The following is a 57671-nucleotide window of genomic DNA, read 5'->3' on the forward strand; positions in this document are numbered from 1 at the left end:
CTTCAATCTTGATATCCATCTGAAGTGCAGTGATACCGTCGTTAGTACCCGCAACTTTAAAGTCCATGTCACCTAGGTGATCTTCGTCACCAAGAATGTCAGAAAGAACAACGAAATCATTGCCTTCTTTCACAAGACCCATTGCGATACCCGCAACAGACGCTTTGATTGGCACACCAGCATCCATAAGAGCAAGTGAAGTACCACATACAGAAGCCATTGAAGATGAACCGTTAGATTCAGTGATCTCTGATACTACACGTACTGTGTATGGGAATTCGTCAACAGATGGCATTACAGCTGCAATACCACGCTTAGCCAACTTACCGTGACCAATTTCACGACGCTTAGGCGAACCAACGAAACCAGTTTCACCTACACAGTATGGAGGGAAGTTGTAGTGAAGAAGGAAGTGATCTTTCTTCTCACCCATGATGCTATCAATGATTTGTGCATCACGTTGTGTGCCAAGCGTTGCAGTAACAAGTGCTTGTGTTTCACCACGAGTAAATAGTGAAGAACCGTGAGTACGTGGAAGTACACCAGTACGTACGTCTAGCGCACGAACCATGTCTTTTTCACGACCATCGATACGTGGAAGACCTGCAATGATGCGGCCACGTACAACTGTCTTCTCTAGATCATGGAAGATAGTGTGGATTTCTTTCGCGTTTGCATCAACATCTTCAGCAAGAATCGCGTCGTTTACTTCAGCAGCAATCTCATGGATGCGATCGTAACGAGCCATTTTTTCAGTGATTTGGTAAGCTTCAACAAGCTTAGCTTCAGCTAACTCAGCGATCTTAGTTTTAAGTGCTGTGTTCTCAACAGGCGCAGCCCAATCCCAAGCAGGAGTTGCAACTTCAGCAGCAAACTCATTGATTGCATTGATAACAACTTGTTGTTGATCGTGACCGAAAACAACAGCTTGTAGCATTTGCTCTTCAGATAGGCGATCAGCTTCTGATTCAACCATTAACACTGCGTCTTTAGTACCAGCAACAACAAGATCTAGACGGCTATCTTCTAGTTCAACATTGCTTGGGTTAAGAACGAATTGATCGTTAATGTAACCAACACGTGCAGCACCGATAGGACCATTGAATGGAATACCAGAAATAGCAAGTGCAGCAGAAGTACCAATCATTGTAACCATATCAGGGTTAACAGCAGGGTTTACAGAAACCACTGTTGCAATAACTTGTACTTCGTTTTTGAAATCGTCAGGGAATAGTGGACGAATTGGACGGTCAATTAGACGTGCAGTCAGTGTTTCGCCTTCAGAAGGACGACCTTCACGCTTGAAGAAACCACCAGGGATTTTACCAGCGGCGTAAGTACGCTCTTGGTAGTTCACTGTTAGTGGGAAGAAGTCTTGACCTTCTACAGCTGTTTTTTTACCAACAACAGAAACGAACACTGAAGTGTCGTCCATGCTAACCATTACTGCAGCAGTCGCTTGACGTGCCATAACGCCAGTCTCTAGAGTAACCGTGTGGTTACCGTACTGGAAAGTTTTTACGATAGGATTCACGTGAATTTCCTTAAATATATTCCGCTTTCTATTTGCCGGTCAATTATAACCAAGACAAACATAAGCGTCATGTAATGATGCCTACTTTGTAGTGATTTCACGTATCGCGACTAATGAAAGTTCTTATATAAAGAAAAACTTTTATTAGCCGCGACCTGAAGGTCGACGAAAACGACTCGCGAAGTCATAACAAGTAGATATGTGCAGTTATTTACTCGACACCTATCATATCTCTGCGTAAGCATTCATACAACAAACTTGAGCTTAACTCCGGTACAGATAGTAGACGAAATTGCGAAAGATAACAGGGGGACGAATCAATAATAGCGGTATCAATAATAAAGAACAGATAAAAAGAAAGGAGCCTAGGGCTCCTTTCTTAAAGCAATCTTAGCGACGTAGGCCTTGACGCTTGATTAGGTCTTGGTAACGATCTAGATTTTTACCTTTAAGGTAATCTAGAAGCTTACGACGACGAGAAACCATGCGTAGTAGACCGCGACGGCTGTGGTGGTCATGCTTGTGGTTAGCAAAGTGACCTTGAAGGTGGTTGATTTGCGCTGTTAAAAGTGCAACCTGAACTTCAGGAGAACCAGTATCATTTTCACATTGTGCGTAATCTGCAACGATTGCTGCTTTAGTTTCTGCATTCAGAGACATAACTTATTCCTAATACAAGATGTTTTAATTTGTGCCGCCAATCTCTGATTCAGCCGACACCCAAGCCGCGGATTATACTGATCAGCGGAACTAACTACAAGCGAATAATTAACCAGCTTTATTTTTAATCTCAAGCAACTCATGTGTAATAATCAAACTGATTTATCACTTAGAATTACCTATGATTCCTTGGCGTCATTATTGCTCTTGTTCGTTAGCCATAACGCGTTTTGGTGCCAACATGCCTTTAGCATCAATGGTACCAACACCAATAAATTCGGCGGCTTCAGCCACTGTAATACGCACTAATGTGCCTTCAGCGGGTACAACCTCGGCAGCAACAGGGTTACCATGAAGTACATGAACAGCCGCTTCTGCGGTAATGTTCACTTCAGGTAAGTCTTGTACTGCGGTATCCGTTGGCAATAGCAATGCATCTAAGACAGTGCCAGGTTCAACTTCATCTGCTATAGCTTGATCAAGTAAAGCTTGTAACTGCTCAATCGTTACCATGCGCTCATAAGGAAAATTAGATACGCCTGTACGACGTAAATAAGTCACGTGAGCGCCACAACCTAACTTTTCACCTAGATCATCAACAATCGTGCGAATGTATGTGCCTTTTGACACATGCAATTCCATCTCAACTTCATTGTTATCAAAGCGTAATAATTCAACTGAATACACTGTAATCTTACGTGATTCACGCGGAATAGAAATTCCTTCGCGAGCGTATTCATACAGCTTACGACCTTGGTACTTTAATGCTGAGTACATTGATGGAATTTGATCAGTCGTACCACGAAAGCTATCGATACACGCTTCAAGTTGATCGCGTTCAACATTAACAGCACGGGTTTCAACCACTTCACCATCAGAATCAGACGTATCAGTACGCTCGCCCAATTTAGCAACCACACGATAACGCTTATCTGAGTCTAATAAAAATTGTGAAAACTTGGTCGCCTCACCAAAACAAAGCGGTAACATGCCCGTCGCTAAAGGATCAAGCGCACCTGTATGGCCCGCTTTTTGTGCAAAAAAGATACGTTTCACTTTTTGCAGGGTATCGTTAGAACTAATGCCGGTTGGTTTATCAACCAAGATCACACCGTTAATTGGACGACCTTTACGACGACGTGCCATGTTTACTCCTCGCCTTTTTCTACTTCGTCTTCATCACCACGACGATCTTCATCGTCACGTACCGCTTTAGATACTAGGTTAGAAATACGCATACCTTCAGTTAACGATTGATCGAAAATGAAATTAAGTTCAGGTGTTACACGTAGGCGAATTTCTTTACCTAGTAATGAACGGATGTAAGGTGCCATTTCACGTAACGCGTCTAAACTACCTTCAGCCGTTTGTTCACCGATAGGGAAAAACGTTACATAAATCTTGGCGTAGTTCATATCACGCGAGACATCAACACTTGAGATTGTTGTCATTGCAATCGCAGGGTCTTTAATTTCACGTTGTAAAATCACAGCCAATTCTTTTTGTAGCTGTTGAGCTACACGTTGGGTACGGCTAAATTCTTTTGCCATTATTTTGCTCTCTCTAAGAATAATGCTCTTGAAAGAATGGGGAGCCGAAGCTCCCCATTATCATTATCATGTTGAAAAACAACTAGCTACACTGACTATTAGTCAAGTGTACGTTGGATTTCAATAATTTCGAATACTTCGATCTGGTCACCAACGCGAACGTCGTTGTAGTTCTTAACGCCGATACCACACTCGTAACCGTTCTTAACTTCAGGCACGTCATCTTTAAAGCGACGTAGTGACTCAAGCTCACCTTCGTAGATAACTACGTTTTCACGTAGAACACGAATAGGGTTATTACGCTTGATAGTACCTTCAGTTACCATACAACCAGCGATTGCGCCGATCTTAGGAGACTTAAATACGTCACGAACTTCAGCAAGACCAATGATTTCTTGTCTAAACTCAGGAGACAACATACCGCCCATCGCCGCTTTAACTTCGTCGATTAGTTGGTAGATGATTGAGTAGTAACGTAAATCTAGGTTTTCGTTTTCAATCGTTTGACGTGCAGATGTATCAGCACGAACGTTGAAACCAAGTACGATAGCGTTAGACGCTGCTGCAAGTACTGCATCAGTTTCAGTGATTGCACCAACACCTGAACCTACAATGTTAACTTTAACTTCATCAGTTGAAAGTTTACGTAGTGAATCAGCAATTGCTTCAACAGAACCTTGAACGTCAGCTTTAAGCACAACGTTTAGCTCAGCAACTTCACCAGCTTCCATGTTAGCAAACATGTTTTCTAGTTTAGATTTTTGTTGACGTGCTAGTTTAACATCACGGAATTTACCTTGACGGTAAAGTGCAACTTCACGTGCTTTACGCTCATCACGTACTACTGTTGCTTCATCACCTGATGCAGGAACACCAGAAAGACCAAGGATCTCAACAGGAATAGAAGGACCTGCTGATTCGATTTCTTGACCTTGTTCGTTGCGCATTGCACGAATACGACCATGCATTAGACCACAAAGAACGATATCGCCTTTACGCAATGTACCTTCTTGAACAAGTACAGTTGCTACAGGACCACGGCCTTTATCAAGACGTGATTCAATAACGACACCTGATGCCATACCTTCTTCAACTGCTGTAAGTTCAAGAATTTCTGACTGAAGTAAGATAGCTTCTAGTAGGCCATCGATGTTAGTACCCTGTTTCGCAGAGATGTGAACAAACATGTTCTCACCGCCCCACTCTTCAGGCATAACACCGTATTGAGCTAGCTCATTCTTCACGCCGTCTGGGTTTGCATCTTCTTTATCGATCTTGTTTACCGCAACGATCAAAGGTACGCCAGCTGCTTTCGCGTGCTGAATCGCTTCGATTGTTTGTGGCATTACGCCATCGTCTGCTGCAACTACAAGTACAACGATATCTGTCGCTTGAGCACCACGAGCACGCATAGCGGTAAACGCTGCGTGTCCAGGAGTATCAAGGAACGTGATCATACCATTGTCAGTTTCAACGTGGTAAGCACCGATGTGCTGTGTAATACCACCTGCTTCGCCTGAAGCAACGTGTGCTTTACGAATGTAGTCAAGTGTTGATGTTTTACCGTGGTCAACGTGACCCATGATAGTAACAACAGGTGCACGAGAAACTTGTAATAAGTCTGCGGCATTACGGTCAGAAAGCACAGCTTCTTCAAGCTCGTTTTCTTTACGTAGAATAACTTTGTGGCCCATTTCTTCAGCAACAAGTGATGCTGTTTCTTGGTCGATAACTTGGTTGATAGTCGCCATAGCGCCCATCTTCATCATTACCTTGATAACTTCAACGCCTTTAACAGACATTTTGTTAGCCAATTCAGAAACAATGATCGTTTCACCGATCACAACATCTTGCTTAGCAACTAGCGCTGTTTTATCAAAGCCATGTTGCATTGATGCTGGTTTGTTCATTTGTGGCTTACCGCGACCACGTTGGTTACGACCGCCACGGCCACCACGTTCGTCTTGCTTAGCCGCTGGTTTTTTCTTTTTACGACGGCGAGAAGTTTCTTCTTTGCGGTCTTGTTCATCTTCTGCAGCACGAGCATATGTAGATGTCGTTATATGGTAATCAGATTTTTCCATACTTACTGCTTGCTCAGGTTTTACCCCGTTTTTCTCGTTCTGTTCTGCCATTTTGCGGGCCTCTTCTAGCTGACGCTGACTTTCTTTTTCGGCTTTTCGCTTGGCTTCCTCTTCCAGACGATGCTGTAGTACTTCAGCATCTAACTTAGCCTGTTTGTCAGCGACGGTACGCTTAGCTTTTTCTTCAGCCTTACGCTTATCCTGTTCGGTACGATTCGCTTGTTCCTCAGCGGCACGCTTCAATTTCTGTTCTGCTTCACGCTTAGCAGTTTCATCTGCTTTACGTTGCTCTTCAGCTTGACGTGTGGCAGCTTCCTGTGCGCTACGTTTGGCTGCTTCTTCTGCGGCTTGGTGAGTAATCATATCAGCTTCACGTTGCGCATCAGCTTCTGCTTCGCGCTTAACAGCATCTTCTGCTGCACGTTGTTCATCCTCAAGTGCTGAACGTTTCACGTAGGTGCGCTTTTTGCGCACTTCTACTTGAACATTTTTGCTCTTACCACCATTACCAGAGACACTTAATGTACTACGTGTCTTGCGCTGCAAAGTCAGACGAGTTGGAGCGCCGTCAGTGTTGCCGTCACTACCATGCTCTTTTTGGAGATGATTAAGTAACGCCTGTTTTTCGGTTTGGCTTACATTTTCATCAACGTTCTTAGCGATCCCAGCATCTGAAAGCTGTTGAATTAAACGGTCAATTGGCGTACCAATTTCTTCCGCCAATGTTTTAACTGTAACCTCTGACATAATGCTCCTCCCTTGCTTTATTTTTTTTGATTACGCTTCGTCGCTGAACCAGCAAATGTTACGCGCAGCCATAATTAGCTCACCCGCTTTTGCATCGTCTACGCCTTCAATGTCGGTCAAGTCATCAGTTCCTTGATCAGCAAGATCTTCAAGCGTACAAATACCTTTAGCTGCAAACTTAAACGCTAACTCGCGCTCAAGACCTTCCAGACTTAATAAATCTTCTGCTGGTTCTACACCATCAAGCGTTTCTTCTTTAGCAAGCGCTAATGTCGTCAATGCAGCTTTTGCACGACCACGTAATTGCTCGATAGTCTCTTCATCAAGACCGTCAACATTCATTAATTCACTTAATGGAACGTAAGCAATTTCTTCTAGTGTAGTAAAGCCTTCTTCCACCAATACAGTTGCAAAATCTTCATCAATATCAAGGTGTTTAGTAAACACTTCAATTGATGCTTGTGCTTCTGCTTGGTGTTTTTTCTGTAAGTCTTCAACTGTCATTACGTTTAGTTCCCAGCCAGTAAGCTGTGATGCTAGACGTACGTTTTGACCGTTACGACCAATTGCTTGTGCCAGATTATCTTTCTGTACAGCAATATCCATTGTGTGGTTGTCTTCATCAACGATGATTGAATCAACTTCCGCAGGTGCCATTGCATTAATAACATATTGTGCAGCATTTTCATCCCACAATACGATATCAATACGCTCGCCGCCAAGCTCGCTAGAAACAGCTTGAACACGTGCGCCACGCATACCAACACACGCACCCACTGGGTCAATACGCTTATCGTTAGTTTTTACTGCGATTTTTGCACGAGAACCAGGATCGCGTGCTGCGCCCATAAGTTCAATCAGTTCTTCGCCCATTTCTGGCACTTCAATACGGAATAGCTCAGATAGCATCTCTGGCTTAGAACGCGTCATGAATAACTGGAAACCACGTGCTTCAGGTGCAACTTTGTACAATAGACCACGAACGCGATCGCCTGGACGGAAGTTTTCACGAGGAAGTTGATCATCACGCTGGATAACCGCTTCTGCGTTACTACCTAAATCAATGATTACTGCATCACGATTTACTTTCTTAACGATACCAGTGATTAACTCACCTTCGTTGTCAATAAACTGTGCCACAATTTGCTCACGCTCAGCTTCACGTACTTTTTGTACGATCACTTGCTTTGCAGTTTGTGTAGTAATACGGTCAAACGTTACAGATTGAATATCGTCTTCAACGTAATCGCCAAGAACGATTGTTGGATCTTCATACTGTGCCGCTTCTAACGTAATTTCAAGTGTTGGTTGAGTTACCTCATCGACTGCTTTCCAACGACGGAAAGTTTCGAATTGACCTGTTTTACGATCGATAACAACACGAACTTCAATTTCTGCTTCATGTTTCTTTTTAGTAGCTGTTGCTAATGCAATTTCAAGCGCTTCAAAAATACGCTCGCGAGGAACAGCTTTTTCGTTGGATACCGCTTCTACGACAGCCAAGATTTCTTTGTTCATTTCTAATGCCCCAATTTAGCGGTTAGAATTTTGGAACTAGGTTGGCCTTGGAGATATTGCTAAGTGCAAAGGACTCGTCATTGCCATCTACGTTAAGTGTGATCAGTTCGCCATCAACAGCGACAATGTCACCTTTCCACTTACGACGGTTACCCATCGCCATTTTCAATACTAAGCTAACTTCATGACCAATAAATTGTTGGTAATGTGCAGCTTTGAATAGTGGTCTTTCCAATCCAGGGGAAGACACTTCTAAGTGGTAAGCAACAGTAATTGGATCTTCAACATCCATTACAGCGCTAATTTGGCGGCTCACTTCAGCACAACCGTCTACATTAATACCATTTTCATGGTCAATAAACACGCGAAGTGTGGAGTGCTCACCAGCACGGATAAACTCTAAACCTACCAGTTCAAAGCCAATAGCTTGAACTGAAGGCTCAAGTAAGTCGGTTAATTGTGTCTCTAAAGCTGTCAAGACAACCCCCCGGAAACAAAAAAAGGGCATAAAGCCCAGTAAATACCTGAATGGTCATGTTTCAGATAATAAAAAACCCCGAATACGGGGTTTTTTATTACTGGACCCTGATTACTAAAATCATGCAAGCAAGTATTTTAGTAAGAAAACAAACATTCAAAATAAGAATAGTCTATTTTCAGGAAAGTGGTTGCGGGGGCTGGATTTGAACCAACGACCTTCGGGTTATGAGCCCGACGAGCTACCAAGCTGCTCCACCCCGCGTCCGATTCTGAACAGAGTATACCGTTCAGATGTTACTATTACAAGTAACCAGTATAATGGTGCCGAGAAGGGGACTTGAACCCCTACACCTTGCGGCACTAGCACCTCATGCTAGCGTGTCTACCAATTTCACCATCTCGGCTAAATCTTTACTTACTGAGATTTTTCACTTGTTGCTGGTGTTGTTTCAGCAGTGTTCTCAGTCGTTTTTTCTGCTGTAATAACTTTATCAGTTGTCACAGTCTTTGGTTGTTCAACAGTTTGTGTTGCAGCAGGAGCTGAAAGATTATCCCAACCACTTGTCTCTGCTGATTTCTTTGTACTTATGTTGCCAAGTACAAGACTAATTGCAAAGAAAATGATTGCACAAAGTGTTGTCATTCGAGTTAGAAAATTTCCTGAGCCGCTAGAGCCGAACAAAGTTCCTGATGCACCAGCCCCGAATGAAGCTCCCATATCTGCGCCTTTACCTTGTTGAATCATTACTAGGCCAATTACACCAAGCGCAGCGACAAGATAAATCACAAGTAGAATTTCGTACATGGGTTCCACCTATGGTAAAATTGCTATACCGACTTTGCATTAGCAGTGCCAGCGCATTCCTCTTATCTAGAGAGCGAATGAATACTAGCGAAACCCCGTGACAGTGACAAGTAATATTTACTCAAAAAGTGAATATTCCAAACCACTTGCACAACATTTAGCCAAAAACAAAGTCATCAAAATAAAAAGGCTGACTCTATTTTATTAGTCAGCCTTCACCATATTGAATAATACTTAAAAAATTAAGTAGTTATCAACAATTGCACTTAGCAGTTTTCTTTTACTGCTTTTGCAATATCTAATGCATATTGCTTAACATCAACTGCATTCTGGCCTTCAACCATAACACGAATCAATGGCTCGGTGCCTGATTTACGTAATAATACGCGACCATTATCACCTAATTTTTTCTCAACCGCTTTTGTCGCTGCAATAACAGCCTCTGACAGTAGAGGATTGTTCTCGCCTTTGAAGCGAACATTTTCTAATACTTGTGGGAACATAGTCATACCATCACTAAGTTCTTTTAGGCTCATTTTGCTTGATACAATAGACGCCATTACTTGTAAGCCAGCCACAATACCGTCGCCAGTTGTTACTTTATCAAGCAGAATTACGTGACCTGAATTTTCAGCACCAATCAGCCAATTATTTTTTAGTAGCTCTTCCATTACATAGCGGTCACCCACTTTTGCACGTACAAAAGGAATGCCTAGATTTTTAAGTGCAACTTCCATGCCCATATTGGTCATTAATGTACCAACTACGCCACCTTTCAGTTCACCACAACGTAATGCATCACGAGCAATGATGTAAGCGATCTGATCGCCATCAACTTTATTACCTAGCTCATCAACCATGATCACACGGTCGCCATCGCCATCAAGGGCAATACCAAAGTCAGCTTTTTCTTCTAATACTTTAGCTTGTAATGCAGCAACATCTGTTGCGCCTACTTTATCATTAATATTGACACCGTTAGGCTCGCAACCAATAGTAATAATTTCAGCACCTAGTTCAGTAAAGACTTTTGGTGCGATATGGTAAGTTGCACCATGCGCACAATCGACAACAATCTTAAACCCTTCAAGGCTCAAATGATTAGGGAATGTGCCTTTACAGAATTCAATATAACGCCCAGCAGCATCATCAATACGGTAAGCTTTACCTAATAATGCAGACTCAACACATGTTAATGGTTTTTCCATTTCAGCTTCAATTGCCGCTTCAACGTCATCGGGTAGTTTAGTACCTTGTGCCGAAAAGAATTTGATGCCGTTATCGTGATAAGGGTTATGTGATGCAGAAATCACAATACCTGCTTCAGCGCGGAATGTGCGGGTTAAATAAGCAACAGCAGGTGTTGGCATTGGACCTGTAAAAGCCGCTTTTAAACCTGCTGCTGCAAGACCAGCTTCTAATGCAGACTCCAACATGTAACCTGAAATTCGAGTATCTTTACCAATTAGTACTTTTTTAGTACCCGTTTGTGATAATACACGACCCGCAGCCCAACCCAGTTTCATTACAAACTCAGGTGTGATCGGACCTTCACCAACAAAACCACGAATACCATCAGTACCAAAGAACTTACGTTCAGCCATTTTACGCTCCTAGCTCTATTTTATAAGTATATTGATTGTAATTAGCATAGTGCTTTTAGCTACAATCATTCACTGTAATAAAGTTACATTTATATTATTTAGAATAATTCGCCACTATATTACAGATTTTAATAACATCAATTGTCTCTTGTACGTCATGAACTCGAATTATTTGTGCGCCTTTCATTGCAGCAATAGTGGCGCATGCTAAGCTTCCAGCAACACAATCAACAGCAGGTTTATTCAATAATTTCGATATCATTGATTTGCGAGACATTCCTGCCAATAGCGGTAAACCAAATTGATGGAATAGTTCAAGTTGCGCTAATAATTGATAATTATGTGCCATTGTTTTACCAAATCCAAAACCAGGATCTAATATCAATTGATGGCGAGAAATACCATTAGACTCACAAGCTTGAATGCGTTCAATCAGAAATTGATTTACGTCTGCAATCAAATCGACATAACTTGGATCGGACTGCATTGTACGCGGTTGGCCTTTCATATGCATCAAGCAAATAGGAACATTTGCTTGTGCCGCAGCTTCCAATGCACCGATATCTTGTAATGCTCGCACGTCATTAATTAAATCGGCTCCCGCATTAACGGCTTCAGTCATTACTTGCGCTTTGCTGGTATCAATCGAGATCCAACAATCAAACCGTTGTCGAATCGCTTCAATAACGGGAATAACGCGGGCAAGCTCGGTTTCAACATTAACATCAGCGGCACCAGGACGTGTTGACTCACCACCAATATCAATGATTGCGGTACCCGCTTTGATCATTGATTCAACATGCCGCAATGCACGCTCTAATTGATGATATTTACCCCCATCAGAAAATGAGTCCGGGGTAATATTAACAATGCCCATAACCTGAGGCGTTGTAAGATCAAGCGTCTTACTTTTACTGCGTAATATCATGCTATGACTCCGCAAATTTCAACAAAAAAAAACCCCGACCTAAGTCAGGGTTTTCTATTCACTTAGCAATTATGCTTGAGGCTTGCTATCTGTATCGTCTTGCTCAGATAGTGCATCAATACCATCACCGATTGGCTCATCAGGAGCAATTTCAGTTTCTGGTGCATTACGTAACGTATCACCTTCATCACTCCAACCTTTCGGTGGACGGATAACAGCTTTACGTTCCATTAAGTCATCAATCTGACCCGCATCAATGGTTTCATATTTCATCAATGCATCTTTCATAGAATGCATGATATCAATATTATCAGCCAAAATTTGACGTGCGCGTTGATAGTTACGATCAATTAGAATACGAACTTCAGTATCAATCAGCTTCGCAGTGTCATCAGACATATGCTTACTTTGTGTTACTGAACGACCAAGGAATACTTCACCTTCGTCTTCTGCGTACAATAATGGTCCTAATTTGTCAGAGAAGCCCCACTGAGTCACCATCTTACGTGCGATATCAGTTGCACGTTCAATATCGTTCGATGCACCAGTAGATACTTTCTCACGACCATAGATAAGTTCTTCAGCCAGACGACCACCGTAAAGACTTGAAATCATAGATTCTAAGAATTCACGAGAATGACTTACACGATCTTGCTCTGGTAAGTACATTGTCACACCCAGTGCACGACCACGTGGAATAATGGATACTTTGTACACAGGATCATGATCCGGTACTAAGCGACCAATAATTGCGTGACCCGCTTCATGGTATGCCGTTGATGCTTTCTGATCTTCAGACATCACCATAGATTTACGCTCAGCGCCCATCATGATTTTGTCTTTTGCTAGTTCAAATTCAACCATTGAAACAGTGCGTTTATCACCACGAGCTGCAAATAATGCCGCTTCGTTAACAAGGTTTGCAAGATCTGCACCAGAGAAACCAGGTGTACCGCGTGCAATCAATGACGGATTAACATCACCATCTAACGGTACTTTACGCATGTGAACTTTAAGAATCTGCTCACGACCACGTACATCCGGAAGACCAACAACAACTTGGCGGTCGAAACGACCAGGACGAAGTAACGCTGGGTCAAGTACGTCGGGACGGTTAGTTGCGGCAATAACGATAATACCTTCATTACCTTCAAAACCATCCATTTCAACCAACATCTGGTTTAGTGTTTGCTCACGTTCATCATGACCACCACCAACACCAGCACCACGTTGACGACCTACCGCATCGATTTCATCGATAAAGATAATACAAGGCGCTGCTTTCTTCGCTTGTTCAAACATATCACGGACACGGGATGCACCCACACCAACGAACATTTCAACAAAGTCAGAACCAGAGATAGTAAAGAACGGTACTTTAGCCTCACCAGCAATTGCTTTTGCTAATAAAGTTTTACCCGTACCAGGAGGACCAACCATCAACACACCTGTTGGGATTTTACCACCTAGCTTTTGGAAACGGCTTGGATCACGTAAGTAATCAACCAATTCTTTAACGTCTTCTTTGGCTTCATCACAACCTGCTACATCAGCAAAAGTTGTTTTGATTTGGTCTTCACCCATCATACGTGCTTTAGATTTACCGAACGACATGGCACCTTTGCCACCACCGCCCTGCATCTGACGCATAAAGAAAATCCAAACACCAATAAGCAATAACATTGGGAACCACGAAATGAAGATTGAAGCTAGAAGGCTTGGCTCTTCAGGTGGAGTACCCGCAACCGCTACGTTTGCGTTAATAAGATCGTCTAACAGTTTAGGATCATTTGCGACAGGTAAGTATGTTACATAGCTCGCATTATCACGTTTGGTTACTGTGATTTCACGATCATTGAATCGTACTTCCTTTATCTGATCCTGACCGATTTGACGGACAAATGTCGTATAATCGACTTGGCCTTTGGTACTATTACTATTGGTTCCGAAACTCTGGAATACAGACATAAGAACAACAGCAATGACCAGCCATAAAATCAAGTTTTTTGCCATGTCACTCAAGGTGTTAACCTCGCGATAACTAAAAGATGAATGTAGATTACTACAGTTTGTAACCTGTAGCCACAATATAGACTTCACGCGAACGATCTCGCGAGGAATCTGGTTTACGAATTTTGACCACTTTAAACATGCTACGAATATCAGCAAGATATTGGTCGAAGCCTTCGCCTTGGAAAACTTTTACCGTAAAACTGCCATTCGGGGCAAGTACTTGTCGACACATATCTAATGCAAGTTCAACAAGATACATCGCTCGAGGTTGGTCGGATGCAAGGTTACCACTCATATTAGGTGCCATATCAGACATCACCACATCAACCATTTCTGGCCTAATGCGAGTCAATAAAGCCTCTAATACTGCTTCTTCACGGAAATCACCTTGAAGGAAATTAACCCCAGGGAGTGAATCCATTGGTAAAATATCACAAGCGATGACAAGACCACCATCACCTACAATTTCTGCCGCATACTGTGACCAACCACCTGGTGCAGCACCAAGGTCAACCACTGTCATGCCTGGTCTTAATAATTTATCTTTATTTTGAATTTCTTCAATTTTAAAGAAAGCCCGTGAACGGTAACCCCGTTTTTGTGCTTCTTGTACATATTTATCGTCAAAATGTTCTTTTAACCACCGGCCGGAGCTAGCGGATTGTTTTTTTCTACTCATGCTAAACCTAATGCGTTGCCATACTTAGTAAGTATACGTCGGCTAAAGACTTTATCGCACCTAATTCACTAGATTGCGCCCTAAAAATGTGCAGTGCAACATAATCACTGTAAATTTTCCGACTCTCATCTATTAAACAAATTAGTCTTCTAGAGTAGATGGCGGTAGAATGTCGCGTTTTCAACCCTTGTAACTAAAAAAATAGAGTCATAATGAATCTAAGCACAAAACAAAAGCAATTTTTAAAAGGTCTAGCTCACAACCTAAAACCGGTTGTTCTTATGGGTGCGAATGGTCTTACTGAAGCAGTATTAGCCGAAATCGACCTTGCTCTTAACCACCACGAACTGATTAAAGTAAAAGTAGCATCTGAAGATCGTGAAACTAAACTATTAATCGTTGATGCTATTATTCGCGAAACTAAAGCGGAAAAAGTACAAGTGATTGGTAAAACATTAGTACTTTACCGTCCAAGCGAAGCGCGTAAAATCGAACTTCCTCGCAAATAAAAAAGGCCGCCTAGCGGCCTTTTTTATAGCTGTCGTTGGCAATCATTTCTTTTTGCTAACGACAAACTCTACCGTTATTAATAAGTTAACGCTTAATTTATCAAACATAGTCTACATTTCTACGAACGACAAACTGCAATTAATCATTAAACGTATTGTACATCCATGATTTCAAATTCTTTTAAGCCACCAGGCGTCGTAATTTGTACTTCATCACCCGCCAACTTGCCAATTAAACCACGTGCAATCGGTGAATTTACTGAAATTAAGTTTTGCTTAATGTCCGCTTCATCATCACCCACGATACAATAGATCATTTCTTTATCACTATCTAAATCTAATAGTTTGATAGTTGTACCAAAAATAACTTTACCTGTATTCGTTAGGGTTTTTACATCGATCACTTGTGCTACTGATAATTTGTATTCAATATCACGGATTTGTGCTTCACAAATACCTTGCTCTTCACGTGCTGCATGGTATTCGGCGTTTTCTTTTAAGTCACCAAGTTCACGCGCTTCAGCAATTGCTTGAGAAATAAGTGGACGACGCTTCAATAATACCTCAAGTTCCTTGAGCAGCTTTTGTTCGCCGCGAACAGTCATTGGTACTTTTTCCATAAATAAATAGCCTCTGTAACCTGATAGCGCTCGCCAATTTCAGGTAAATAGCGTCAACCTAGCCTATAGCTAGCCTGACAGAATAAAAATGATTTGGTTTATTTTAAACAAAGATGACCCAGAGATCATCATCGATAAATGATAATCCGCATTTAACTGTTATTTTTCTGCTAATTATTTTGTTATACCGCAAAAAATCTCCGTGCGGAATATTGACAGTAACAATAATTAACACAGCTTTATTGTTAGTGCTTACTTACTTTCTTAATTTAACCGCTAAATACATTAAAAAACGTATTGCATAATTAACATTAAAAAGAGCGTCAAATCACACTATTAAAAATAAAAACAATTATTTTAAGTATAAAAAATATATTATTTTCTAAATATAACTAAAATACAAAAAATAAACAGAACTTTTACTTATTACTATAACACACTGATAATATTATCTATAAATACAATAAAAAACATAAACACACTCGATATAAACTATTTTTCAGTTTTTTTTACTAACATATTATCAATGACACAAGTAAAAAGAACGCCATAGCATTTGGCATTGAAATGCAACCTATAAAAAAACTATATATAAAGGATTCGGCAATGAACAAGAACCTAATTGCTCTAGCAGTAGCAGCAGCGACTTTCTCTGGCGCAGCATCAGCGGCAACAGTTTATTCAGACGACACTTCTAGCCTAGCTATCGGCGGCCGTGTAGAAGCTCGCGCTCAAGGCTTAAATGGTAATATTCAAGATACTTCACGTGTTCGTGCAAACATCGATGCAAAAACAAAAATCAACGATGACCTTACTGCACTTGGTTTCTGGGAGCGTGAATACAAAACAGACCAATCAGCAACTGATGGCGAACATAACGACAGCAACTCAGCTGATGGCGAAACTGATTACAACCGTTACCTATATGTAGGTGTTAAGAGCAATACTTACGGCCAAATCGTTTACGGTAAGGCTGACGGCTCTCTAGGTATGCTAACTGACTTTACCGATATCATGGAATACTATGGTAACGAAGCAGGTAATAAAATTGCTGCTGCTGACCGTACATCAAACAACCTAGCTTACACAGGTACTTTCGGTGGTTTAACTGTTAAAGCTAACTACGTTGCTAATGGTAAAACTGACGATAGCCAGAAAAATACTACTGGTTATTCTGTTGCAACTAAATATGATTTCAATAACGGTCTAGCTATGGGTGTTGGTTACGGCCAACAGAAAAACCAAGGCGACAACATTCAAAACAATCTAGATGCAAACCAAACTTTCGCATCAGTATCTTACACTATGGGTGATTTATACGTTGCAGGTCTATACCAATACGCACGTAACGTAGGTTACTTATATTCAGCAGACGATGCTACAAATACTGATTACCAAGGTTTCTCTCTAGCTTCTGCTTACACAATCAATAAAGTTGTTCTACGTTCTACATATAACTTTATGGAAAACACAGATTCAAACAACAAGATGGCAAATGCGCTAGACTTTGATGCTACCTACTTCTTTACTCCTAACTTCCGCGCTTACGCAGGTTACACTATTAACCTACTAAACAAAGCAAATGCAGAGAAGATTACAGCAAATCCTTCAGCATCTCTATATGACGACCAATTCGCTCTAGGTGCTCGTTACGACTTCTAATTTTAATAATTAAAAGTGTACTAAAAAAGCGTCGACTTCGGTCGGCGCTTTTTGTTATTTAATCGCAACTGAACACTTAGACGGTACATTTTTACTAAAGACATTAAAAAAGCTATTATTACGACTACCCCTATTTATACAATTGTATTCTGATATGCTTAAACGACTTATTTGTTCTGCCTTGCTACTAACAAGCATGCCTTCATTTGCTGCATTTGCGCCTCAGCAAGCCCTCAAGCAGTTGCCAACAGGCAGTGACGCCTCACTATTGGTTGTTAACCCTACGACGAATAAGGTTATCTACCAGCATCAGGCAAGCCATCTTCAAGCCCCTGCTAGCACGCAAAAATTATTAACCGCACTTGCGGCTAAATTGTATTTAGGTAATGACTTCCGTTTTAGCACTAACCTTGAAACCCAAGGTAATAATGTTATTTTAGATTTTAATGGTGATCCAACACTAAAAAGTAGTGATATTGCCAATCTGTTACGTCAACTCAAACAACAAGGCGTTAGCACCATTAAAGGTAATCTTTATCTTAATGGCGGCCACTTTACTGGATTTGAACATGCCGTTGGTTCACCGTGGGACATGCTGACACAGTGCTATAGTGCGCCATCAAGTAGTATTACTTTAGAGCACAACTGTTTTGAAGGTGCGTTATATTCAAATATGGCCTTTGGTGCTAAAACACGCTTAAATATTCCTAGCCACCAGCCAGTAACGGCAACAAATGATGCGATTGTAGTAACGAAATCTCAGCAAAAAGAACAATTCTGTGAATTATCATTACAAGCGAATGATAACAATCACTACCATATCACGGGTTGTATTCAACCAAAGAAAGATCCACTACCACTTCGATTTGCGGTTCAAAATACCACCCTATATTCTACAGCAATCATCAAACAACAATTGAAACGTGCTGGTATACGTTTAGATGGCAAAATTTTACGTAATGACACCATTACAGGTAAGATTGTTGCCACCCATCAATCAGCACCGTTAACCACCCTGCTGTATATTATGCTAAAACGCTCAGATAATTTATTTGCCGATAACCTTGCGAAAACCATGGGTGCTAAATACTTTAATCAAGCAGGTAGTTATACCAATGGTGTTGCGGCTATTAAGGCAATTCTAAAACAAAAAGCCAATATTGATTTATCTAACACTATCATGGTTGATGGTTCAGGTTTATCACGCAATAACCGTTTAAATACCCATGATTTAATGGAAGTGCTTACTTACATTTATCATCATCCTAAACTAGGATTAATCACTGATTTACCCGTTGCAGGTAAAAGTGGCACTCTTCAATATCGTAAAAGTGTCCGTAATGCTCCGTTAAAAGATCATATTATTGCTAAAACAGGATCGTTATTTGGTACTTATAACCTTGCCGGTATTATTAAAACCAAATCAGGCCAACCATTATTGTTTGTACAGCTGGTAACTAACTATTACCCAACCGTTGCTGAATTAAAAGCCAGCCCGTTATCGCCAATCAATCAATTTGAAAAACAATACTATACGTCGCTGTATAATAATTACTGATTAAAACGGTTGTTAGTTAATTAATATCAACAACCCAAAAGCCCGCGTTATTGATGAGAACAAAAACAGTACTCATCAATAACACGGGCTTTTTTAACACGCTTAATAACAACATTATTTACATCACAGTCATTTATAACCCGCCCTATAATCACAAATAAGCCGAATAAAATAACGCCATAAAAAACAAAAAAGCCGATCATTTTCATGACCGACTTCTTACTTATGGTGTTACTAATAATCGTCTTAAAGTGCGATTATTTAATCCTTGCATGTAGCTCTTGAATAGAAGTTACCGTATTACGGTCATCCGCTGTGTGTGCCAGACAAGTCGCAAAACCTGCATTCAAGGTCGTGGTGTAATTCACTTTTTCAGCCAATGCACTACGACGAAGAACTTTAGAATCTTCAATTGCTTGGCGACCTTCAGCCGTGTTCACAATATAGGTGTATTCATTATTCTTAATACGGTCAAGAATATGAGGACGACCTTCTTGAACTTTGTTGACCAAGCGAGGGTTAATTCCCGCTTCACCCAACACAACCGCTGTTCCATGAGTCGCATCGAGTTGATAACCTAGTTTAATTAACTTAGACGCTAAATCAACTACGCGTTTCTTATCCCCTTCACGTACAGAAAGCAATGCACGGCCTGATGATGGATACTCTTTACCACAACCTAACTCAGCTTTAGCAAACGCTTCTGCAAACGTATTACCAATCCCCATAACTTCACCCGTTGAGCGCATTTCAGGGCCTAACAATGGGTCAACACCAGGGAATTTATTAAACGGTAATACCACTTCTTTCACTGAGTAATAAAGTGGAATAACTTCTTTAGTAAAACCTTGTGAATCAAGAGATTGACCAGCCATCACACGCGCAGCTATTTTTGCAACCGGTACGCCTGTCGCTTTTGAAACAAACGGTACTGTACGCGCAGCACGAGGGTTAACTTCAATTAAATAAACTTCGTTATCTTTAACGGCAAACTGGGTATTCATCAAACCGCGAACCCCAAGTTCAAATGCCAAGTTCTTCACTTGCTCACGCATTACGTCTTGAATTTCTTTGCTTAGCGTATAAGCAGGTAATGAACATGCAGAGTCACCAGAGTGAACACCCGCTTGTTCAATGTGCTCCATGATGCCACAAATCACCACTTGCTCACCGTCACAAATCGCATCAACGTCAACTTCAATTGCATCATCAAGGAAACGGTCAAGCAATACTGGTGATTCGTTTGAAACACTCACCGCTTCATTAAAGTAACGGCGTAAATCTTGCTCATCGTACACAATTTCCATCGCGCGACCGCCAAGTACATATGATGGACGCACAACTAATGGGAAACCGATGATTTTTGACTTCTCAATCGCTTGCTCCATCGCTGTAACGGTTGCGTTTTCTGGCTGTAATAAACCTAAACGGTCAACAGCTTGCTGGAAGCGTTCACGATCTTCAGCGCGGTCAATAGCATCAGGGCTAGTACCTATAATCGGTACGCCAGCCGCTTCTAATGCGCGCGCTAATTTAAGGGGTGTTTGACCACCGTATTGAACAATCACACCTTTTGGTTTTTCAACACGTACAATCGCTAATACATCTTCCAGTGTGACGGGTTCAAAATATAAACGGTCAGAAGTATCGTAGTCAGTTGATACCGTTTCAGGGTTACAGTTAACCATGATAGTTTCATAACCATCTTCACGTAATGCTAGTGATGCATGTACACAACAGTAGTCAAATTCAATACCTTGACCGATACGGTTAGGGCCACCACCAAGAATCATAATTTTCTCTTTGGTGGTTGGATTTGCTTCACATTCGTCATCGTATGATGAGTACATGTAAGCGGTATCTGATGAAAATTCAGCGGCACAAGTATCAACACGCTTGTACACGGGATGAATATTAAATTGGTCACGCAGCTTACGAATTTCAGCTTCAGCAACGCCTAATATTTTCGCTAAACGCGCATCTGCAAAACCTTTCCGTTTTAGACTGCGCAGTGCTTGTTCATTTAAACCAGCAAAACCCGCCGCTTTAACACGCGCTTCGTCTTTTACGATATCTTCAATTTGAACCAAGAACCAACGGTCGATATTGGTTAGATTAAAGATACCATCAACAGACATCCCCGCACGGAAAGCATCCGCGATATACCAAATACGCTCAGCACCCGCGGCTTTTAATTCATAACGAATTTTACTCATTGCATTCGGTTCATCAAGATCAACCATCTCGTCAAAACCTGTTGCACCAACCTCTAGACCGCGTAATGCTTTATGCAATGACTCTTGTTGATTACGACCAATCGCCATTACTTCACCGACAGACTTCATCTGGGTGGTAAGACGGTCATTAGCACCCACAAACTTTTCAAAGTTAAAACGCGGGATCTTAGTTACAACATAATCAATGGTCGGTTCAAATGACGCAGGCGTTGCACCACCTGTAATATCATTCATCAGTTCATCAAGGGTAAAACCAATCGCCAGTTTTGCCGCAATTTTAGCAATCGGGAAACCCGTCGCTTTAGAGGCTAATGCTGATGAACGTGATACACGAGGATTCATCTCAATGATAACCATACGGCCATCTTGAGGATTAATACCAAACTGAACGTTTGAACCGCCCGTTTCAACACCAATTTCACGTAACACCGCTAGCGATGCATTACGCATTAATTGGTATTCTTTATCCGTTAGTGTTTGAGCCGGAGCAACGGTGATTGAGTCACCCGTATGAATACCCATCGGGTCAAAGTTTTCAATCGCACACACGATGATGCAGTTATCGTTTTTATCACGAACCACTTCCATCTCGTATTCTTTCCAGCCAATCAGTGATTCATCAATCAACAACTCACTTGTTGGTGATAAATCTAAGCCGCGTGAACAGATGTCTTCAAATTCTTCTTTATTGTATGCAATGCCGCCACCAGTACCGCCCATCGTAAATGACGGACGAATAATACAAGGGAAGCCCACCATATCGAGCACTTTATAGGCTTCTTCCATGGTAGTTGCAGTATCAGCACGAGGACACTCAAGACCGATAGACTTCATTGCTTTATCAAAACGTGAACGATTTTCAGCTTTATCAATTGCATCAGCTGTCGCACCAATCATTTCGACATTAAATTCTTTTAATACGCCATACTTTTCAAGATCTAAGGCACAGTTAAGTGCAGTTTGGCCACCCATCGTTGGCAACACTGCATCTGGACGTTCTTTTTCGATGATCTTGCGTACTACTTCCCAGTGAATAGGCTCTATATATGTAGCATCCGCCATATCAGGGTCGGTCATGATCGTTGCAGGATTTGAGTTAACCAGAATAACGCGGTAACCCTCTTCACGCAGCGCTTTACATGCTTGTGCACCAGAGTAGTCGAATTCACACGCTTGACCGATAACAATCGGACCAGCACCTAAGATTAATACACTTTTAATGTCAGTACGTTTTGGCATTTTTTACTACTCCCGGCTTAGGCGTTGCATGTTTCATTAATAGAAAGCTTTATTAATTCGATAAAATGATCAAACAGTGGTGCTGCATCATGGGGACCAGGGCTAGCTTCTGGGTGGCCTTGGAAACTAAATGCAGGCTTGTCGGTACGATGGATACCTTGTAGAGAGCCATCAAACAGGGATTTATGTGTTGCACGTAGATTTTCAGGTAATGTTGCTTCATCAGCGGCAAAACCATGGTTCTGGCTAGTGATCATCACCACATCACGTTCAAGATCTTTTACTGGATGGTTAGCACCATGATGACCAAATTTCATCTTCACTGTTTTAGCACCACTCGCCAAGGCTAAAATCTGGTGTCCAAGACAGATACCAAAAATCGGTATATTTTTATCTAGGAAAACTTTGGTTGCTTCAATCGCATAAGTACATGGCGCTGGGTCACCGGGGCCATTTGATAAGAAAATACCATCTGGATTTAATGCCAACACTTCTTCTGCTGTTGTTTGCGCAGGAACAACCGTTAGACGGCAGCCACGATCAACCAACATCCGTAGAATATTTCTTTTCGCACCAAAGTCATAAGCGACAACATGGTACGGTAGTTCACTGTCATCTTTCGCCGCAGGCAAGCCACCGGTTAATGTCCATGAACCTTGTTTCCAACGGTAAGTTTCGTTTGTGGTCACTTCTTTCGCTAAATCCATTCCTTTAAGACCAGGAAATGCTTGAGCTTGAGTAAGTGCCGCAGCTTCATCTAAATGATTACCCGCAACGATACATCCGTTTTGAGCACCTTTTTCACGTAAAATTCGCGTTAGTTTACGCGTATCAATATCAGCGATACCGACAATATTTTGCGATTTAAGATAATCAGAAAGGGATTGTTCATTGCGGAAATTAGAAGCGATAAGAGGAAGATCACGAATTACCAAACCTTGAGCATGAATTGCCGTTGATTCTTCGTCTTCAGTATTAGTGCCAGTGTTGCCAATATGGGGATAGGTAAGAGTTACGATCTGTTGTGAGTAAGAGGGGTCAGTGATAATTTCCTGATACCCCGTCATCGAGGTATTAAAAACAACTTCACCAACAGCCGAACCATCTGCCCCAATGGACACGCCGCGGAACACTGTCCCATCTTCAAGGACTAACAGCGCAGATTTGCTCAAGACAACCTCCAAAAAATAAAAATGCAATTAAAACAGATAAACTTGCAACTACCCATTCCATTTAATATCAAAAAACCTCAACTACTGATTTTTGACAAATTGCGCAAATTCTATGGATCAGTTAGCAATCTGTCAACATTTAACCGTAATTAAATTTAAAAAATCACATCAAAACACCATATTTCAATTCAAACGCTGTAAATGATAACTTTAATTACATATTTAAGACTATTTGATAGCGCTAGTAAAAATGTAATCGATTGCCAAGGTTGCAATATCGTTAACTGAAATTAAAATCGAACGCAAACGATAAAATAGACAGAGTTATGGCAAACAAATGGCAATCTAACAACAAAAACCACACGTAAGACAAATAAAAACAATAAAACTTTGTCTTTTTTACCGCTTTCATTATGGTTAACATTACAGGCGATAATCTTACCGATCGCTCACTCATTTATGCATAAAAAACCACTAATGGCGCATAAAAATAATCACTTTATTATTTATTCAGGCATAAAAAAACCTGCCATTAGGCAGGTTATCGACAGTTATAATAGCATTTGATTTTTATAATCGATCCAGATCTAGTACATCTGTCATAGTATAAAAACCCGCTGATTTTTGGTTTAACCATGCTGCTGCACGTACTGCACCATTGGCAAATGTCATTCTGTCAGTCGCTTTATGGGTGATTTCAACTCGCTCACCAATATCAGCAAACATTGCCGTATGTTCGCCCACAATATCACCCGCTCGAATAGTTGCAAAACCAATCTCATCACGACTGCGTTCACCTGTAATGCCTTCACGTGAATACACGGCAACATCACTGAGCTTATTCCCCATCGCTCCTGCAATCGCTTCACCCATACCAATTGCCGTACCAGATGGCGCATCAACTTTGTGACGGTGATGTGCTTCGATGATCTCTACATCACAGTAGTCACCCATCACTTTGGCGGCTTTCTCAAGTAATTTAAACACCAGATTAACACCAACACTGTAATTAGGTGCCATAACGACAGCAATCTGCTCCGCGGCAACATCAATCACTTGACGTTGCTGTTCATTAAAACCAGTCGTTCCAATAACCATTTTTTTATGATGTAGCAGGCATAATTCAAGATTCGCTAGCGTTACTATAGGCGCAGTAAAATCAATTAATACATCAAAGTCATCAATTGCTTGGCTAAGATCATCAATAATCACCACATTCGCTAAACCGATACCAGCTAACTCGCCCGCATCAGCACCGACTAAACTTGAACCTACACGTTCAGTCGCAACGGTTAATGTCGTCGCATTTGATAATACTGTCGCTTTAATTAACTGACGCCCCATTCGTCCGGCTGCACCGGCTATCGCAATTCTGACCATTAGTGTGTATCTCCTACACTATTCATAATAATATGTTCCACTGTAGCTTGTTGACTATCATAAAAAAAGCCCCAGTCTTCACTGAGGCTCATTGATCATGAACAAACACCGTATTAGATATTTCTCACTTGTAATTCTCGTGGCACTTCAAAAAACATATTTTCTTCACGACCGGATAATTCTTCAACATCAGTGGCATTTGTGAGCTGCTTAATTCGCGTAATAATTTGATTCACTAGCTCTTCTGGCGCTGATGCCCCCGCAGTAATACCCACAGTTGCTTTATCTTCAAACCATAACGGATCAATATCTTCTGCACTATCGGTTAAATAACTAGATGTCCCTAATTTAACCGCAAGCTCACTCAATCGATTTGAATTTGATGAATTTTTAGAACCAACAACAATCATTACATCAACCATTGCGGCCATTTCACGTACCGCATCTTGACGATTTTGCGTTGCATAACAAATATCATCTTTACGTGGTCCTTGAATATCAGGAAACACATGGCGTAAACGATCAATAACATCTGCGGTTTCATCAACCGATAACGTGGTTTGACTAACAAAATGTAAGTTTGACGGATCTTTTACGACGAGCATATCGACATCTTCTGGTTTTTCAACCAAATACATACCGCCATCATGGTTAGCATATTGTCCCATCGTGCCTTCCACTTCAGGATGACCCGCATGACCAATTAATACCACTTCCATTGCTTTGCGACTTGCACGTGCCACTTCCATATGAACTTTAGTCACTAATGGGCAGGTGGCATCAAATACCGTTAATTGACGCGCTTTGGCTTCATTTCTAACCGCTTGTGATACTCCATGAGCTGAAAATATAACAATATTATCGTCAGGGACTTCACTTAAGTGCTCAACAAAAACAGCACCGCGCTGCTTAAGCCCTTCAACCACAAAACGGTTATGAACCACTTCATGACGTACATAAATAGGTGGCTGATACATTTCTAATGCACGCTCAACAATGCTAATTGCACGATCAACACCAGCACAAAAACCACGAGGGTTTGCGAGTAAGATTTTCATCAATAATGGCTCTTAACGTTCAATGGAGACAACTTCGACCTCAAAGGTGACAGTCTTGCCTGCTAATGGATGATTAAAATCAACAGTGACAGAATCACCCATTACTTGTGTGATTATTCCAGGAATATCATGTCCATCAGGGCCAGTAAACGCGATAATACGCCCCACTTCTGCGGGCGTATCGGCACTAAACTTACTCAGTTCGACATAATGAATATTATTCGGGTTTGAAGGACCAAAGGCATCTTCAGGCGCTAAATCAAATTGTTTCTTTTGTCCCGCCGCTAACCCTAATAAACATTTTTCAAAGTTCTCAGTTAGACTACCATCACCGATACGAAAAATAACGGGTTTAGCATTAGCGAACGTCGATTCAGCCACCGTCCCATCAGCTAATTTGATTGAGAAGTGCATCAACACTTCACTATTATCCTTGATCACTGACATATATTATTCCCTACTCTTAGTTACGACTATTTAACAACAAAGTGTCGCGGGTATCAACGTATGGACACTAGGGTTTTATAGACACCAACGAATTATAATCCACCCTCAAACATCAACTTACCTTTTTTCGGCTACTAAATAGATATAATAATACGCCACAAAAAATAGCGACATCGGCTAAATTAAAAATAGCAAAATGATGATTTTCATAATGAAAATCTAAAAAATCAACGACAAACCCATACTGGACTCGATCAAAAAGATTGCCTAGCGCACCACCAATAATAAACGCACAACCAATATTATGTGCGGTTTGGATGATTGAAGCCTGTCGCATTTTATAACTTAAAAAACCACAAGCAATGACTGCAATCAGGGCGAACAACCCTTGTTGCCATCCGCCTTCAGTACTCAGAAAACTAAAAGCCGCACCGGTATTATGAACATAATAAAAGTTCATAAATGGCAACACCCTAATTGGGGCTGATCCATTGGCTATCATTGTTCCCATAATGAGGATTTTACTGAGATAATCGATCATAAAAATAATCATCGCTAGCCACAACCAGCGTAGACCTGACCGTTGTTCAAATTTCACTTTAAGCCTTCCTTTAGCAGCTATAAATAACGACTCAGTATAACTTACATCGTTATAATGTTAGTTCTGTCGTCATCAAACATAACGTGCACCCAATAATAATCAAAAAAAAACGCCACCTGTAAATACAAGCAGCGTTTCATTCTAATAACGAATTAAAACTTAGTGATCTTTAACGGTTTGATCCGCTTTAAAGCCATCAAGAATTAACAATACAGCACCTAAACAAATGGCTGAATCGGCAATGTTGAATGCAGGCCAATGATAACTACCGTAATAGAAATCAAGAAAATCGACCACAAAACCATGGTAAAGACGATCAAATAAATTACCTAATGCGCCACCAATAATCAGTGCATACGCTATATTGGCCATTTTATTGGTCACAGGTGTACGACGCATCCACATTGTCAATAAGCCACAAACACCAAACGCAATCGCAGCAAACAACCATCGTTGCCAGCCACCCGCACTACTTAAAAAACTAAATGCAGCACCCGTATTGTGCACATACAGTAAATTAAAGAAGGGCGTGATCTCAATCCGGTTTGGCCAACCATAGCCCATCGAGTCCATCACCAATAGCTTAGTGCCATTGTCGATAATAAATACCACAATCGCTAACCATAACCAACGAATGCCTGATTGCTTAAGCGTCAACGCTTGTTGAGGTGCTGAATTAGTCATTAGGCAAATTTACGCTCTTCACCAGCGCCATCGATATTAGTTACACAACGGCCACACACTTCTTCGTGTCCAGCAATAGTGCCTACATCAGCAACATGGTGCCAACAACGCTCACATTTCACCGCTTCAGAAGCTTTCACTGTCACAAATAATCCTTCGATATCTGTGTCTTGTGCGCCTTCAGGCTTGCTATCAGCAACCACAACCTGTGCTTTTGATGTTAGCAATACAAAACGTAATTCGTCTTCTAGCTTATTCAATTTAGCCGCAAGTTCTGCATTCGCAGCGAGTGTGATCTCAGCTTGTAATGAACCACCAATCACTTTTTCGCTACGTGCTGTTTCAAGTAACTTGTTCACAGCACCACGAACTTGTTGGATTTCAGTCCAGAAGTCGTTGTTTAGTTCTTCATCTTCAGCAAGACCAAATAAACCTTCGAACCACTCACCCGTAAACACGAATTGATCACGTTTACCTGGCATTTCATTCCAGATTTCATCTGCTGTGAATGACATGATAGGTGCCATCCAACGAACAAGTGCTTCTACAATGTAGAAAAGCGCCGTTTGACAGCTACGTTGTGCATGACCACCACGTTTTGCTGTGTACTGACGGTCTTTAATAACGTCTAAGTAGAAAGAACCCATTTCAACTGAACAGAACTGCATTAAACGCTGAGTTACTGTGTGTAGGTTGTAGTCTTCGTATGCTTGAACGATCTCTTCTTGAGCCGCCATTGCACGACCAACAGCCCAACGATCTAACGCCACCATTTCTTCAACAGGCACACAATCCGTTTCAGGATTAAAGCCATTTAAGTTCGCTAAGAAGAAACGTGCAGTGTTACGAATACGACGGTAAGCATCAGCTGAACGCTTAAGAATTTCGTCAGAAACCGCAACTTCACCCGTGTAATCAGTTGATGCAACCCATAGACGAAGAATATCAGCACCAAGCTTGTTAGTGACATCTTTCGGTGCAACAACGTTACCCACTGATTTCGACATTTTACGGCCTTGACCGTCAACCACGAAGCCGTGTGTTAACACTTGCTTATACGGGGCTTTGTCTTTCATCGCTACCGATGTAATCAATGATGACTGGAACCAACCACGGTGTTGATCTGAACCTTCTAAGTAAAGATCAGCTGAGTGACCATTAAACTCAGGGCGACTATCAACCACAGAGAAATGTGTAACACCTGAATCAAACCATACATCAAGGGTATCTAATACTTTTTCGTAAATAACGGCATCTTCTGCGCTCATTACGTCAGTCAGTTCTAGATCCCACCAAGCTTGAATACCCTTTTGCTCAACAAGCTGAGCTACTTTTTCAATTAGCTCAGAGGTTTGCGGGTGAAGCTCTTGAGTTTCTTTATGGATAAATAAGGCAATTGGCACACCCCAAGTACGCTGACGAGAGATACACCATTCAGGGCGACCTTCGATCATACCTTCAATGCGGCTTTGGCCCCATTCTGGCATCCATTGTACGTTCTTGATTTCTGCTAGTGCTTTTGCGCGCAGGCCAGCTTTATCCATTGAGATAAACCATTGTGGCGTTGCACGGAAGATGATTGGTGTCTTATGACGCCAGCAGTGTGGGTAGCTGTGGGTAATTTTAGAGAAATGTAATAATGCACCGTGTTCACGTAATACATCCACAACCACTTCGTTCGCTTTAAATACATGTTGACCCGCAAAGATCTCAGTATCAGGTAAGTAAACACCATTGCTACCTACTGGGTTAGCAATTTCAAGGTTGTATTTTTGACCAACCACAAAGTCTTCTTGACCGTGGCCAGGTGCAGTATGCACACAACCCGTACCTGATTCAGTGGTAACGTGATCAGCAAGTACTACTGGTACATCAAAGCTGTAGAATGGGTGATTAAAGCGCATTAGCTCTAATTCTTCACCTTTACAGAAACCAAGAATTTCTGACTCTTCAAAGCCAACACGCGCCATTACTTCTTTTACAAGCTCTGCGGCAACGATTAAACGTTGTGGTTGAGTATGTACGTCAGTAACAGGTGTTTGTACCAATGCGTATTCAAGATCAGCACTAACAGCTACACCGCGGTTAGCAGGCATTGTCCATGGTGTCGTTGTCCAAATAACAATCGACACATCGCCTTCACCTTGGTCAGCAACACAACCAAACTTCGCTAATACTGCGGCTTCGTCTACTGCTTTAAATTTAACATCGATAGATAACGATACTTTATCTTGATATTCAACTTCAGCTTCAGCCAATGCAGAACCACAATCAGTACACCAGTGAACAGGTTTAAAACCTTTAAGTAGGTGATCTTTATCTGCGATTTTACCTAGTGCACGAATGATATTCGCTTCAGTACCAAAATCCATTGTACGGTATGGCTTGTTCCACTCACCTAGTACACCTAGACGCATGAAACTTTCTTTTTGACCTTCAACTTGGCCAGCAGCGTAAGCACGACATTTTTCGCGGAATTCAGCCGCCGTTAATTTTTGACCCGGCTTACCAAATTTCTTTTCTACCATTAATTCAATCGGTAGACCGTGACAATCCCAACCTGGGATATACGGTGAATCAAAGCCAGAAAGCGTCTTTGATTTAATAATAATATCTTTAAGAATCTTGTTTAACGCGTGACCGATGTGAATATCACCGTTAGCGTAAGGAGGGCCATCGTGTAATACGAAAGATTTTTTACCTTTCTTAGCTTTACGAATTTCACCGTAAAGATCTTCATCATACCAATGCTTAAGCATTGCAGGCTCGCGTTGAGCTAGATTGCCTCGCATCGGAAACCCTGTTTCCGGTAGGTTCAGGGTATCTTTATAGTCACTCATGGATTCTAGATTCCGTTACTTGGGCGAAGTTGGACATTATTACGCTCAGACAGCCACACCCGTGCTGCTTGAGCATCTCGTTCGATTTGTAATTTCAGCGCATCGAATGATTCAAATTTTTTTTCGTCGCGCAACTTATGACGCAGCACGACTTCAAGCTGGCGACCATAAAGATCCGCTTGATAATCAAATAGGTGTACTTCAAGTTGTTGTCGTACACCTTGTACCGTTGGTCGGTGGCCAACATTTGCCACACCAGCAATAGGCGCAGCGGTAATACCCAATACTTCGACGGCATAGACGCCTGCGACAGGTGCTATACGACGCTTTAGCGGAATATTAGCTGTTGGAAAGCCGATGGTACGGCCTAATTTTCTTCCGTGTGAGACTCGGCCACGAATACTGTATGGTCGACCAAGCATTTGTTCTACTTGATCTAATTCATTATTCGCTAAAGCATGACGAATTGCTGTACTGCTTACTCGCTGCTCAGAAACACAGAAACTTGTCGTACTGATTACTTCAAATCCATATTTCTTACCAGCGGCCACCAGCATTGCAAAATCACCACGTCGTTCTTGACCAAAACGAAAGTCATCACCAATAACCAGAAATTTAACACCCAATTGCTTTACCAACAAGCATTCGACGAAATATTCAGCAGTCATGGCAGCAAAATGATGATTAAAATTAACACACAATAATCGATCAATGCCGACTTTTTTCAATTCTACATATTTCTCGCGAAAACGGGTCAATCTTGCGGGCGCTTTATTACCCGCAAAAAGCTCTTGTGGCTGCGGTTCAAACGTCATTACCGTTGCTGCTAATCCCATTGAATGCGCTTTAGCAATCACTTGTTTAAGCAACGTTTGATGACCAAGATGCACACCGTCAAAATTGCCAATTGTCAGCACGCAACCATGATGGCGAGACTGGATATTGGGTATACCTCGAATTAATTCCATAGGTAATTTAACTATGTCAGTACTCATAAGGCTATGCGCTCATCCTACAATCAGGTTACTTGTTCATATGATGACCAATAACAGCCAAAAAATTAATAACTGCGGTAACTCATCCACCACCATTACGGTTAAAAATATCTTTTTAGCGTAAAGCTGGTGAATTATATACTACTCAGCGGTTTCAATCAGCTCTCTGCTCGAAGATGGTGCGGACGAACACCCAAAATAATGGCGCATAACAAATAAATACCACTTCCGCCTAAAATCAAGCCAAATAGCCATAGAATACGTTCAAGCAAGTGGAATGCTAACCATTGATCCGTTGTAGGACTAAACCACAATAAACCACTCACCATCACCACACCAGCAATGGCTAATCGCAACACAAACAACAATGTCTGACGACTAACACAGTAAATATTTTCTTTATGTAAACCTCGGTATAATAACCCTGCATTTAGCAATGCTGATAATACACTTGCAATCGATAAACCGACATAACCATAAAATGGTGCAAAGATACCGTTAAATACCATATTGCTAACCATGGCAATAATACCAATTTTTACTGGCGTTTTGGTATCTTGACGGGCGTAATAACCCGGCGCAAAAATTTTAATCAACATGTAGTTAAGTAGGCCAGCAGACACAACCCACAATGACATCGCAGTTTGATTAACGTCATACAGGTCAAACTCACCACGCATGAACATCACCATTAACATCGGTTTGGCTAAGGTGATCATGCCGAGCATCGCAGGGATACCCAAGATCAACACCATTCGCACACCCCAATCCATGGTATCTGCGAATTGTTGGGGTGATTTATCAACATGTTTACGCGACAAAGCAGGCAGGATCACCGTCGCAATCGCAATACCAAACAGACCAAGAGGAAACTCTAATAAACGATCAGAATAATATAACCAACTGATTGAACCTGTCATTAGGAAACTCGCAATCAACGTATCAAGCAATAAGTTAATTTGAGTCACTGAAACACCAAACAGAGCCGGTAGCATCAGTTTCCGTATTTTCGTCACCCCAGGGTCATTCCAGCCCCACTGTGGACGAACTAGATACCCTTCTCGATATAAAAATGGCAATTGAAAACAAAACTGCACTAAACCACCGATAAATACCCCAAGCGCTAAACCAATTTCAGGTTTAGCCAAGTGAGGAGCAATAAACACCGCACACCCGATAATGGCGATATTAAGAAACACCGGTGTAAACGATGAAATGGCAAACTTACCGAGCGTATTTAAAATTGCGCCAGATAACGCCACAAAGGTGACAAACCACAAATAAGGAAAAGTGATTTTAAGTAACAAACTGGCTAATTCGAATTTTTCAGCGCCAGGCGAAATGTTATGCATCCAATCCCAAAACCAACCAAAACCAAATAATGCCGTTACGACACCAGAGCCTAATACACCCAACAATGTCACGATGGTGACAATACCGCCTAACGTACCTGCGGCACGCGCAATCAATAATCGAGTTCGATCAACATCACCCGCAGCATGGTATTCAGTTAAAACTGGCACAAAGGCTTGTGAAAAAGCCCCTTCGGCAAAAAGGCGACGTAAAAAGTTGGGAATTTTGTTGGCAAAGAAAAAAACATCGGCCGCAGCCCCTGCTCCCATTAGGTTAGCAACTACCACATCGCGCACTAAACCTAGCACGCGAGACACTAAAGTCATGGCACTAACTACCATTCCAGAGCGTAAAAGACGCTTACTCACAAAAAAACCTCATAAAAGATGTTCAGAAAGGTGACTTCTGAATCGAAATACTGGTAAAATCTGTCGCCATATTAACCGTGTTAATCCGCAAGTGCCAACTAGATTGGTATGGCGGTTATTTGCACGAATCATTTGACAATGATTAAGATTAAGGGCATAGTCCTCGGCCTTAAATTGTCACCATACCAAGATTTGGGAGTTACACCCTTGGCAAATATCAAATCTGCTAAGAAACGTGCACTAACTTCAGAAAAACGTCGTCAGCATAACGCTAGCCGTCGTTCTATGATGCGCACTTTCTTCAAGAAAGTAATTATCGCTATTGAAGCTGGTAATAAAGAAGCTGCAACACTAGCTTACGCTGAAATGCAACCTGTTCTAGATCGCATGGCTACTAAAGGCCTGATCCATAAGAACAAAGCTGCACGTCATAAAGCTCGTCTAACAGCGAAAATCAAAGCTCTTTAATTTTAATTAATGAGTCTAGATTAAAAAAAACCGACCTTAGGGTCGGTTTTTTTATGTCTATTCATTGCCCATTGCCTATAAAACTAGCATTTCAATATTGAATATTACTAATTTTATAACTGACTTTATTTTACATCTTCGAGCATAAAATGAAAAAAACGCTGTTACGCGGCTTGTTCAATGTCCTGCCGCTAGTATTAAGTATTTGGTTATTCTGGTCACTTTTTGAGTCATTAGATGAAGTCGGCAATTTTTTATTTGGTTTAGTTCACATTACCGAACTCTTTAAAGGTGCTGGTTTTTTACTCATTCTGATCTTATTGTTTGTGGCTGGGCTACTTTTTTCTGTTAGTCCTATCGCATGGCTCTATGATTTTGTTATTCGTCAGTTGATGCGATTTCCGTTTTTTAAGACGGTTTATAGCAGTATTAATGATATTGCCTCACTAATGAGTAGTGACAATAAAAATAAAAGTCAGCAAACCGTGCTAGTGCATCAAGCTAATAATACTTACGTCGTTGGCTTTATTATGGCTAACGAGACTCCTGAGCCACTATCAAACGCATTACCAGACGGAGATTGGGTTCCGGTGCTATTTCCACTTAGCTATCAAATAGCAGGCATTACAACGCTAGTAAAACGGGAAGACTTAACCATCGTTGATTGGTCATTTGAAGATGCAATGCGTTATAACTTAACCGCAGGCATTTCAGTATCAGCAAAAGATAAAGAAGAGAAAGAGAAAGAGAAAGAGAAAGAGAAGTAAGCAACAGACCACGCGACAAACGAACACAAACAATTGAATTGTAATATATAGAAACAACGATTAACGCCTTATTATTCTTTCTCGCTAAAAATATATAAGGCGTTGATAAGTGATAAATATTAAAACAACGTACTAAAATCTGCGGCACAAATACGTTTTACGGCTGGATGCATGATCATTCGCTCAGCAAAAATAACAAAATATTCATCACAAATATCCGTCACTCGCTTTACTTCATAAAGGCGACTATTGCTAGTCAATTCATCGGCATAAATAGACGGCGCGATAAACATCGATTTATGATAACAAGCAAACGCCTTCATCAAAGCCGCATCATCAAATTCACCCAATATATTTGGCGTAATACCCTGTTGATCAAACCATTGATGCAATTTGCGTCCCATTGCAGAACGTCGACTTGGCACCAATAGCTTATAATCTTCAATACAAGCAGGAAAATCAGCATCAGATAAATCATCAGTGCAAAAGAAACTCATTGCAGATTCACCCAGCTTTTTACTGTATATACCAGGATTTTGAGTCGAACTAACTGAACAATCAGATAAGATCATATCCAATTTATGTTGTGATAGTTGCTCTAACAACATTTCGTGGGTCGATTCAAAACAGCTTAATTGGATCCGTTGATCGCTAGGAATTCCCTCTAACAATACTTGGCTCACTAACCGTTTTGACAACGCATCAGCAACCCCAACTTCAAATAATTGGTTATCACGCTGAGTATAATTAATACGATCGAGCATTTGATAGCTTAAATCAAACATCTTATCCGCATATTTAAACACTAATTGACCAAGCTCTGTTGGTTCAATATTACGGCCAACACGTTTAGTTAACTTACCTTTAAGACGATCTTCTAATGATCGAATTTGGCCTGTCACCGTTTGTGGCGTCAGAAATAATGCATCAGCCGCTTTTGTTACTGAGCCTTGCTTGCAGACCATCCAAAAATAATAAAGATGGTTATAATTTAAGTGAGACATTTACCGCTATTTTAAATAAAAAAACCCAGCGACAAAGCTTACGCTGTGCCTCTGGGCTGTTCAATGCTTAGCTACATAATTTACAATAAAATCAAACCGAGATCGTATTTAAACCATACTTAACGTTGCTGTCGTTCTAAATTACGTACTCGCTCGCCACCTCGTTGCTCTAAAGCTCGTTGACGAAATGTGCTTTCTTGTACTGTCGTCGTATCTACAGTTGCGGCTTTAGCATCATTAATGCCTTGCAAATATGCTTGGCATACTTCAGAACGCTCGCCATTAACGCACTGCGGATAATTAGCAGCAACACTCGGTAGTGAAAATAAACACGTAAGAATAACTAGCAACGTTTTCATATTACACCTCTGATTTAGGTAATGTTTTACTTAACATGATGTAACCGACAATCGCCGCGACGGTAGAACCCAATAAGATTCCAAGTCGAGAGTAAGTCGCAAAGCTTTCATCAGCACCAACAAACGCCAGTGATGAGATGAAAATCGACATTGTAAAACCGATACCACATAACACGGATACGGCAAAAATATGTTTAAAGTTAATCCCATCAGGTAGTTTTGCAACGCCTGTTTTAACGGCAAGAAAACATGCAGTAAAGATGCCAACAGGCTTACCAATAAATAATCCCGCCGCAATACCAACAGGTAACATCGATGATAAACTGGCTAGTGACACACCTGTTAATGAAATACCCGCATTAGCAAATGCAAATAATGGCAAGATTAAGAAGGCGACATAAGGATGTAATGCGTGTTCAATCGTTTTAAGGGGCGAATGAGTATCTGCACGGCCCTCTTTACCGGCTAATGGCACGGCAAAACCTAACACCACACCCGCTAATGTGGCGTGAACACCTGATTGCAGTACGCTGAACCACAAAATAGCACCAACAATTAAGTATAATGGAATACTAGTGATGTTCTTCAGATTCATAACGACCAATGTCGCTGTCGAGATAAATGCCACGGCTAACGCGAGTGTTGATAAATCTGAGCTATAAAATAAAGCGATGATCACAATTACGCCTAAGTCATCAATAATAGCCAACGCTAATAAGAAAACTTTTAAGCTTACTGGTACACGGTTACCCAATAGCGCCATAACACCTAACGCAAAAGCAATATCTGTTGCCGCAGGAATCGCCCAGCCTTTCACCGCCATCGGATCGCCGTAATTAAATGCGGTATAAATTAATGCAGGAGCAATCATGCCGCCAACGGCCGCAATCGCAGGGAAAATAGCTTTTTCTTTGGTATTAAGCGCGCCTTCAATAAGTTCACGCTTAACCTCTAATCCAATTAAGAAAAAGAAAATAGCCATCAGACCATCATTGATCCAATGTGATACTGATAATCCTGCAATATAGCTATGTAACGTATTGGTGTATAACGATGCCAATGGCGAGTTAGCAATAACCATTGCTATTAATGCCGCGATTATAAGAATAATACCGCCAGCAGATTCTAATTTTAGAAATTTACGAATAGCATCGGTCATCAACCGTTACTCCTTTAACTATATTATTCACGCGATCCAAGCACCCCTAACTTATAGGTTAGCTAAATACTTGGTCATCTCAATTAAATTTAGTGTAAACGTCAGACTAACAAACTGAAAAATCGTTTGTATGGATAGAAATACTCGGAAAAACCGAAGAGTTATAGAAATAGCACTACTATATCCGCACTGTTAATTTATCTGAATACATTAAATTTATACTAAAAACAAAATAAAACGTAAAATTTTACTTTTAATACGCATATTTTTATAATTTTTATCGCTAAAAACAAAATCTATTAAAAACCAATTAGAAACAATCTACTAGGGCATATTAATGCAACCTGACATTGTGTAATTTAATCGGTTGCCTTCTCATTTCCCTGACAAACCCCAAACAAATATTCATTTATGACACTCAGTGTAATATTTCTGAAATATAACCAAACTACTATTCACGCAGATTTCAACAAAATGACACCAAAACGACATATTCCTGTCATGGAGAAATGATTATGACAACCCAAGCCACTACTGCTGCATCTAAGTTCAGCTCTATGCGTTGGGTCCGCTGGGCCAACCTAGCGTTCATGCTATATTTGTTACTCGTTGCTGTATCGATGGTCAGCGGCGGCTTTAAATGGTCTGTAGGCGAGCAAGCAAAAACACTCTTTGAATTTGCCTCTCACCCCGTAGCCGGCTTAATGATTGGTTTAATTGCGACCGCGCTTATTCAATCATCAAGTACGGTAACCTCAATTATCGTTGGTCTGGTTGCAGGTGGTTTACCTGTAGAAACAGCAATTCCAATGGTGATGGGTGCCAATATTGGTACTACATTAACAAATACATTAGTTAGTTTAGGTCACGCACGTTGTAAAGAAGAATTCCGCCGCGCATTTGCAAGTGCGACGGTACACGATTTCTTTAACTTATTAGCGGTTGCCATTTTCCTTCCATTGGAAATGATGTTTGGCATTCTTGATAAGTTATCAGGTTGGTTAGTTTCACCGTTTTTAAAAGCCGGTGACATGAGCATGAACGGCATGGATTTCATGAAGCCGTTAACGCAACCCGCTGTTGATTTAGTAAAAGGTCCACTAGAAGTATTTGGTCATAACGGTGGTTTTGGTCTAATCGTTCTAGGTATTGCGTTAATTTTTGTCTCTATCACGCTAATGGGTCGCCTAATGCGAGGCCTAATGGTAGGTCGTGCACGTGATATTCTAAAGAGCGCAATCGGTCGTGGTCCACTACATGGTATTGCTTCAGGTACAGCGGTAACGGTTCTAGTACAGTCATCATCAACAACAACAAGTTTGATGGTACCGCTAGTGGGTACAGGTGTATTAACAGTCCGTGAAGTTTACCCGTTTACCCTTGGTGCAAACATCGGTACGTGTATCACCGCACTACTAGCAGCCACCGCAGTATCAGGTGATCATTCAGTGTTTGCACTACAGATTGCACTGGTACACTTATGCTTTAACGTGTTAGCGACAGTATTGATTTACGGCGTACCGTTCTTACGTGAAATTCCACTTAAGTGCGCGTTCTTCCTTAGCGATTTAGCAACGAAGAACAAAGCGGCTGTTGCGGGTTACCTTGGCCTAGTATTCATTGCTATTCCAGGTTCAATCCTAGCGTTTACGGTTTAATCGTAACGCACAAAATATAAAGCACCGTTAACTAAAAAGCCCCACACAAGCAATTGTGTGGGGCTTTTTGTTGTTCTAATAATTAAACCTTAATCAGATCAAACTATTACACTTTTAATTTAAAACTAGACTGAAAATGGGTATTGAATTGGCGCATGATGCTCATAACCAACCACTTCAAAATCATCTAACGTTACCCATGTTTCTAAATCTTCTAATGAAGTGATCTTAGGGTTAATAATCAATTGAGGTGATGCAAACGGTGTTCGAGTTAATTGCTCATCACGCATTAATGGCAATTGATCTTCGTAAATATGGGCATTAATAATTTTATGGTAAGCCTGACCCGGTTTGTTACCCGTAATTTGCGCCATTAACGCTAACAACGTAAACACTTGAACTTGGTTAAAATTAAGCCCTAACGGCACATCGCAAGAACGTTGAGCACTGGTGAGATACAAGGTATCCCCTAACAATGAAAACGTGTGGGTATGCATACATGGACGCAAACAACCCATATCAAACTCACCTGGATTATAAAACGTCAGAATTTCACCACGATCATCAATACCTTTGGTTAAATCATCAACAATCTTTTTTAGTTGATCGATGACGGTACCATCGGCTTTTTGCCAGCGACGACCTTGAACACCATAAACGCGCCCCATATCATCGGCGCCTTTACGGTACGGATTATTCAGCCATGCTTGGTTATCATTGGCATTGGCATTCCACGTATTACAGCCAATAGCACGAAACTGAGCGGCATTGTCATAACCACGCAGGTAACCTAACAATTCCGCAATCGCAGCTTTCCAAAAACTTTTACGGGTAGTAATTAAAGGAAACTGATTATTCGCAACATCATAGGTTAAATCAGCATTAATCACTGTCAGGCAACGTTTGCCAGTTCGTTCATTTTCAATCCACACACCGTCATCAACGATCCGCTGACACAACGCCAAGTACTGTTTCATTTGTCCTACCCGTTAAATTAATGACGCCCAGCAAAAGCTAGGCGTCTAAAGTCGTTACTCTTAATTCTATCAGAAGATAGCCCACTTAAATCTAGTCGATATCAACTCAAGAACATTTTAATACTGATAATAAGTAGCAGTACCGCAAACAACTTTTTCAGCGTCGCAGTAGGTAAACGCGTCACCAATGCTGCCCCATAGCGAGAGGTGATCATTGAGGTGGCAGCAATCCCAACTAATGCGGGTAAATAAACATAGCCCACACTGTATGCGGGTAAATTCGCACTACCCACACCCGCAAAAATAAAGCCAATCATGCCTGAAATAGCAATCAGAAAACCGACTAACGATGCTGAGCCAATAGCACGACGCATCTCAACCCCAAAATAACTCAAATACGGTACCGTTAATGAGCCACCGCCAATACCCGCTAAACTTGATAATAATCCAATCACACCACCACCAACAGCAGATGCCAATGCACTAGGCAATGGTCGAGCATGCGTTACGCGTAGTGATAACATCATTTGTAATGCTAATAACAACACAATTACCGCAAACACTTTGGGTAAATATTGCGCAGGTACTAATTCAGCCACCACACTGCCACTGAGTCCACCAATAATAATCCCGGGAGCTAGCACTTTAACCACGGATAAATCAACATTACCCAATCTAAAATGATTACGAGCAGAAGCCATTGAGGTCATAACAATACTCGCTAGTGACGTTGCTAGCGCAATATGCATTAACATTGATGGCTCAATACCTACTTGGGGTAACAACCACACCAAAGCTGGCACAACTAATAAACCACCACCAATACCCAATAATCCAGCTAATAAACCCACTACCGAGCCTAAAATTAAGCACATCGAAAACAGCCACATTACACTTTCATGCATGATAATTACCCATTATTTCTTTCACAATAAACCGCCATTATTTATTACCAGCACGAATAAAGCCGCCAAGCTGATGTTGTTCGATAAACAATGTTGTTAATTTACGGACGTCATCAGCAACATCGACTTGTAACACTTGAGTGGCCAATGATGTCATATCAGCACCATTAATATGCCGTAAAATATATTTAATTTTAGCGACATTACGCGCATTCATACTTAACGAGCGATACCCCATCCCAACGAGCAACAAAGCACCAACAGGATCACCCGCCAATTCACCACATACGCACACAGGCAGTTGATATTTTTTAGCACTATCAACAATGTGCTTTAACGCATGTAAAACTGCCGGATGCAATGCATCATAAACATTCGCAACCCGCGCATTATTACGATCAACCGCTAATAAATATTGGGTTAAATCATTACTGCCAACAGAGATAAAATCAACTCGTCCAACTAAAGCATGCAATTGATATAACATTGACGGTACTTCAATCATGATCCCAATTCGAGGTTTATGCAGCTGTTGTCCTGCCGCTAATGCCGTTTGAGCCACATCAGTATACGCCCGTTCAATAATGGCTTTAGCATCATCAAGTTCATTGATTCCCGAAATCATCGGTAACAAAATATCTAAATTAGTCAGCCCAATGCTGGCTCGCAGCATCGCACGTACTTGAATCATAAATATTTCAGGGTGATCAAGCGTAAACCGAACCCCACGCCAACCAAGAAACGGGTTATCTTCTTCAATGGATAAATAAGGCAATGGTTTATCTCCACCAATATCTAACGTTCGCATCACTACGGGTTGATCGGGGTAAGTGTGCAAAATTGCGCGATATTGGTTAATTTGTTCTTCTTCAGAGGGAAAGCTGCGTTGGAGCAAAAACGGAACTTCAGTGCGGTATAAACCGACGCCATCAATGCCTTTGTTTAATGCTAAATGTGAATCAGCACTTAATCCGGCATTAATATGTACCATGATTCGCTGCTGATCTTTGGTGACGGCATGTTGCTGTTGATCGCATTCGACGATCTTTTCAAGCTCATCATCTTCACGTAATAAACGGCGATATTCAGCCAACACATGACGATTAGGGTTTACCAATAAATCCCCGCGATAACCATCCACCACCACCAGGTTGTTGTGTACAGTTTGAGGTGTAAAATCGACCCCCATGATGGTAGGAATACCTAATGCGCGCGATAAAATAGCAGCGTGAGAGTTAGCCGCACCTTCTTGAGCAACCACTGCTGCCAATTTACCTGCGGGTACAGTGGCTAACATTGCTGCCGTTAATTCACGGGTCAACAAGACAATTGGTTCGTCCCATTGTTGTTCATTGGGTTTATCATCACATAAAAAATATAACAGCCGTTGCCCTAACTCTCGAATATCACGAGCACGCTCTTTAAGGTAAAGATCTTTCATGTTGGCAAAGCGATTAGAATACGTCTCGACCACTTGTCGCACCGCCCACTCAGCTTGATCACCGCCATCAATGTGAGCTTTAAGATCAGTACGTAGTAACGGATCATTCAGTAAATGGCTAAATAAATCAAAAATAGCGAGGGTTTCTTTTTGTAAGTCGCTATCAAAACGTTTTCGTAATCGCCGAAATTCTTTACCCGCTGAATCTATCGCTATAGTTAATCGTTCTTGCTCTGCATTGATATTCAAACATGATGCGGGCGCAACATGCTCTAATAATGGCTGAGTGTCATCCCACCACGCTTTTGCAATCGCGACCCCAGTTGATGCAGCAGAACCCGTTAAATGAAGTCGATTACCTTTCTCAAACCACATTCCTTGTGCTTTAGCATGCGCTAAAATGCCCGCCAACTGAGCCGCTAGCGTAACTAAAAAAGATTCTTCACTTTCAGTAAATTCACGTTGTTCGCGTTGCTGGACAACGATAACACCAAGGACTTGGCGTTGATGAATAATAGGAGTACCAAAAAAGGATCGAAAAGATTCCTCTCCGATCCCTGGTAAATGTTTAAAGCGGGGATGTATTCGAGCATCAGCTACATTTAATGGCTCAGCTCGTTGACCCACTAATCCCACTAACCCTTGATCAAAGCGCAAACTGATACGTCGCCGAGATTTATTCAACCCCTGTGTCGCCATCAAGGTATAAACCTGACGCTGATGATCAGCAATGTACACCGAACAACAGTCGGTTTTCATTACCTGAGTAGTGTTTGATACCAATTGATCCAATGCATCAATCAATGTGTGAGCGCTGACAACCTTGTCAACAATTTCTCTTAGCTGTGTCAGCATAACGAGCCTTTAATTGTTCCCTGTGAGCCAATAACCTCTATTTGCTAGCTGCGCTTATTTTTAATGCGCTTAAATTTACGTTCTTTCCATTCTTTAAATGGCATAGCAACAGCAGCAAACTCCTTTAATGCTCGACGATATACGTCACGCTTAAAAGAGACAACTTGCCTTACTGGGTACCAATAGCTTACCCAGCGCCAACCATCAAACTCTGGTGTTACACCACGCTGCATATTGACCTTGGACTCATCGCATTCCAAACTCAGCAAAAACCACTTTTGCTTTTGACCGATACAAACAGGTTTTGAATCCCACCGCACAAGACGCTTCGGTAATTTATAACGTAACCAGTGTCGGCTTGACGCAATTATCCTGACATCTTTTTTGGTTAATCCTACTTCTTCATACAATTCACGGTACATAGCTTGTTCAGGGGTTTCACCTTCATCAATGCCACCTTGCGGAAATTGCCAAGAATGTTGTCCATATCGTCGAGCCCAAAATACCTGGCCATGGCCATTGCAGATAACGATCCCTACATTAGGGCGGTATCCATCGCCATCAATCACTGGACGACCTCAAGTATAAATATCTATTAATAGTGATTTTTTCATAGTAGACGTGATCGGTAAACAAACATTCATCAATATCGCAGAGTTTTACCCAATTTAAACACTATTCTGGATAACTTTGCACAATGGCTACTTTACCAACAGTCAAGTGAGACATGTCCCACATTTATTCACTCTTTCTGTGGATAGATTTGTGCAGAAACCTAAAAAAAGCCGATTTCGACAATAAACACATCTTTATAAATCAATAATAATCGTTAGGTAAAAAAATGTTTTCCACATATAAAACATAAGGATAAAATAAAAAATTATCTATAATAAATTAAAATAAATATAACTTTCACATAACTAAAAAACGATCGGTTAAATATCAACCAATAATGCCATTACCCACAATATCGCCACCATAGCGGTGAATAACACCACACCACAATGGTTATTTTTACAGCTAATCACTGTATGAATACTCAGTTATGCTGTAATAAAATATTTTTAAAAAAAAAGCTGTGGATATCTTTTATTTTAAATATAACCATAAATAACACCATTCACTGACCGATTATTAAATCAACATAATGGGCTATATCGTTCAATCTAATAAAAAGATCCTTCATAATCATCATTACGCCGCAATGATCCATAACGATCTTCATCTACGATATCATGCTAATATGCAGCGTACTAAAATATTCGTTATCACTTTCAATTACGACACTTTATGAATATAAAAACACTACCATCAACACCAAAAACAGAAACGGAACTACTCAATCGAGCCCAACAACTGGCTGGAATGACACTGGGAGAATTAGCCGCGATCGCAGGAATCATTCCGCCTCCCGATCTTAAACGTGATAAAGGTTGGGTTGGTCAATTATTAGAATGGCATTTAGGCGCGACGGCGGGCAGTAAACCTGTCCCTGACTTTATTGATCTTGGCATTGAGCTTAAAACAATCCCAATTAGTTATCAGGGCAAACCATTAGAAACCACATTTGTCTGTGTTGCCCCATTAATTGGCGTCCAAGGTTTGCAATGGCGCAGTAGCCATATTAGACAAAAATTAGCACGAGTATTGTGGGTGCCCGTTGAGGGAGAACGTGATATACCGCTTGAGGATCGCCATGTGGGATCGGCGTTATTATGGAGTCCAACGGCAGAAGAAGAAGCACAATTACAGCAAGACTGGGAAGAGTTAATGGATATGATCGTATTAGGACAAGTAGAAAACATTACCGCTCGTCATGGCGAAGTATTGCAATTACGTCCAAAAGCGGCAAACAGTAAAGTCCTCACCGAAGCTTATGGCGCAAATGGTCAACCGATTAAAACCTTGCCACGTGGTTTCTACTTAAAAAAACAATTCACTGCACAATTATTGCAACGACATTTTATTTAGTCATAAAAGTTCTATCCAATAACTCATGCATGGCTTTGACGAAAACAACGTGGCGGTGGAATTAACTGATGTTTGTTTAACAACCGATACATCGTTGCTCTCGATACCCCCAATTCTCGCGCAGCCGCTGATATTTGACCTTTATTATTCTCTAACACCGTTAATAATGCATTACGTTCAGATTCTTCACGTACTTTTTTCAAACTTAATTTATCGTCAATTAAGCGAGGAATATCTAACTGATCCGCTTCAATACATTTATTTTCAGCTAATAAAACAGCCCGCTTGATTTGGCAAATAAGTTCCCGCACATTCCCCGGCCATGGATACTGTAATAACATTGCTTGAGCTTGTTCCGATAACGATTTTGCAACGCTATTATATTGACGGGCATATTTTAATAATAAAAACTCAGCTAATAAAATAATATCGTCACTGCGTTCACGTAATGGCGGTACGGTTAGAGATACAACATTTAAGCGGAAATATAACTCACGTCGTAACGTTGCTAATGTCACCAGATTATCAAGCGAATGATGGGTTATTGAAATAATTCGCATATCAACAACAATAGTCTTACCTTTAGGGTCACAATAACTGCCATCAACCAACACCTGATACAGTGCTTGCTGGCAAGCATCCGTTAATGCAGTAAACTCTTCAAGCACTAACACCCCATTATTAGCCGCTTCAAAAACAGATTGAGCCCCGTGTTCCGTCTCGATTATCCAATCAGCGGTCATGGTTTCACAATTAACCCGTACGACCTGTTGTTTCGCACGCGCTGACGCTTGAAAAACAGCATCTGCCACTAATATTTTCCCCGTACCGATTTCACCACTGATAACAACGGAAACATCACTTAATGCGATTCGCTTAACTTGATCACGTAATTTTTTCATGACCGTCGTTGAGCCTTGTAAGCCTTGTTGACCAAAATTACCTAATTGTGGCCACACCTTACGCTCTAAATTAAGCATACCAATCTGATGACCAATCGTTTGTAATAATCGATCTGATGGAATAGGAACCGAAAAATAATCAAGACAAAAATTAACGATAAATTGCCCTATCGCTTCATTAGCTAGTTGCTCATCACGCACAATCGCAATCCAACGGACTTGTTTATTACGGTTTACCATGGCTGAAAAACTATGAATACTAAAATCATCATGGCTTAAATCAACAACACCAATACAAGGACCGATTTCTAACAGCAATGATTCTGCTGTTCGTAAATCATAACAACGATGGCATAACCAACCTGCGCTTTCCATTGAGGGTAACCAATTTTGATTATTACCGCCAAAAATAACTAAGGTATTTGAAATAACCGTCTGCGTTTTTTTGACCATCCCAATTGTCATTCATCCCTCCATTAATAACGCAATTATCTCTCTTATGGCGTGTAACAATTGCTTTATTAATAATATACGAACAAATGCAACTTGTTTAGTATAATGTAATTAAGCTAATATAATCTGTTGATGTTACTCATATTATTATCCAGAAAGCTGACATTTGTCGCTTTTTTGACTCTTTTTTCGAGACAAAAAAAAACCATCGCACTAGGCGATGGTTTTTTTATATAACAACGCGATTAATTATTTAGTTGTGGGCGCATTGCCGGGAACAAAATAACGTCACGAATTGTATGTGTGTTAGTAAATAGCATTACTAAACGGTCAATACCGATACCTTGACCCGCTGTTGGTGGTAAACCATGCTCTAGCGCAGTAATGTAGTCTGCGTCATAGTACATTGCTTCATCATCACCTGCATCTTTAGCATTAACTTGTGCTTTAAAGCGTTGGTCTTGGTCTTGAGCATCGTTAAGCTCAGAGAAACCATTCGCTACTTCACGGCCACCGATGAAGAATTCAAAACGGTCAGTAATGAATGGATTTTCATCGTTACGACGAGCAAGTGGTGAAATATCTGCTGGGTATTCAGTAATGAATGTTGGTTGCATTAGTTGAGTTTCAGCAGTTTCGCCAAAGATCTCTTCTAGTAGCTGACCACATGTCCAGAAGCTTTCAACTTCAACATGTACAGATTTTGCAATCTTAATCATTAGCTCACGATCAGCAACACCTTCGTAAGTTAATGCTTGAATTTCTGCGTGCTCTGGGTTGTATTTTTTGATCGCATCTAACATGCTAATACGCGCGTAAGGACCTGCAAATTCAACTTCAAACTCACCGTAAGGCATTTTTGAAGAGCCTAGAACGTCAATCGCAACGCTGCTTAGCATTTCTTCAGTAAGATCCATCAAATCATGGTAATCAGCATACGCCATGTAGAATTCCATCATAGTGAATTCTGGGTTATGACGTGGAGATAGACCTTCGTTACGGAAGTTACGGTTAATTTCGAACACACGCTCAAAACCACCAACCACTAAACGCTTAAGGTAAAGCTCAGGCGCAACACGTAAGTACATGTCGATGTCTAATGCATTATGATGTGTTACAAATGGACGTGCTGTTGCACCACCAGGGATCACGTGCATCATTGGTGTTTCAACTTCCATGAAGTTTTTAGTTACCATGAAATTACGGATCGCTGAAACTACTTTTGAACGGATGATAAATGCACGACGAGAATCATCATTTACAATCAGATCAACATAACGTTGGCGGTAACGCATTTCTTGGTCAGTTAAACCATGGAACTTTTCTGGCAATGGACGCAATGCTTTAGTAAGCAGCTCATAGTTATCCATCTCGATGTAAAGATCGCCTTTACCCGATTTGTGTAGCGCCCCTTTAACACCGATGATGTCACCGATATCTAGACCAGAATATTTTTCTTTTAGTTCTTTCTGAACATCTTTAGATGCATAAGCTTGAATACGGCCAGATACATCTTGAATAGCAAGGAAAGGACCACGCTTAGCCATAACACGGCCAGCGATTGCATATACATGACCGGCTTGTTCAAGCTCTTCCTTGGTCATCTCACCGTATTTTGCTTCTAAATCAGCCGCTAAGCTATCACGACGGAAATCATTTGGGTGGCCATTTGCTTTGCAATTTTTGCGGATCATGTCTAATTTAGCACGACGCTCAGCAATCAGTTTATTCTCATCTTGTACTTGGTCAGTCATGGGGTATCCCTTAAAATTTTACTGAAATTCGGTTAAAGACCTGATTTCAAGCTAGCTTCAATAAAACGGTCTAAATCACCGTCCAATACTGCTTGGGTGTTTCGATTCTCCACCCCAGTACGTAAATCTTTTATGCGGGAGTCATCCAATACATAAGAACGGATTTGACTGCCCCAACCAATGTCAGATTTGGTATCTTCACTGGCTTGCTTTTCAGCATTTTGCTTCTGCATTTCATATTCAAACAATTTCGCTTTTAATTGCTTCATTGCTTGATCTTTGTTCTTATGCTGAGAGCGATCGTTCTGGCACTGTACAACAAGGTTTGTTGGTAAGTGTGTAATACGTACCGCAGATTCAGTGGTGTTTACGTGTTGACCACCCGCACCTGATGCACGGTATACGTCAATACGTAAATCAGAAGGATTGATATCAATAACGATATTGTCATCAATTTCTGGATACACAAAGGCTGACCCGAACGAAGTATGACGACGACCGCCTGAGTCAAACGGTGATTTACGCACTAAACGGTGAACACCTGTTTCGGTACGTAACCAGCCATAAGCATACTCACCGCTAATACGGACTGTAACAGATTTAAGACCGGCAACATCACCAGCAGAGATTTCAATGATCTCACTCTTAAAGCCTTTGGCATCAGCCCAACGCAAATACATGCGGAGCATCATTGATGTCCAATCTTGTGCTTCAGTACCACCAGAACCCGATTGAAGATCAAGATAGCAATCAGAACTATCATGATCGCCAGAAAACATACGACGAAATTCTAACTTAGCTAACTTAGCTTCAAGCTCAGCTAACTCAGGTTCAATCTCATCAAAGGTTTCTTGATCGTCTTCTTCAACCGCTAACTCAAGTAGGCCAGCGACATCTTCAACGCCTTGGTCTAATAGATCAATGGTTTCGACTACCGCTTCCAGTGCTGCACGTTCTTTACCTAACGCTTGTGCGCGTTCAGGTTCACTCCATACATCTGATTGCTCTAGCTCTGCATTTACCTCTTCTAGACGCTCTTTTTTAGCATCATAGTCAAAGGTACCCCCTAAGGATGTCAGTTCGTGCTGACACATCCTCAAGTCGGTTTTTAATAGGATTAATTTCGAACATCGCCACACTTCATTACCGAAATAGATATAACAGCAAGATTCTATCGAATTGTAGATAGAATATACAGGGGGAGAGAAAGGTTATCAGAAAATTAATCCAAATATGGTGACAATCTAGGCTGTCAACGCCAAGATCTTCACCACAATCCTTTCACAAAGCACACTAACTTTATTTTGCTGTTAAATGTTCAACCATCAATTGCACGCTACGATTACCGCGAAATTCATTTACATCGAGGCGATAAACTAATTCAATCTGTTGTACGGAAGCATCAGGCCAACGTTTTAGATCAACATTAAACGCAATCGCATCAATAATACTCCCCCCCGCCAAGGGCTCAACCATCATTTTAAGATGCTTTCCTGCCACCAATTTTTGGTGCAATAATCGAAACGAGCCATCAAACGTCGGTTCTGGAAATTGTTGTCCCCACGGTCCACCAGCGCGTAATATTTCAGCGGTATCAAGCGTTAGTTCATGGGGTTGTAGTTCACCATCACTGAGTAATACACCTTGCAATGCATCTTCATCTAACACTTTACGTACTGCGGCATCAAAAGCGAGACTAAAGGCGTCCAATTGAGACTCAGGGATGGTCAATCCAGCCGCCATCGCGTGACCACCAAATTTTAAAATCATACCAGAATGTTGTGTATCAACCACATCTAACACATCGCGCATGTGTAATCCGACAATAGAGCGACACGATCCTTTAATTTCACCATTACCCGCATCAGCAAAAGCAATCACAGGACGGTGATATTTATCTTTGATCCGCGAGGCTAAAATACCGATCACCCCTTGGTGCCAATCACGTTGAAACAGCACTAAGCCATAAGGCATATCCTGCTGATTAAACTGTAACCGTTCACAAATAGCGAGACCTTCTTCTTTCATCCCTTGTTCTATTTCTTTGCGGGTTTGGTTAAGTGCATCAAGCTCTGTTGCCATCCGCCGAGCGGCTTGAATATTGTCACATAACAACAATTCCACCCCAAACGACATGTCATCTAACCGCCCGGCGGCATTAATTCGAGGACCTAAAGCAAAGCCAAGATCGCTCGCGACTAATCGAGCAGGATCGCGATTGGCAACTTCGATTAATGCTTGAATACCAGGGCGGCATTTACCAGCACGAATACGTTGTAAACCTTGATGGACGAGAATGCGGTTATTACCATCTAAAGCCACCACATCAGCAACCGTACCCAGTGCCACTAAATCAAGCAGTTCAGCTAAATTAGGCACAGCCAATGCTTGTTGTTCAAACCAACCGTTATTACGCAGTTCTGCTCGTAAAGCCAGCATCAAATAAAACGCGACCCCAACCCCACATAATGCTTTTGAGGGAAAACCACATTGATCAAGGTTAGGATTGACCATCGCATCGGCGGCAGGTAAACAATCCCCGGGCAAGTGATGGTCGGTTACCAACACTTGTACTCCTTGCGCTTTTGCGGCTGCAACACCATCAATAGACGAGACACCGTTATCGACCGTCATGATAAGTTCTGCACCACGATCAATCGCTTGTTGCGCCACTTCTGGGCTTAAACCATAGCCATCATCAAATCGATTCGGCACCAGATAATCAACATTACGACAACCCAACATTTTCAATGCCAGTACCGATAACGCAGAACTGGTGGCGCCATCGGCATCAAAATCACCCACAATAATAATGCGAGTATTATTGGTAAGTGCGGTAACTAATAGTGTTACAGCATCAGCCATACCATAAAGCTGATTATAATTAAGTAATCCTTTCGCGCCGCGTTCAAGTTCAGCATCATTAGTGATACCACGGCTAGCATAAATACGTTGTAAAATAGCAGGGATCTCATTCGAGAAGCCTTGAGGATCGACAACAGGACGACGCTTAATTTCTATCATAGTAACGGCTTCTTTTGTGGAATGATTATCTTTTCATCTTAACCAAATCACCGCCAACAAAAAAGCCTGATAATAATATCAGGCTTTTATACACGATGACCGATGTTGATAAATGGTCGTGATTAGCTTTTCGCTTTGCTATCCAATAATTGCAGTAACGCCGCTGGCGGTTGGTAACCTGGAATCATAGTGCCATCTTCTAGCACTATCGCTGGCGTACCATTAACACCCATCGCAACACCTAACTGATATTGCTCCATCACTAAATCAGGACGCGGGGTGATTTTTGATTCATCAAACGTGCCGCTCTTCGCATCATGCATTGCTTTAACACGATCTTTGGCTCCCCAAATTGCACTCATTTGATTGAAATTACTTGAACGCTCACCACCACGAGGGAAAGCTAAGTAACGTACTGTAATGCCCGCATCGTTATAGCCTTGCATTTCATTATGCAATTTACGGCAGTAACCACAGCTGGTATCGGTAAACACAGTAACAACATACTTTTCATTTTTAGCAGGATAAACAATCATGTCTTTATCCATACCGGCTAATTTAGCTTTATTTAACTGCGCCATTTTTTGCTCAGTTAAGTTCACTGGCTCAGCACCTGTATTTTGGTACAAATGACCTGCTAAAAAATATTGGCCGTCATCAGAGGTATAAATAACACCACGTTCAGTCACCACTTCATTTATACCCGCCATTGGCGATGCCGTAATTGAACTTGGTGTTAAACCAATGGTTGACAATTGCTTGGTAATAGCCGTTACATCAGGCTTGGCTACCGCAGAAAAAGCGGTAAGTGCAACAGCAGTGGCTAGCATGGTGCGATGAATAAAATGCATCTTGTTATCCCTTTTATAATGATGACAACCTCGGTATAACTACAGACCGAGATATCGACGATATAATTTCAATTACGCTATTATTTTTATCTTCGCAGCATAAATGAAGTATTCCTAAATACAAATATTATCGTTAATTTTAATTAATAATATCTCATAATTATGCACGAGGGTGGTGGCTTTGGTGCAATTGTTTCAATCTTTCTGTTGCAACATGGGTATAAATTTGGGTAGTAGAAAGATCACTATGACCAAGCAACATTTGTACCACGCGTAAATCAGCACCATAATTTAACAGATGGGTTGCAAAAGCATGGCGCATAACATGGGGTGATAACGTATCAGCATCAATACCGGCTAATACCGCATAATATTTAATTCGATGCCAAAATGTTTGACGTGTCATTTGACGTGCGCGTCGACTTGGAAACAATACATCCGAACTTTTCTCGCCCAATAACACTGGCCGTCCGGTTTCAATAAACTGCTCAATCCAATCAACCGCATTTTCCCCCATTGGTACTAAACGTTCTTTATCACCTTTACCCGTAACTCTTACCACCCCTTGGCGTAAGCTAACTTTATCCATGGTTAAGGTGACTAATTCAGTTACACGTAGCCCAGTGGCATATAATAATTCCAACATCGCTTTATCACGAAGTTCAAGTGGATCATTAACATCTGGCGCTTCTAATAATGCATCTACTTGCGCTTCACTAAGATCTTTTGGCAATCTTTTTGGCAACTTAGGCGTTACTAACATCGCACTAGGATCATCAATCCGTACTTTTTCACGATACAAATATTGGAATAAACGTCGAATAGCCGACACCATGCGAGCGCGTGATGTTTGCTTATAGTTTTGGTCAAACAACCATAATTGATAACGTTGTAAATCATCTACAGATGCTTGAGAGACAACAATCGTCTGTTGTTGCATCCATTGTTGTAGTTTTTTTAAATCATTACGATAAGAGGCGAGAGTATTATCAGATAATCCTCGTTCCATCCACATCGCATCAAGAAAGCGCTCAATAATAACATCGTCGGTTACCATTTTTACCTCATCATAAGCTGTGTCATAAGACGGTTTAAATACATGGATAAAAACACAGTGCTCAGCGCATAATAGGATATTTAACCTTAAAAGTAACCTCGTTATCCATGTATCCAATCGAATATTATGACTTTCAAGCCCATGCTAACCTTGAGCTTGGCGATCAATAACGAGTACACTTTGATTAAAAATAAAAACGTAGGATACACAGCATGAAAATTGGTTTGTTTTATGGCTCAACAACCTGTTATACCGAAATAGCAGCAGAAAAAATTCGTGAATGTCTCGGCGCTGATATTATTGAATTACACAATATTAAACATACGCCATTAGCTGAAATGAACCAGTATGATATGTTAATTTTAGGCATTTCAACTTGGGACTTTGGTGAAATTCAAGAAGACTGGGAAGCGGTATGGCAACAACTTGATGGCTTACAATTACAACAAAAAACAGTCGCTCTATTTGGTTTAGGTGATCAAGAAGGCTATACCGAATGGTTTTTAGATGCGATGGGTATGTTGCATGATCAGCTTAGTGCTACAGGGGTCCAATTTATTGGTTATTGGCCTAATGATGACAGCTATCAATTTCAAGCATCAAAAGCATTAACCGCAGATAAAGAATTTTTTGTCGGTCTCGCGTTAGATGAAGACAGCCAGTATGAATTAAGTGATGCTCGTATTGAGAAGTGGTGTGAACAAATCATGCTTGAATATGCTCAACTATTATAATTGATATTATTCTATTTATAGAAAAGGGATGCCAGCGCATCCCTTTTTTAATTTGTCAAATCAAACAACTATTATATTTTAACACTATTTTTATCATCATCATTCGGCTGATTACCACCAACGAAACGAGTAATAATTAAAGCAATTAGCGTTGGTAAGACCCATGCCATGCCGTAATTAAATAGCGGTAATGAACTAAACAATGACATATCAAATTTCAGATACTTAGCAACATCAATCATACTAAAAACAAATGAGACTAATAGTACAACTCGGTATGCCAAACATGGATTAGGCAACCACTTACGAATAAGCGTTAATGCCACTAATGCAATAGCAACCGGATATAATGCAAACAATACTGGTACTGATAACGTAATCAGCATATTTAAACCAACATTAGCAACAACGGCACACACTACTGCTAATAATACTGCCCATTTCTTATAAGACATGGGGGTTAGCGTACTAAAATAATCGGCACACGCACTGATTAAGCCAATCGCCGTCGTTAAACATGCTAACAATACAATTGCTGATAAAATAATCTGTCCAGTAGGTCCAAACAGCGCCATCACATAAGTGGTTAATATCGCACCGCCATTACCCACCCCAGCAGCAATCCCCGCACTGGTTGCACCAAGATAAAATAATGATACGTAAACAAAAGCCAAACCAGTAGCAGCAATCAAACCCGCATAGATAAGATAAGTACAAGTAGTTTTATCATCTGTAATACCTTTACTACGAATAACATCCACAATCAGCATACCGAACATCAATGCAGCAAAGGTATCCATGGTGTTATAACCTTCAAGGAAACCTGTCGTAAACGCTTGAGTAACATAATCACCTTGAGCGGCAACAATGGTTCCTTGAGGGTTAACAAAAACCGCGATCGCCAACACCGTTAACACCACAAATAAAGCGGGTGTTAAAAACTTACCAATCATGTCGATTAATTTACCGCGAGACCAAGCAAAGAACAGCGCTACAGCAAAAAAGAGGATAGAAAAAATAGTTAAGCTGGTTTGACTTGCATCGGTAATAAAAGGTTTAACGGCCATTTCATAGGCAACAAGACCAGTACGAGGAGCGGCGAACGCTGGACCAATAATGATAAAAATCAAAACAGCCATGACGGTTGCAACTTTTGACGGTAAATCACGGGTTAATCCCGCCCAACCACCACCCGCAATAGCAACGGCGATAATACCAATTAAAGGTAAACCTACCGCAGTCACCAAAAATCCGGACATTGCGGGTAACATATTTTCACCCGCAAGCTGTCCTGCTAACGGTGGAAAAATGATGTTACCTGCACCAAGGAAGAACGCAAAAGTCATAAAACCAAGCGCAATGATATCTGTTATTTTGAGCGTTTTTTTCAAACTGCACCTTCCAGTCTCTAATGGGTTATATATTGTGTCTGCATTTTTTATAATAAGTAGCACGGGTTATATATTGCTATTAATTGCGTGCCTTACAGCATAATGACCAAAAAGAGTAATCTTAGCAATAGAGCAGCCCAAAACACCATATAATCCAGTTTGAAAGCATTATAACCAGAATCAATCACTGTTATAAAAAACCAAAACAAAATAAAAAACCAACACTAAGCAAAATAGCCATACTTACAAAAAAGATATAACACTTAAATGCTGCTACAAAAACAGAATTTTAACAAAATAGCAGCCATTAATTTTATTTTGGTTGTATAACATTCGTTTTATATATTTTTGTTTGTTTTATCAACCTAATAACAAGTCTAAACCAAGGAAAACAATAATGAGTCGCAGTTTTAACTTTAAACAATTCACCATTAATGATCATGGCTGCGGCATGCCTATCAGTACCGATGGCGTATTATTAGGAGCATGGGCAGATCTTCCGCAGCAAGGACATATTGTTGATATTGGTACTGGGAGTGGCTTATTAGCATTAATGACGGCACAGCGAACACTGACCACAACCATTACGGCTATTGAATTAGACTCAACAGCAGTAACAGCGGCAACAGCTAACTTTGCATTATCACCATGGTCATCACGACTGCAATGTATAGAAGATGACATAACCCAGTGGTGTCAGCATATTCCACCAGCCACAATAAATAGTATTATCTGTAATCCCCCTTACTTTAACGCGGGTCAACAAGCACAACAGCAGCATCGAGCAACAGCACGTCATACCGATAATTTAAGCCATCAACAACTGCTTGAGACTATTCGTTATTTATTAACGCCAATGGGCAATGCCAATATTATTTTACCCGCTTATGAAGGCCAACAATTGATCACCCAAGCACCGACTTACGGGTTATACTGCCGCCGTCGCTGTGATGTTCATACCACAGAGCACAAACCCGTAATGCGCATATTAATCGAATTAACTAAAAATTGTTCTATTACTAAGCAACAGCAGCTTTTCATTCATACTAAGAATACTTACTCGTCTGATTTTATTAGACTTACTAAAGATTTTTACTTAAAAATGTAATCTGCCACCGCATAAAATATAATCAAACAATAACGAATATTAAGTATTATCTGAAGTTTTTATGTTTTAATCGGTGTTACTTACGCCAAGAGTGGCTATAATGCCGCCCCTTAATATAAATACCCATGTTCTGGTTATATTGCACAAGCACCGTAACGAGAGCATATTTAGCATTTGTCTTGGGAGAGATAACTGGTGAAAGACTTTTCCGAATTAGAGTTAGATAGCGAGCTATTACGAGCGATTGACGAGATCGGCTATAACCGCCCAACCGTAGTTCAAGCGCAGGCTATCCCTCATGCCCTTGACGGTAAAGATGTCATGGCTTCTGCACCAACAGGGACCGGAAAAACAGCTGCGTTTCTGCTTCCAATGATTCAGCACTTGCAGGATTTTCCACGCAAAAAGCCGGGGCCTGCACGTGTATTAATCTTAACGCCAACCCGTGAGTTAGCGATTCAAGTTGCTGATCACGCAAAAGCGCTTTCTAAGTACACTAACTTAAAAGTATTTACCATTACTGGTGGTATTTCTTACGATGAACATGCTGAGCTACTGGGCAAAACGCAAGATATCGTCGTAGCAACACCTGGTCGTTTAATGGAATACATTGAGTCTGAGAAATTTGATTGCCGCGCAATTGAGTGCCTTATTCTTGATGAAGCTGACCGTATGTTGGATATGGGCTTTGGTAAGATCGTTGAGCGCATCAATCATGAATGTCGCTGGCGTCGTCAGAGCTTATTATTCTCAGCAACCCTAGAAGGCAAAGGCGTACGTGAATTCTCAGAAACAATTCTGAATGAACCACTTGAAGTGAATGCCGATCCATCTCGTCGCGAACGCAAAAAGATTCAACAGATGTACCTTCGTTGTGATGACATGAATCACAAACTTGCTCTACTTTCGAATATCATTACCGAGCAAGCTGAACGTACCATCATTTTTGTGAAAACACGTGAGCGCCTAGGTATCCTTCGCGGTCAATTAGACGCAATGGGCATCCCTTGTAACTGGATTCAAGGTGAAATGGCACAGGCTGCGCGTACTAACATGATCACCCGTTTCCGTGATGGTGTGGTAAACGTATTAATTGCTACCGACGTTGCAGCGCGTGGTATTGACTTACCCGATATTAGCCATGTGATTAACTTCGACATGCCACGTACAGCTGAAGTGTATTTACACCGAATTGGTCGTACTGCTCGTGCTGGAAAAAAAGGCACCGCAATAGCGTTAGTTGAAGCGCATGACCAAGGCATGATGGAACGTATTAGCCGTTACATGCAAGAAGATGTGCCTGAGCGTTTTATTCATGGCCTACGTCCAAAAACAAAGAAATCAAATACAGCAAAGAAAAAGAAAAAAGTTGATAAGAAAGTAAAAGAAGCGAAAGCGAAAAAGAAAATCAAACAAGCGGCGAAAAAAAGCCAAGCTAAATCATAATTTTCGCATCTAAAAAGCACCTATAAAAAAAAGGCCAACGTTTAATACGTTGGCCTTTTTTT

47 protein-coding genes and 2 tRNA genes (1 of these 49 only partly in view) are annotated in these 57671 nt (G+C 41.1%); 10 read left to right on the forward strand and 39 right to left on the reverse strand.

What is annotated here, in order from left to right:
- From pnp to rlmE, 14 genes are all read right to left on the reverse strand, one after another.
- Nucleotides 1-1534: the 5' portion of a polyribonucleotide nucleotidyltransferase gene (pnp, locus tag C9J51_RS11160; protein ID WP_045039522.1), read on the reverse strand. It extends 590 nt beyond the left edge of the window; 1534 of the gene's 2124 nt are visible here — the first part of the coding sequence; the start codon lies at nt 1532-1534; its stop codon lies off the left edge, out of view.
- A gap of 390 nt (nt 1535-1924) precedes the next feature.
- Complete coding sequence (gene rpsO / locus C9J51_RS11165) at nt 1925-2194, reverse strand: 30S ribosomal protein S15 (protein WP_045027573.1); 270 nt, start codon at nt 2192-2194, stop codon at nt 1925-1927.
- Nucleotides 2195-2392: 198 nt separating this feature from the next.
- Nucleotides 2393-3340, reverse strand: coding sequence for a tRNA pseudouridine(55) synthase TruB (truB, locus tag C9J51_RS11170; RefSeq protein WP_045036076.1), 948 nt, complete (start codon nt 3338-3340; stop codon nt 2393-2395).
- 2 nt (nt 3341-3342) lie between these two features.
- Nucleotides 3343-3744, reverse strand: a complete 402-nt coding sequence (gene rbfA / locus C9J51_RS11175) for a 30S ribosome-binding factor RbfA (RefSeq protein WP_045036075.1) — start codon at nt 3742-3744, stop codon at nt 3343-3345.
- Nucleotides 3745-3842: 98 nt separating this feature from the next.
- On the reverse strand, nt 3843-6575 hold the full coding sequence (gene infB, locus C9J51_RS11180; RefSeq protein ID WP_045039521.1) for a translation initiation factor IF-2: 2733 nt from the start codon (nt 6573-6575) through the stop codon (nt 3843-3845).
- A gap of 30 nt (nt 6576-6605) precedes the next feature.
- Nucleotides 6606-8093 carry a transcription termination factor NusA gene (nusA, locus tag C9J51_RS11185; protein WP_045036073.1) on the reverse strand — a complete coding sequence of 496 codons (1488 nt, stop codon included), beginning with the start codon at nt 8091-8093 and terminating at the stop codon, nt 6606-6608.
- Nucleotides 8094-8115: 22 nt separating this feature from the next.
- The gene (gene rimP / locus C9J51_RS11190; protein ID WP_045036072.1) at nt 8116-8571 is read right to left on the reverse strand and encodes a ribosome maturation factor RimP; all 456 of its coding nucleotides are present in this window, start codon (nt 8569-8571) and stop codon (nt 8116-8118) included.
- A gap of 187 nt (nt 8572-8758) precedes the next feature.
- Nucleotides 8759-8835: transfer RNA gene (locus C9J51_RS11195), tRNA-Met, on the reverse strand.
- A 57-nt stretch (nt 8836-8892) separates the two neighbouring features.
- A tRNA-Leu gene (locus C9J51_RS11200) sits at nt 8893-8977 on the reverse strand.
- Nucleotides 8978-8988: 11 nt separating this feature from the next.
- Nucleotides 8989-9378: a preprotein translocase subunit SecG gene (secG, locus tag C9J51_RS11205; RefSeq protein WP_082064130.1), complete on the reverse strand. Its 390-nt coding sequence runs from the start codon at nt 9376-9378 to the stop codon at nt 8989-8991.
- Nucleotides 9379-9644: 266 nt separating this feature from the next.
- Complete coding sequence (gene glmM, locus C9J51_RS11210; RefSeq protein ID WP_107275096.1) at nt 9645-10982, reverse strand: phosphoglucosamine mutase; 1338 nt, start codon at nt 10980-10982, stop codon at nt 9645-9647.
- A gap of 94 nt (nt 10983-11076) precedes the next feature.
- Complete coding sequence (folP, locus tag C9J51_RS11215; protein ID WP_045036070.1) at nt 11077-11910, reverse strand: dihydropteroate synthase; 834 nt, start codon at nt 11908-11910, stop codon at nt 11077-11079.
- Between the two features lie 69 nt (nt 11911-11979).
- Nucleotides 11980-13923, reverse strand: a complete 1944-nt coding sequence (gene ftsH / locus C9J51_RS11220; protein WP_045039519.1) for an ATP-dependent zinc metalloprotease FtsH — start codon at nt 13921-13923, stop codon at nt 11980-11982.
- Nucleotides 13924-13972: 49 nt separating this feature from the next.
- The gene (gene rlmE, locus C9J51_RS11225) at nt 13973-14602 is read right to left on the reverse strand and encodes a 23S rRNA (uridine(2552)-2'-O)-methyltransferase RlmE (RefSeq protein ID WP_045036068.1); all 630 of its coding nucleotides are present in this window, start codon (nt 14600-14602) and stop codon (nt 13973-13975) included.
- A gap of 212 nt (nt 14603-14814) precedes the next feature.
- Here rlmE and yhbY point away from each other — a divergent pair, with 212 nt between their 5' ends.
- Complete coding sequence (yhbY, locus tag C9J51_RS11230) at nt 14815-15111, forward strand: ribosome assembly RNA-binding protein YhbY (RefSeq protein WP_045036067.1); 297 nt, start codon at nt 14815-14817, stop codon at nt 15109-15111.
- 146 nt (nt 15112-15257) lie between these two features.
- On the opposite strand, the gene greA is transcribed toward yhbY, so the two are convergent.
- Entirely contained in the window at nt 15258-15731 is a 474-nt protein-coding gene (greA, locus tag C9J51_RS11235) for a transcription elongation factor GreA (RefSeq protein ID WP_045036066.1), read from the reverse strand.
- 606 nt (nt 15732-16337) lie between these two features.
- Here greA and C9J51_RS11240 point away from each other — a divergent pair.
- Nucleotides 16338-17393, forward strand: coding sequence for a porin (locus tag C9J51_RS11240; protein WP_045036065.1), 1056 nt, complete (start codon nt 16338-16340; stop codon nt 17391-17393).
- A gap of 154 nt (nt 17394-17547) precedes the next feature.
- Complete coding sequence (gene dacB / locus C9J51_RS11245; RefSeq protein WP_045039518.1) at nt 17548-18951, forward strand: serine-type D-Ala-D-Ala carboxypeptidase; 1404 nt, start codon at nt 17548-17550, stop codon at nt 18949-18951.
- Between the two features lie 257 nt (nt 18952-19208).
- Here the strand turns inward: dacB and carB are convergent, their stop codons facing one another.
- From carB to murJ, 10 genes are all read right to left on the reverse strand, one after another.
- The gene (carB, locus tag C9J51_RS11250) at nt 19209-22427 is read right to left on the reverse strand and encodes a carbamoyl-phosphate synthase large subunit (RefSeq protein ID WP_045039517.1); all 3219 of its coding nucleotides are present in this window, start codon (nt 22425-22427) and stop codon (nt 19209-19211) included.
- A 17-nt stretch (nt 22428-22444) separates the two neighbouring features.
- A complete protein-coding gene (carA, locus tag C9J51_RS11255) occupies nt 22445-23599 on the reverse strand; it encodes a glutamine-hydrolyzing carbamoyl-phosphate synthase small subunit (RefSeq protein ID WP_045036062.1) in 1155 nt (384 codons plus the stop codon).
- A gap of 570 nt (nt 23600-24169) precedes the next feature.
- Nucleotides 24170-24979, reverse strand: a complete 810-nt coding sequence (gene dapB, locus C9J51_RS11260; protein ID WP_045039516.1) for a 4-hydroxy-tetrahydrodipicolinate reductase — start codon at nt 24977-24979, stop codon at nt 24170-24172.
- A 113-nt stretch (nt 24980-25092) separates the two neighbouring features.
- Entirely contained in the window at nt 25093-26037 is a 945-nt protein-coding gene (gene ispH, locus C9J51_RS11265; protein ID WP_045036061.1) for a 4-hydroxy-3-methylbut-2-enyl diphosphate reductase, read from the reverse strand.
- Nucleotides 26038-26049: 12 nt separating this feature from the next.
- Nucleotides 26050-26484, reverse strand: a complete 435-nt coding sequence (gene fkpB, locus C9J51_RS11270; protein ID WP_045036060.1) for an FKBP-type peptidyl-prolyl cis-trans isomerase — start codon at nt 26482-26484, stop codon at nt 26050-26052.
- Between the two features lie 112 nt (nt 26485-26596).
- Complete coding sequence (gene lspA, locus C9J51_RS11275) at nt 26597-27082, reverse strand: signal peptidase II (protein ID WP_244907471.1); 486 nt, start codon at nt 27080-27082, stop codon at nt 26597-26599.
- A gap of 162 nt (nt 27083-27244) precedes the next feature.
- Entirely contained in the window at nt 27245-27769 is a 525-nt protein-coding gene (lspA, locus tag C9J51_RS11280) for a signal peptidase II (RefSeq protein WP_045039515.1), read from the reverse strand.
- Nucleotides 27769-30609, reverse strand: a complete 2841-nt coding sequence (gene ileS, locus C9J51_RS11285) for an isoleucine--tRNA ligase (RefSeq protein WP_045039514.1) — start codon at nt 30607-30609, stop codon at nt 27769-27771. Before ileS ends, lspA (C9J51_RS11280) begins: the two co-directional genes overlap by 1 nt.
- A 5-nt stretch (nt 30610-30614) precedes the next feature.
- A complete protein-coding gene (ribF, locus tag C9J51_RS11290; RefSeq protein ID WP_045036108.1) occupies nt 30615-31577 on the reverse strand; it encodes a bifunctional riboflavin kinase/FAD synthetase in 963 nt (320 codons plus the stop codon).
- Nucleotides 31578-31762: 185 nt separating this feature from the next.
- Entirely contained in the window at nt 31763-33325 is a 1563-nt protein-coding gene (gene murJ, locus C9J51_RS11295; RefSeq protein ID WP_181314819.1) for a murein biosynthesis integral membrane protein MurJ, read from the reverse strand.
- A gap of 207 nt (nt 33326-33532) precedes the next feature.
- Between murJ and rpsT the strand changes: the two genes are divergently transcribed.
- Nucleotides 33533-33793 carry a 30S ribosomal protein S20 gene (gene rpsT / locus C9J51_RS11300; RefSeq protein ID WP_045036056.1) on the forward strand — a complete coding sequence of 87 codons (261 nt, stop codon included), beginning with the start codon at nt 33533-33535 and terminating at the stop codon, nt 33791-33793.
- Between the two features lie 149 nt (nt 33794-33942).
- On the forward strand, nt 33943-34560 hold the full coding sequence (locus tag C9J51_RS11305) for a DUF502 domain-containing protein (protein ID WP_045036055.1): 618 nt from the start codon (nt 33943-33945) through the stop codon (nt 34558-34560).
- A 119-nt stretch (nt 34561-34679) separates the two neighbouring features.
- Here the strand turns inward: C9J51_RS11305 and nhaR are convergent, their stop codons facing one another.
- From nhaR to nhaA, 3 genes are all read right to left on the reverse strand, one after another.
- Nucleotides 34680-35564: a transcriptional activator NhaR gene (gene nhaR / locus C9J51_RS11310; RefSeq protein WP_045036054.1), complete on the reverse strand. Its 885-nt coding sequence runs from the start codon at nt 35562-35564 to the stop codon at nt 34680-34682.
- 119 nt (nt 35565-35683) lie between these two features.
- Entirely contained in the window at nt 35684-35923 is a 240-nt protein-coding gene (locus tag C9J51_RS11315) for a hypothetical protein (RefSeq protein WP_045036053.1), read from the reverse strand.
- Between the two features lies 1 nt (nt 35924).
- On the reverse strand, nt 35925-37082 hold the full coding sequence (gene nhaA, locus C9J51_RS11320; RefSeq protein WP_045036052.1) for a Na+/H+ antiporter NhaA: 1158 nt from the start codon (nt 37080-37082) through the stop codon (nt 35925-35927).
- 515 nt (nt 37083-37597) lie between these two features.
- Between nhaA and C9J51_RS11325 the strand changes: the two genes are divergently transcribed.
- Nucleotides 37598-38740: a Na/Pi symporter gene (locus C9J51_RS11325; RefSeq protein WP_045036051.1), complete on the forward strand. Its 1143-nt coding sequence runs from the start codon at nt 37598-37600 to the stop codon at nt 38738-38740.
- 125 nt (nt 38741-38865) lie between these two features.
- Here the strand turns inward: C9J51_RS11325 and C9J51_RS11330 are convergent, their stop codons facing one another.
- The 4 genes from C9J51_RS11330 to rppH all read right to left on the reverse strand — a co-directional run bounded on the left by C9J51_RS11330 (nt 38866) and on the right by rppH (nt 43487).
- Complete coding sequence (locus tag C9J51_RS11330) at nt 38866-39717, reverse strand: thymidylate synthase (protein WP_045036050.1); 852 nt, start codon at nt 39715-39717, stop codon at nt 38866-38868.
- Between the two features lie 101 nt (nt 39718-39818).
- The gene (locus tag C9J51_RS11335) at nt 39819-40622 is read right to left on the reverse strand and encodes a sulfite exporter TauE/SafE family protein (RefSeq protein WP_045039513.1); all 804 of its coding nucleotides are present in this window, start codon (nt 40620-40622) and stop codon (nt 39819-39821) included.
- A 37-nt stretch (nt 40623-40659) separates the two neighbouring features.
- Entirely contained in the window at nt 40660-42918 is a 2259-nt protein-coding gene (ptsP, locus tag C9J51_RS11340; protein WP_045039512.1) for a phosphoenolpyruvate--protein phosphotransferase, read from the reverse strand.
- A gap of 44 nt (nt 42919-42962) precedes the next feature.
- Nucleotides 42963-43487, reverse strand: a complete 525-nt coding sequence (gene rppH, locus C9J51_RS11345) for an RNA pyrophosphohydrolase (RefSeq protein ID WP_045036047.1) — start codon at nt 43485-43487, stop codon at nt 42963-42965.
- Between the two features lie 721 nt (nt 43488-44208).
- Between rppH and mutH the strand changes: the two genes are divergently transcribed.
- Nucleotides 44209-44889: a DNA mismatch repair endonuclease MutH gene (gene mutH / locus C9J51_RS11350; protein WP_045036046.1), complete on the forward strand. Its 681-nt coding sequence runs from the start codon at nt 44209-44211 to the stop codon at nt 44887-44889.
- Nucleotides 44890-44912: 23 nt separating this feature from the next.
- On the opposite strand, the gene C9J51_RS11355 is transcribed toward mutH, so the two are convergent.
- The 6 genes from C9J51_RS11355 to xerD form a co-directional block, all read right to left on the reverse strand.
- On the reverse strand, nt 44913-46256 hold the full coding sequence (locus tag C9J51_RS11355; protein WP_244907470.1) for a sigma-54-dependent transcriptional regulator: 1344 nt from the start codon (nt 46254-46256) through the stop codon (nt 44913-44915).
- Between the two features lie 233 nt (nt 46257-46489).
- Nucleotides 46490-47998 (reverse strand): lysine--tRNA ligase, encoded by a 1509-nt coding sequence (lysS, locus tag C9J51_RS11360; protein ID WP_045036045.1) that lies wholly within the window; start codon nt 47996-47998, stop codon nt 46490-46492.
- Nucleotides 47999-48030: 32 nt separating this feature from the next.
- A protein-coding gene (gene prfB, locus C9J51_RS11365; protein WP_107180391.1) for a peptide chain release factor 2 occupies nt 48031-49129 on the reverse strand; the annotation gives its coding sequence in 2 pieces (ribosomal slippage) (nt 48031-49053 and nt 49055-49129; 1098 coding nt in all).
- Nucleotides 49130-49297: 168 nt separating this feature from the next.
- Nucleotides 49298-51022, reverse strand: coding sequence for a single-stranded-DNA-specific exonuclease RecJ (gene recJ / locus C9J51_RS11370; RefSeq protein WP_045039511.1), 1725 nt, complete (start codon nt 51020-51022; stop codon nt 49298-49300).
- 122 nt (nt 51023-51144) lie between these two features.
- Nucleotides 51145-51873 (reverse strand): bifunctional protein-disulfide isomerase/oxidoreductase DsbC, encoded by a 729-nt coding sequence (gene dsbC, locus C9J51_RS11375; protein ID WP_045039510.1) that lies wholly within the window; start codon nt 51871-51873, stop codon nt 51145-51147.
- 160 nt (nt 51874-52033) lie between these two features.
- A complete protein-coding gene (gene xerD / locus C9J51_RS11380) occupies nt 52034-52930 on the reverse strand; it encodes a site-specific tyrosine recombinase XerD (RefSeq protein ID WP_045036043.1) in 897 nt (298 codons plus the stop codon).
- Between the two features lie 212 nt (nt 52931-53142).
- On the opposite strand from xerD, the gene fldB reads away from it, so the two are divergent.
- The gene (gene fldB / locus C9J51_RS11385; protein ID WP_107275099.1) at nt 53143-53664 is read left to right on the forward strand and encodes a flavodoxin FldB; all 522 of its coding nucleotides are present in this window, start codon (nt 53143-53145) and stop codon (nt 53662-53664) included.
- Between the two features lie 71 nt (nt 53665-53735).
- Here the strand turns inward: fldB and brnQ are convergent, their stop codons facing one another.
- Complete coding sequence (gene brnQ, locus C9J51_RS11390; protein WP_045036041.1) at nt 53736-55055, reverse strand: branched-chain amino acid transport system II carrier protein; 1320 nt, start codon at nt 55053-55055, stop codon at nt 53736-53738.
- 397 nt (nt 55056-55452) lie between these two features.
- Here brnQ and C9J51_RS11395 point away from each other — a divergent pair, with 397 nt between their 5' ends.
- Together C9J51_RS11395 and srmB are read left to right on the forward strand one after the other, a co-directional pair.
- Nucleotides 55453-56163: a tRNA1(Val) (adenine(37)-N6)-methyltransferase gene (locus C9J51_RS11395; protein WP_045039509.1), complete on the forward strand. Its 711-nt coding sequence runs from the start codon at nt 55453-55455 to the stop codon at nt 56161-56163.
- 195 nt (nt 56164-56358) lie between these two features.
- On the forward strand, nt 56359-57609 hold the full coding sequence (srmB, locus tag C9J51_RS11400) for an ATP-dependent RNA helicase SrmB (RefSeq protein ID WP_045039508.1): 1251 nt from the start codon (nt 56359-56361) through the stop codon (nt 57607-57609).
- Nucleotides 57610-57671: the final 62 nt, after the last annotated feature.

The sequence above is a fragment of the Photobacterium iliopiscarium genome (genome assembly GCF_003026395.1).
Taxonomy (GTDB): Bacteria; Pseudomonadota; Gammaproteobacteria; order Enterobacterales; family Vibrionaceae; genus Photobacterium; species Photobacterium iliopiscarium.

Bases quoted from the DNA above. Each gene is read 5' to 3' on its own strand.
- ileS (WP_045039514.1), bottom strand. From the start codon at position 30,609: ATGAGTGACTATAAAGATACCCTGAACCTACCGGAAACAGGGTTTCCG.
- dsbC (WP_045039510.1), bottom strand. From the start codon at position 51,873: ATGCATTTTATTCATCGCACCATGCTAGCCACTGCTGTTGCACTTACC.
- greA (WP_045036066.1), bottom strand. From the start codon at position 15,731: ATGGAAAAAGTACCAATGACTGTTCGCGGCGAACAAAAGCTGCTCAAG.
- C9J51_RS11315 (WP_045036053.1), bottom strand. From the start codon at position 35,923: ATGAAAACGTTGCTAGTTATTCTTACGTGTTTATTTTCACTACCGAGT.
- nhaA (WP_045036052.1), bottom strand. From the start codon at position 37,082: ATGACCGATGCTATTCGTAAATTTCTAAAATTAGAATCTGCTGGCGGT.
- xerD (WP_045036043.1), bottom strand. From the start codon at position 52,930: ATGGTAACCGACGATGTTATTATTGAGCGCTTTCTTGATGCGATGTGG.
- secG (WP_082064130.1), bottom strand. From the start codon at position 9,378: ATGTACGAAATTCTACTTGTGATTTATCTTGTCGCTGCGCTTGGTGTA.
- C9J51_RS11395 (WP_045039509.1), top strand. From the start codon at position 55,453: ATGAGTCGCAGTTTTAACTTTAAACAATTCACCATTAATGATCATGGC.
- rlmE (WP_045036068.1), bottom strand. From the start codon at position 14,602: ATGAGTAGAAAAAAACAATCCGCTAGCTCCGGCCGGTGGTTAAAAGAA.
- C9J51_RS11240 (WP_045036065.1), top strand. From the start codon at position 16,338: ATGAACAAGAACCTAATTGCTCTAGCAGTAGCAGCAGCGACTTTCTCT.
- infB (WP_045039521.1), bottom strand. From the start codon at position 6,575: ATGTCAGAGGTTACAGTTAAAACATTGGCGGAAGAAATTGGTACGCCA.
- recJ (WP_045039511.1), bottom strand. From the start codon at position 51,022: ATGATAGAAATTAAGCGTCGTCCTGTTGTCGATCCTCAAGGCTTCTCG.
- C9J51_RS11355 (WP_244907470.1), bottom strand. From the start codon at position 46,256: ATGACAATTGGGATGGTCAAAAAAACGCAGACGGTTATTTCAAATACC.
- ftsH (WP_045039519.1), bottom strand. From the start codon at position 13,923: ATGGCAAAAAACTTGATTTTATGGCTGGTCATTGCTGTTGTTCTTATG.
- mutH (WP_045036046.1), top strand. From the start codon at position 44,209: ATGAATATAAAAACACTACCATCAACACCAAAAACAGAAACGGAACTA.
- ribF (WP_045036108.1), bottom strand. From the start codon at position 31,577: ATGGAATTAATTCGAGGTATACCCAATATCCAGTCTCGCCATCATGGT.
- ispH (WP_045036061.1), bottom strand. From the start codon at position 26,037: ATGAAAATCTTACTCGCAAACCCTCGTGGTTTTTGTGCTGGTGTTGAT.
- nusA (WP_045036073.1), bottom strand. From the start codon at position 8,093: ATGAACAAAGAAATCTTGGCTGTCGTAGAAGCGGTATCCAACGAAAAA.
- yhbY (WP_045036067.1), top strand. From the start codon at position 14,815: ATGAATCTAAGCACAAAACAAAAGCAATTTTTAAAAGGTCTAGCTCAC.
- lspA (WP_045039515.1), bottom strand. From the start codon at position 27,769: ATGACTAATTCAGCACCTCAACAAGCGTTGACGCTTAAGCAATCAGGC.
- glmM (WP_107275096.1), bottom strand. From the start codon at position 10,982: ATGGCTGAACGTAAGTTCTTTGGTACTGATGGTATTCGTGGTTTTGTT.
- rbfA (WP_045036075.1), bottom strand. From the start codon at position 3,744: ATGGCAAAAGAATTTAGCCGTACCCAACGTGTAGCTCAACAGCTACAA.
- nhaR (WP_045036054.1), bottom strand. From the start codon at position 35,564: ATGTCTCACTTAAATTATAACCATCTTTATTATTTTTGGATGGTCTGC.
- folP (WP_045036070.1), bottom strand. From the start codon at position 11,910: ATGATATTACGCAGTAAAAGTAAGACGCTTGATCTTACAACGCCTCAG.
- rpsO (WP_045027573.1), bottom strand. From the start codon at position 2,194: ATGTCTCTGAATGCAGAAACTAAAGCAGCAATCGTTGCAGATTACGCA.
- C9J51_RS11335 (WP_045039513.1), bottom strand. From the start codon at position 40,622: ATGCATGAAAGTGTAATGTGGCTGTTTTCGATGTGCTTAATTTTAGGC.
- lysS (WP_045036045.1), bottom strand. From the start codon at position 47,998: ATGACTGACCAAGTACAAGATGAGAATAAACTGATTGCTGAGCGTCGT.
- C9J51_RS11305 (WP_045036055.1), top strand. From the start codon at position 33,943: ATGAAAAAAACGCTGTTACGCGGCTTGTTCAATGTCCTGCCGCTAGTA.
- dapB (WP_045039516.1), bottom strand. From the start codon at position 24,979: ATGGTCAGAATTGCGATAGCCGGTGCAGCCGGACGAATGGGGCGTCAG.
- C9J51_RS11325 (WP_045036051.1), top strand. From the start codon at position 37,598: ATGACAACCCAAGCCACTACTGCTGCATCTAAGTTCAGCTCTATGCGT.
- C9J51_RS11330 (WP_045036050.1), bottom strand. From the start codon at position 39,717: ATGAAACAGTACTTGGCGTTGTGTCAGCGGATCGTTGATGACGGTGTG.
- carB (WP_045039517.1), bottom strand. From the start codon at position 22,427: ATGCCAAAACGTACTGACATTAAAAGTGTATTAATCTTAGGTGCTGGT.
- dacB (WP_045039518.1), top strand. From the start codon at position 17,548: ATGCTTAAACGACTTATTTGTTCTGCCTTGCTACTAACAAGCATGCCT.
- ptsP (WP_045039512.1), bottom strand. From the start codon at position 42,918: ATGCTGACACAGCTAAGAGAAATTGTTGACAAGGTTGTCAGCGCTCAC.
- fkpB (WP_045036060.1), bottom strand. From the start codon at position 26,484: ATGTCAGTGATCAAGGATAATAGTGAAGTGTTGATGCACTTCTCAATC.
- fldB (WP_107275099.1), top strand. From the start codon at position 53,143: ATGAAAATTGGTTTGTTTTATGGCTCAACAACCTGTTATACCGAAATA.
- truB (WP_045036076.1), bottom strand. From the start codon at position 3,340: ATGGCACGTCGTCGTAAAGGTCGTCCAATTAACGGTGTGATCTTGGTT.